The organism is Pseudomonas sp. Marseille-Q5117 (assembly GCF_946901175.1).
In the GTDB taxonomy this organism is placed as follows: Bacteria; Pseudomonadota; Gammaproteobacteria; order Pseudomonadales; family Pseudomonadaceae; genus Aquipseudomonas; species Aquipseudomonas iranensis.
In genome coordinates this window covers 1-55,124 of record NZ_CAMPPP010000018.1, presented here as the reverse complement: position 1 = coordinate 55,124, position 55,124 = coordinate 1, and the positions used below count along the sequence as shown (strand labels likewise).

Here is a 55,124-nt window from a genome sequence, read left to right as displayed (position 1 = left end):
AAGCCCCAGATCTTGCCGTCGTTGGCACTCAGGTCCGTGAGCAAGACATGCAAGCCGTGTTTTTGATAGGCCGCAAATGTGCGCTTGTCGTAGTTCCAGAACGGTGGGCGCAACAGCTTGGGCTGCGCCCCGGTGATAGCGGCGATGTCAGCACTGCCATCGGTCAGCGACTGCTCCAGTTCTTGCGGTTCGAGCGAGCGATGGTTGGTGTGCCAATGAGTCGCGGTGTGGAAAGCGAGAATATGTCCCTCGCCGTGTTCACGCCGCATCAGGCTGCGACCGATCTCGCTGTTGCCTGCTCGGGGTGCTCGGGTCTGCACGAAAAACACGGCTTTGATATTTGCCTGCAGCGGATTGCTTTTGAGGCTGTCGAGCACCGTCGCCGTTGGATTCCACAACCCTGAAGCACTTGGGCCATCATCGAACGTCAGCAAAAAACGTACGGGGGCCTGGGCCATCAGGCGCGTTTCGGTTTGCGTGGTCATTTCAATCGGCGCGGCGATGCAACCGGCCAGACCGAGCGCGATGAGCGCAACACAAAGAAGTTTGCATCCGGATGTCATGTCTTGCCCTGAGGCCGAGGCCGTCGTGTTGTCGAATGGCAAAACTCCATCGCCTTTGTCCATCCCTGCGCGGCTATCCGCGAGCGCAGGTTGGATAAGGTACACAGGGTTTGGTTCCGGTGCTGGTTTCAGTGCGTCATCGGCCGGCACGCAGGTCCGACTAGACTCAAATTTCCTCAAGGAGATTTCATCCATGTGCGGAAGACTCACGCAGTACCGTGGGATTCACGATTTCGTTGCGGTGCTGAGCATCCCCGATGCGTTGATCAATCACGTTGGCGATGCGCCGCTCAATCGCTACAACGCAGCGCCCACCACTACGCTGGCGGTTCTGCACCAGCACGAACAGGCCATTCATGCCGATAATTTGCGTTGGGGCTGGCGGCCGCATTGGGCCAAGGATCGTGCCCCGCCTATCAACGCTCGGGTAGAGAAAGTCGCCCACGGCGCGTTCTTCCGGGCGATCTGGCGGCAGCGGCTGATCGTGCCGGTCGACAATTGGTATGAATGGGTTGATAGCGGGGAAAAATCCCGACAGCCCTGGTTGATTCGTCGGGCGGATCAGGCTCCGGTCTTCTGTGCCGGTATCGGCCAATTTCCGGCACCGGGGGTTGCGCCGAGGGAGGACGACGGGTTCGTCATCATCACCGCTGACAGCCTGGGCGGCCTGCTCGATATTCACGACCGCCGCCCGGTGGTCTTCGATTCGGCGCGAGCTCGGGAATGGCTTGATCCGGCTACGCCAGTGGAGCGCGCCGAGCAGATGCTGCTGTTTGAAGGCGAGCCCAGTGATGCCTTCGAATGGTACAAAGTCGGCAAAGCGGTCGGCAATACGCGTCATCAGGGTGCGCAATTGATAGAACGAGTCGACTAAATAATCCGTCCATCCTTGCGTTAATCAAGCAACGCCGCCACTGAGTCCCCTGCGTTACAAAAAGTGTTTCAACCGCGATACAACGCCCGTAAAACAGCCGTTTGAGCGAATCAACCGCCTGTCAGACATTTCGACAGTCATACATACATTTTCCCGCGCTGCGGATAGCATGCGCGCCGCCTTTCCGATTGGTATACCAGTTGACCAAAGAGTCAAAGAAATCAGGAATCCATCAACAACTTTCAAGCCTTGCAGAGAAATAAGTGAGCGACGATTTTGCAATCAAACAGGTCAGCGGCCTGAAGTGTGTCCATCTGTCCAAGACAGAACGCCTGGAACTCGACTGTTTTATCGGCCATTACATCAAGACCCGAAACCTGCACAGCGTGCCCGATATCGAACGCACCCTGCGCAGCACCCTCGAGGGTTATCCCGGCCATCCGCCGGTGATGGTCAATGAGCTCAATGCGTGGATCGATCGAACGTTGGGGTATCGCGCGACCTACCCGGACTTCACGCAGCTGGCAGACCTCTGAACGCGAAGAGCCCCGCTGCTGCGGGGCTCTTCGTATGGGTTGTTCAAGGTTTCAGCGGACGCTCCTGATCGCGGTCCGACAACTCGCGGCTGTCATCGTGCTTCCAGGTTTTTTCCTGCCTCTTTTGCCGCTCGATTTCTTCTTCTGTTGGCTCATCATCTTCCGCACGCGTTTGCTCAGTTGCCATGTGCACCTCACCTCAGAACAGTTGATGATCGTTAAAGGGTAGAACACTTTTGCGCGCCCGAATTCACCAAGGAATTTTATCCCGCGCGGCGTACCATAGCGCCATCCACCCTTACGTCAGGAAGACGCCATGCTCTACCGAATCGCCGCCGACGGGCTGGTGCTGTTTCACTTGTGTTTCATCTTGTTCGTGCTGTTCGGCGGGCTGCTGGTGCTGCGCTGGCCACGTTTGATGTGGCTGCACTTGCCGGCGGCCGCATGGGGCGTGGCGGTCGAGGGATTGCACCTGACCTGTCCGTTGACCTACTGGGAAAACCTCATGCGCCACGCGGCCGGGCAGACCGAATACGCCGGCGGCTTCATTGAGCATTACATCTGGCCGATCATCTACCCGGCCGGTCTGACGCCACAGATTCAACTGGCCCTCGGCAGCGTGGTACTGGCGGTCAACCTGTTGGTGTACGCACGACTGCTGCGCTCGTGGAAACTGCGCCGGGCCCGGCGCATTCCGTTTTAACGCGAGGCCGGTTTCAACGTTTCCAGCCACTGCGGATCGAAGCGTGGCTGGTCAGAATCAAGTCCCTGCGCCTGCATCCGCGCCTTGTGCTGTTCGACTTCGTCACGCAGTTGTCCATGATCGCTGGAGTTGCCGTCCAGCTCATGCATTTGCAGCAATCCGAGGTGATAGAAACGCAACACCTTCATCGCCGTCGGATCGTTGTTCTGCACCGCGGCTGTCACCTGATGCATGACATTGGTGATGCTCATCAGATTGCGCTTGAGGCGCCAGCTGTACACCGCCGGGGCCATCCAGGTCTGATGCCAGAAACGCCCGCGCAACAGCGCCGCCGTCAGCAGAAACGCCACGAATACGCCGCCGACATTGAAACGCAGGTTATCCCCGTCGGGTTCACCGAACACTGCCACCGCGACCGACGAAAACAGCATGGCCAGCAGCAGAAACAGCACGGCGATAATGATCGTGCTGCGGCGGGTCTGCTGACGAAAGGTAGCGGGGTCCATCGGCTGAATCTCGAACATCGAAAATGACTTCCTTGAGTGGCAAAACGCGCAACGGAAAAAACTCGCCAGCGCATTATCGCATCGCACCGGGTTTTAGCTATGCTGGGGCTCCTTTTCATCTTTTCAAAGTCCAACGGGACATGGCGGTATAACGCAGATCGTGCCATCTTCATTCATGGATACACACTATTCGGATGCCATCCGCTGCGTTGTGGATGACATCGTTTTAAGGATCACTGCATGACCCAACGACACGTAATCAATGCCTCGGTCAGCCCGAAAGGCAGTCTGGAAACCCTTTCTCAACGTGAAGTTCAGCAACTGAGCGAAGCCGGATCCGGCAGCACCTATACCCTCTTCCGCCAGTGCGCCCTGGCCATCCTCAACACCGGCGCGCATGTCGATAATGCCAAGACCATCCTCGAAGCCTACAAGGACTTCGAAATCCGCATTCACCAACAGGATCGCGGTGTTCGCCTGGAACTGCTGAACGCTCCGGCTGACGCGTTCGTCGACGGCGAGATGATCGCCAGCACCCGCGAAATGCTCTTCAGCGCCCTGCGCGATATTGTCTACACCGAGAACGAACTCGACAGCCAGCGCATCGACCTGAGCAATTCCCAGGGCATCAGCGACTACGTGTTCCATCTGCTGCGCAACGCGCGCACCCTGCGCCCGGGCGTCGAGCCGAAAATCGTGGTGTGCTGGGGCGGCCACTCGATCAATACCGAAGAGTACAAATACACCAAGAAAGTCGGCCACGAACTGGGCCTGCGCAGTCTCGACATCTGCACCGGTTGCGGCCCTGGCGTGATGAAAGGCCCGATGAAAGGCGCGACCATTGCCCATGCCAAACAGCGCATTCACGGCGGTCGCTACCTCGGCCTGACCGAGCCAGGCATCATCGCCGCCGAAGCGCCGAACCCGATCGTCAATGAGCTGGTGATCCTGCCGGACATCGAAAAGCGTCTGGAAGCCTTCGTCCGTGTCGGCCACGGCATCATCATTTTCCCGGGCGGCGCCGGTACGGCCGAAGAGTTCCTCTACCTGCTCGGCATCCTGATGCACCCGGACAACGCAGGCCTGCCCTTCCCGGTCATCCTCACCGGGCCGAAGCATGCCGCGCCGTATCTGGAACAGCTGGATGCGTTCGTCATCGCGACCCTCGGCGAAGCTGCGAAGCAGCATTACGAGATCATCATCGATGACCCGGCCGAAGTGGCGCGGCAGATGACTCAAGGCCTGAAAGCGGTGAAGCAGTTCCGCCGCGAGCGTAACGATGCGTTCCACTTCAACTGGCTGCTGAAGATCGACGAGGGCTTCCAGCGCCCGTTCGATCCGACCCACGAAAACATGGCCAACCTGAAACTGCATCGCGACCAGCCGCCCCACGAATTGGCCGCCAATCTGCGTCGGGCGTTTTCCGGAATTGTCGCCGGTAACGTCAAGGACAAGGGCATTCGCCTGATCGAGGAACACGGGCCATATCAGATCCGTGGTGATGCGGCGATCATGCAGCCGCTTGATGCGCTGCTCAAAGCCTTCGTCGCCCAGCACCGGATGAAGCTGCCGGGCGGCGCGGCGTATGTGCCGTGCTATCGCGTCGTCGCGTAATTTCAAGTCGTAACGCACACCCAATGTGGGAGCTGGCTTGCCAGCGATAGCGGTCTTTCATTCAACAGAGACGTTGAATCAGATGACGCTTTCGCGAGCAAGCTCGCTCCCACAGGATTTGTGGTGTGGCGCAAATTGGAGTCACAACCTCAATCCCCCTGTGGGAGGGAGCCTGCTCGCGAAGAAGCCCGAAAGAACACATCAATCTTTCGGGCTATCCACCAACCGCCGAGCCAACGCTTTAGCCTGCGCAGCGACGTCCGTCACCGCCGTACTTTCCCACCACATCCCGCGCAACGGCGGGCCCATGGCGAACAACCGAGCGCTCACCTGCCCTTCGGCATCCACCACTGCGCCGTCCTTTGCTGTAATCCCCAGCGCCAGCGGCCCCGGCTGCACCAGTCCCCGCGCCAGCAATTGCTGCGGCAACGGTCGTGCGACTCGCCGCCAGTCGTATTCGATACCGCTGGAGTTGATCAGCGCCGCACCGCTGACCACGCCTGTTTCAGTCTCACCCCGCGGACGGATGCGAATGGTCACAGCATCGCCCGCGCCGGGCTCAATGCCCTTGAAAGACGCGGCGTGAATGCGCAAGCGCCCTTGCTTGTGCAGCCGTTCGATCAACTCGGCGCTCAGTGGCGGCGAACGATGGTGATGACTCTCCCACCATGGCCGTACATGCCGTACGAATTGTCGACGCTGCACGTCAGTCGCCTGACTCCACAACCGCGCGATGTGCGCGCGAACCGTATCCAGCGGCGCCTGCCAGTCGATGCCTTGGGCGACTGCGTCGCGACAATGTCGACGCAACTCGCGCAGCAACTGGCGGGGCGTACGAATGCTGTGATCCTGCGCCAGAAAATCCACCCAGGCCGGCGGTTGACGGCGCACGTGCGGCAGCAGGCCATGCCGGGAGAACACCTCGATCGGCCCGCGATGCCCGGCCTGCTCAAGCGACACCACGGCATCAACCATCGTCAGCCCGGAGCCGATAATGAGCACGATGGATTGCGGGTCCAGTTTGCGCATCACAGCGACATCCCAAGGGTCCAGCGCGGCGGCATTGAGGCCACTGGATTGGGTCTGCGGCGTGCGAGCGGCGGGGAACATGCCGGTGGCCAGCACTGCCTGCGCTCCACGCAAAACCTGGCCATCGCTCAGGGTGAGCTGCATTGAGCCGGTCCCGCTTTGCAAGTCAACGGCTTCAGCACAGATGTGTTCTACGCTCGAACCTTGCAGCGCGCCCACCGCCCGGGCCTCAGCCAGACGCTGTTGCACATAGACCCCGAACAGGCCACGCGGCGGAAACAGCTCACTGACCGGCACGTCCTGCTCAGCCGATTCCGGCCAGCCGCCGCCGGCAATATGCGCGGTCAGCCACTGCGTCAGATCATCAGGATTATCCGGGTCGACGCTCATCCGCGCCGCGTTGCCGTTCAGCGTATGTCCCAACTCAACTGCGCTGTAAGCCTCACCACGTCCCAGTTCAGCACGCGGCTCGATGATCGCAATTCTTCGTTGCCCAGGCAGGCGTAACAATTGCACCGCCAGCATGGTGCCACTGAGGCCGCCGCCGATGATCAGGATGTCCGCAGGCTGCTCCATTCAGATCACCACATTACGCACGAACCGCGCAGCCACATCGCCATCGTTGCGGTAGGCATGCGGTTGATTGCTGGCGAACATGAAAAACTCTCCTTTATTGATGTACTGCGCCTGATCGCCGAGCATCAGTGTCAGGCATCCTTCAAATACGTAGATCTGCTCGCTCCAGCCATCGGCGTCCGGTTGCGACGGATAAACTTCGCCCGGTTGCAGGCACCATTCCCATTGTTCGACTTCGCGGCTCGCGGTGGCTTTGGACAGTAGCACGGCTCTGCTGCCGGGAATCGTGCCCGCCCAGGCAACCTCATTGATCCGGCTCGGGTCGCGCGCATCGTGCGCTTGGATCAGATCGCTGAAGGCAACGTCAAGCGCTTCGGCAACGCGATCAAGCGTGGTCAGGCTGACATTCTTTTCGCCTGCCTCGATTGCTACCAGCATCCGTCGGCTCACCCCGGATTTTTCCGCCAGCGCGGTCTGGCTCAAGTCCGCAGCATGGCGCAGGCGCCGAACGTTCTGGCTGACGTGTTGCAGAACGGAGGCTCGCTGAGTCAAATCTTTGTGCACTATATTGCTCACTCGGTGGGGTTGGGCAGTATACTGCGCAACGTTGGCGGCAATTGTGCAGCCTCCCTTTTAATGTGCGCAAGGTCATGATGTCGCCAAACAATTCTGCGTCCCGAATCCGCTTCTCCCGCTTCAGCAAAGCCGAGTGCGTGCTGGTGCTGATCACCATGATCTGGGGCGGCACGTTTCTGATTGTGCAACATGCCATGACGGTCAGTGGCCCGATGTTTTTCGTCGGCCTGCGCTTCGCCGCAGCGGCGGCGATTGTCGCGATGTTTTCATGGCGGCACCTGCGCGAGTTGACCTTGTTCGAAGTCAAGGCAGGGTCGTTCATCGGTGTAGCGATCATGCTTGGTTATGGCTTGCAGACGGTCGGGCTGCAAAGCATTCCGAGCAGTCAGTCGGCGTTCATTACCGCGCTGTACGTGCCGTTTGTGCCGCTGCTGCAATGGCTGGTGCTGGGACGGCGTCCGGGGTTGATGCCAAGTATCGGGATCATGCTGGCGTTTACCGGTTTGATGTTGTTGTCGGGTCCCTCAGGGGCGGCGCTGAATTTCAGTCCCGGAGAAATTGCGACATTGATCAGCGCCGTTGCGATTGCTGCTGAAATCATTTTGATCAGCACTTTCGCCGGGCAGGTGGATGTGCGGCGAGTGACGGTGGTGCAACTGGCGGTGACGGCGGTGTTGTCGTTCTTGCTGGTAGTCCCGACCGGTGAAGTGATTCCGGATTTTTCCTGGTTGTTGCTGGCGACCGCTTTGGGCCTGGGCGCGGCGAGTGCGGCGATTCAGGTAGCGATGAACTGGGCACAGAAGAGTGTTTCGCCGACTCGGGCGACGTTGATCTATGCCGGTGAACCGGTGTGGGCCGGGATTGTCGGACGGATTGCCGGGGAGCGCTTGCCGGCAATTGCGCTGGTTGGGGCCGGGTTGATTGTTGCGGCGGTGATTATCAGTGAGCTGAAGACCAAGGGAAGGTCTACCGAGGCAGAAGCTGAGCTGGAGAGGGAAACGCAGGGGTGACCCGCAATCTCTTCTGGCTGCTCGCGAAAGCAGCGCACCATCGTTACCTCTGAAACAACGCCAAACACACAAATCCCAACTACTTTGTAGGATTCTGAGACATCCTCGCGTTTGGTGATCAGGGAGCTGGCACGTATGATGCTTCACAAACTTCCGCAGATTAGAAGCCTATGTCCCTGATAGTTCTACTGCTTCTGCCGTTCATTGGCAGCTGTCTGGCAGCGGTGCTGCCGCACAATGCGCGTAATGCCGAATCCCTGCTGGCGGGCCTGGTCGCTTTGATCGGTACCGTTCAGGTCGCGATGCTGTACCCGCAAATCGCCTACGGCGGCGTGATCCGCGAAGAATTCATGTGGTTGCCGAGTCTGGGGCTGAACTTCGTTCTGCGCATGGACGGCTTCGCCTGGCTGTTCTCGATGCTGGTGCTGGGCATCGGCACACTTGTCTCTTTATATGCCCGTTATTACATGTCGCCGGACGACCCGGTACCGCGCTTTTTCGCATTTTTCCTGGCGTTCATGGGCGCCATGCTCGGGCTGGTGATCTCCGGCAACCTGATTCAGATCGTGTTCTTCTGGGAATTGACCAGCCTCTTCTCGTTCCTGCTGATCGGCTACTGGCACCACCGCGCCGATGCGCGGCGCGGTGCTTATATGGCGCTGATGGTCACCGGTGCTGGCGGGCTATGTCTGCTGGCCGGGGTCATGATTCTCGGCCATGTTGTCGGCAGCTATGACCTGGACAAGGTCCTGGCCGCCGGCGATCTGATTCGCGCACATGCCCTCTACCCTGTTCTTTTGCCACTCATCCTGATCGGCGCGCTGAGCAAAAGCGCGCAATTCCCGTTTCACTTCTGGCTGCCCCACGCGATGGCGGCACCGACGCCCGTCTCGGCCTATCTGCACTCGGCGACCATGGTCAAGGCCGGGGTTTTCCTTTTGGCACGTCTGTGGCCGTCGCTGTCCGGCAGTGAGGAATGGTTCTACATCGTCAGCGGAGCCGGCGCCTGTACGCTGTTGCTCGGCGCGTACTGCGCGATGTTCCAGAACGACCTCAAAGGTTTGCTGGCCTACTCGACCATCAGCCATCTCGGCCTGATCACTTTGCTCCTGGGCCTGAACAGTTCACTGGCCGCGGTGGCGGCGGTGTTTCACATTCTCAATCACGCGACGTTCAAAGCTTCGCTGTTCATGGCCGCCGGCATCATTGACCACGAAAGCGGTACCCGTGACATTCGCAAACTCAGCGGCCTGATCAAGCTGATTCCCTATACGGCAACGCTGGCCATGGTCGCCAGCGCCTCAATGGCCGGCGTGCCGCTGCTCAACGGTTTCCTGTCGAAAGAAATGTTCTTCGCCGAAACCGTGTTCATCAACGCCACCGCGTGGGTCGAAACCAGTCTGCCGATCGTCGCGACCATCGCCGGCATGTTCAGCGTCGCCTACTCCCTGCGTTTCACCGTCGACGTGTTCTTCGCCCCCACCGCCACTGACCTGCCGCATACGCCGCACGAGCCGCCACGCTGGATGCGCGCCCCAGTCGAGTTGCTGGTCTTCACCTGTCTGCTGGTGGGGATTTTCCCGGCGCAGATCGTCGGGCCACTGCTCGCCGCTGCCGCGCTGCCCGTAGTTGGTGGGGAGTTGCCGGAATACAGCCTGGCCATCTGGCACGGCTTGAACGCTCCGATGATCATGAGCCTGATCGCCATGTCCGGCGGCATCCTTCTCTATCTGCTGCTGCGCAAGCAGTTCAAGCTGGGCCGTTTCAAGTACCCGCCGCTGGTGGGCCGCTTCAATGGCAAGCGTTTGTTCGAGCGCAGTCTGGTCGTAATGATGCGCATCGCCCGGCGCGTCGAGCGGCGCCTGGGCACCAAGCGCTTGCAGATGCAGCTGTTTCTGATGGTATCGGCCGCCGTGCTCGCCGGTCTGATCCCGATGCTGCACAGCACGCTGACCTGGGGCGACCGGCCGAAGATCCCCGGTTCGATTGTCTTCGTGACCCTGTGGCTGCTGGCGATCGCCTGTGCGCTTGGCGCCGCGTGGCAGGCGAAATATCACCGTCTCGCCGCCCTGACGATGGTCAGCGTCTGTGGTCTGATGACCTGCGTGACCTTCGTCTGGTTCTCCGCGCCCGACCTGGCGCTGACGCAACTGGCGGTCGAAGTGGTAACCACCGTGCTGATCCTGCTCGGCCTGCGCTGGTTGCCGCGCCGCATCGAAGAAGTCTCGCCACTGCCGAGCAGCCTGCGCAAGGCACGCATTCGCCGTTTGCGCGACTTGCTGCTGTCGATTGCGGTCGGTGCGGGTATGGCGCTGCTGTCCTACGCCATGCTCACCCGGCAGACGCCGAACCATATTTCCTCGTTCTACCTCAGTCGCGCCCTGCCCGAGGGCGGCGGCAGCAACGTGGTCAACGTGATGCTGGTGGACTTCCGTGGTTTCGATACCCTCGGCGAAATCACCGTGCTGGCCGCCGTGGCGCTGACCGTATTCGCCCTGCTGCGCCGCTTCCGCCCACCGAAGGAAAGCCTGCAATTGCCGGCGCAGCAACGTCTGCTCGCGCCCGACGTGGTCACCGATCTGGTCAACCCGCGTTCGGCCAGCGACACCGCGCTCGGTTTCATGATGGTCCCAGCGGTACTGGTGCGCCTGTTGCTGCCTGTCGCGCTGGTGGTGTCGTTTTATCTGTTCATGCGCGGGCACAATCAGCCGGGCGGCGGTTTTGTCGCCGGGCTGGTGATGTCGGTGGCCTTTATCCTGCAATACATGGTTGCCGGCACGCAGTGGGTCGAAGCACAAATGAGCCTGCGGCCATTGCGCTGGATGGGCACCGGGCTGCTGTTCGCCACTGCCACCGGTCTCGGTGCGCTGCTCGCCGGTTATCCGTTCCTGACCACTCACACCTGGCACATCAGCGTGCCGTTGCTCGGTGATATCCATATCGCCAGTGCGCTGTTCTTCGACGTCGGCGTGTACGCCGTGGTGGTGGGATCGACGCTGTTGATCCTCACCGCCCTCGCCCACCAATCGGTGCGCGGCCACAAGACGGCCTCGCTGCCCAAGTCCGTCGCCAGCAAAGGAGCCGTCTGATGGAAGAAGTCATCGCAATCGCCATCGGCATTCTTGCCGCGTCCGGGGTCTGGCTGATCCTGCGCCCGCGAACCTTTCAGGTGGTCATGGGCCTGTGCCTGCTGTCATATGCAGTCAACCTGTTCATTTTCAGCATGGGCAGCCTGTTCATCGGCAAGGAACCGGTGATCAAGGACGGCGTGACCCAGGACTTGCTGCATTACACCGACCCGCTGCCCCAGGCGCTGGTACTGACGGCGATCGTCATCAGCTTCGCCATGACCGCACTGTTCCTCGTCGTATTGCTCGCCTCGCGCGGCTTGACCGGCACCGACCACGTCGACGGCCGGGAGCCTAAAGAATGATGGCGATGACTCACCTGATCGCCGCACCGATCCTGCTGCCGCTGCTGACGGCTGCGATCATGCTGATGCTGGGCGAAAAGCATCGGCCGCTGAAGGCGAAAATCAACTTGTTCTCCAGCCTCCTCGGCCTGTTCATTTCAGTGATGCTGCTGCAATGGACGCAGACCACCGGCGTACCCGGCTCCATCGGCGTGTATCTGCCGGGCAACTGGCAGGCACCGTTTGGCATTGTCCTGGTGGTAGATCGCCTGTCGGCACTGATGCTGGTGCTGACCGGCATTATCGGCGTCAGCGCGTTGCTGTTTGCCATGGCCCGCTGGGACGGCGCCGGCTCAAGCTTTCACGCTCTGTTTCAGATCCAACTGATGGGCCTGTATGGCGCGTTCCTGACCGCGGATCTGTTCAACCTGTTCGTGTTCTTCGAAGTGTTGCTCGCCGCGTCCTACGGTTTATTGCTGCACGGCTCAGGCCGGGCGCGGGTGTCGTCGGGGTTGCATTACATTTCGATCAACCTGCTGGCATCGTCACTGTTTTTGATCGGCGCTGCGTTGATCTACGGGGTGACCGGCACGCTGAACATGGCCGATCTGGCGATGAAGATCCCGCTGGTGCCGGAAGCCGACCGTGGCTTGCTGCACGCTGGGGCAGGGATTCTAGCGGTAGCGTTTCTGGCCAAGGCTGGCATGTGGCCGCTGAATTTCTGGCTGGTGCCGGCCTATTCCTCGGCCAGCGCGCCGGTGGCGGCGATGTTTGCCATCATGACCAAGGTCGGCGTCTACACCCTGCTGCGCTTGTGGACCCTGTTGTTTTCCGGCCAGGCCGGCGCCTCGGCATTCTTCGGCGGCGACTGGCTGATTTACGGCGGCATGGCGACCATGGCTTGCGCAGGGCTGGCGATTATCGCCGCGCAACGCCTGGAGCGCATGGCCAGCCTGAGCATTCTGGTGTCGGCGGGCATCCTGCTCTCGGCGATCGGCTTCGCCCAGCCGAACCTGATCGGCGCTGCGCTGTTCTATCTGGTCAGCTCGACCCTGGCGCTGAGCGCATTGTTCATGCTCGCCGAACTGATCGAGCGCTCGCGCTCGGCCAACGAAATTCCGCTGGAAGACGAAAGCGAACTGCTGCCGCGTCCACAGGAATCCCTGCAACCGCCCAAGGGCATCAACCTTGATGACGAGCAGAAAGCCGTGGTCGGCCAAGTCATCCCCTGGACCATGGCCTTTCTCGGTTTGAGCTTCATTGCCTGCGCGCTGTTGATCATCGGCATGCCACCGCTGTCCGGGTTCATCGGCAAGCTCAGCCTGATCGGCGCATTGCTCAACCCGTTGGGACTTGGCACTGCGGCGCCGCTGTCTCCTGGCGCATGGGGATTGCTGGCCCTGTTGATCCTGACCGGTCTGGCTTCGCTGATGGCGTTCTCGCGCCTCGGCATTCAGCGCTTCTGGACGCCGGAGGAGCGCCCGTCACCACTGCTGCGCAAACTCGAATGCGCGCCGATTTTCCTGCTGCTCGGGCTAAGCATTGCCCTGACGTTCAAGGCTGAACCGCTGTTGCGCTACACCCAGGCTACGGCCGATGCGCTGAACAATCCGCAGCAATATGTGCTCGCAGTTCTAGGCACACGGGCGGTGCCGAGCCCGCAAGCCAGAGCCGACATGCTAGAGGTGCAGCCATGAATCGACTGTTCCCGGCTCCGTGGTTATCGCTGGCCCTGTGGATTCTGTGGCTGACCCTGAACCTGTCCGTCAGCCCGGGCAATCTGCTACTCGGTGCCGCGCTGGGTTTCGCCGCGCCGCTGATGATGCGCAAATTGCGGCCGAAACGTGCGCGCATCCGCAATCCCATCGCCATCCTGCGTCTGTTCTTCCTGGTCGGCCGCGACGTCATCATGTCCAACCTGATCGTCGCCTGGGGCGTAGTCAACGCCGGACGTCGTCCGCCCAACTCATGCTTTATCAAGGTGCCTCTGGACTTGCGCGATGCCCATGGTCTGGCGGCACTGGCGATGATCTGCACCGTGGTGCCCGGTACCGTATGGTCGGAACTGGCGCTGGACCGCAGCGTTCTGTTGCTGCACGTCTGGGATCTGCACGACGAAGCGCAGTTCATCGAGCACTTCAAAAGCACTTACGAGCGACCGTTGATGGAGATTTTCGAATGAGCCCATTGCTGTCGAATGCGATTCTGCTGACGCTGTTTCTGTACTGCGTGGCGATGGCGCTGACCCTGGTGCGCCTGTTCAAAGGCCCGTCAGCTCAGGATCGGGTACTGGCGCTGGATTACCTGTATATCGTCGCGATGCTGATGATGCTGACCCTGGGCATTCGTTACGCCAGTGATACCTACTTCGAAGCGGCGCTGCTGATCGCGCTGTTCGGCTTCGTCGGCTCGTTTGCCCTGGCGAAATTCCTGCTGCGTGGCGAGGTGATCGAATGAATGCCGAATTGTCTTTGTGGGTCGAGATTCCGGTGGCGGTGCTGCTGGTGCTCAGCGGCGTGTTTACCCTGCTGGGCGCAACAGGATTGCTGCGCATGAAGGATTACTTCCAGCGTATGCCCCCGCCAGCGCTGGCCTCGACACTCGGTGCCTGGTGTGTGGCACTGGCGTCGATCATCTGCTTTTCGGCATTGAAATCCGCACCAGTGATGCATGCCTGGTTGATTCCGGTCCTGTTGGCTATCACCGTGCCGGTGACCACCCTGCTGCTGGCGCGGGCGGCGTTGTTCCGCAAGCGGATGGCCGGGGATGATGTGCCGGCCGAGGTGAGCAGTCGTCAGACTGAAAGTGGTAACTGATGATTTTGTGGCGCCGGTGAAGGCGCCATCGCAACAGTAGAAATGCGCCCTCCCTTGTGGGAGCGAGCCTGCTCGCGAAGAGGCCAGTCGGGTCGTCGCAAACTCCGGATCAGCTCAAACCCAAGCCACTGCCAACAACCCTGCCCCCAACAGCGCACACAACGGCGAATACACCCAGGTATCCAGCCGCGCAAATCGCGAACCCTTCACTTCCTTGAAAAATCCGACCAGATTCGAATCACCGATCGCCCGAGCGAACATCAGCAACGCGATCGCGCTGATCACCCATTGCAGTGCCTTGTGCTGCACCGCCGGCATGCCCCAGCCGACCCGCATACAAACCAGCGCGGCAATTATCAGCAGCGCAGCGGCGACTGCCAGCGTCAGCCAGCCTGAGGGCTTGAAGGCCGGGCGTACCGTGGCGACGAAGCCCGACACCGGCACCTGCGGCACCACCACCGCAGCCGCCCATTGCCCACCCAACGCCCAATACACATGCATCAGGCCGATTGCCGCGAACACAGTCACCAGCCATTGAGCCAACACAAAGGTCATGGTTGAAATCCTTCAAAGGGATTTGAACAAACCATCGTAGTCGGATTTTTTGGCCGTGCACGACCGGTCGGCGGTGCACGGCATTGACCGCGTTAATTCAGATCAGCCGTCACCTTGTCGGCCACATCCTTGGGCAGCCACGCCTGCCACACATCCGGATGCGCCTTCATGAACGCGACGGCCGCCTCACGAGGCGCGGTGTGCTTGTCACTCATCTCCGCCAATGCCTTGTTCAGTGGCTCGATGGGAAAATCGACCTTGCTGAAGAATTCGGCAATTTGCGGGTTCTGCTTTTGAAACGGCGTAGACACGCCAATCGACAGTTTCGATGCCAGCGAGCGAGTTGGTTTCGGATTGGGATTATCGGCGTCTGTCAGCGTCTTCCACGCCTCGGCATCGAACGGCGGCTCTTCCAGTTGCACCAATTTGAATTTGCCAAGCAGTGGCGTCGGCGACCAGTAATAGAACAGCACTGGTTTGCCGCGACGGATCGAAGAGCTGATCTCTGCATCCAGCGCTGCACCCGAGCCGCTGCGGAAGTTGGTGTAGTCGTCCTGCAAGCCATACGCCGTGAGCTTCTGCTTGTTTACCACTTCCGAGGTCCAGCCGATCGGGCTGTTGAGAAAACGCCCTTTGCCCGGGCTTTCCGGGTCTTTGAACACGTCCTTGTATTTCTTCAGATCAGTGACGCTGCGCAGATCCGGCGCCAACGGTTTGATGCCTTTGGCCGGGTCGCCCTTGATCACGTATTCCGGCACCCACCAGCCTTCAGTGGCGCCCTTTACCGTATCGCCCAGACCGACGACCTTGCCCTCGGCTTCGGCCTTGACCCAGACCGGACTGCGCCCGGCCCACTCCTCGCCAATTACCTGGATGTCATTGTTGGCCAGCGCGGTCTCAAGGGTAATAGTGGTACCCGGCAAGGTATCGGTCGGCAAGCCGTAGCCTTTCTCGACGATCACCCGCAGCACCTCGGTGATCAGGCTGCCGCTTTCCCAGTTCAGATCAGCAAAGTGCACCGGCGTCTGTGCCGCCTGCAGCGATTGCGCTGACGTCAGCAAACCAAAGGTGGCCACGCTGGCGGCCAGTAACCGTCGAAATCCGTTCATGCATCGCACCTCGTGCTGTTCACAGCAATGGCAGTGGGCCTGACAGAAACGCAAGCCTCTGAATGACTCAGTCAACTGACTTTAGCCGAGGTTCCTGCTTTTTCCGGGGTCCGCTGCGCGCGAGGTTACGTTTCAGACTTTTCCTGCAGGCTTTGCAGCTCACGTCTGACCATGCTGGCGTATGCCGCCGGTTGCAATGCGTAGAGCTGCGACGCCACCCAACTCAGCCAGGCACCTTGCAGTTCGGCCTTGCGGGCGAACAAGCGCTGCGCATCTTCGCGTGCGCTGTCGAGATTTTGCGAATGGAAGTGCGCGCGGCTCACTCGCTGGCCTTGAAGGAAATCAGTTCACCTTTGCGCCATTTGGCAGCCTTGGCGGTGACGGCTTTCAAGGTTTTGGTCAGGCCTTCCTGCAATTGTTCATTGGCGGCGAACACCGTGACGACGCTATGACCTTCCTTGAACAGAATCGCGTGACCGTCGGCCGTACTGACAAATGCGTAGTCGCCCAAGCCGTAAACCGTGAGTTTGATGTCGCGAAAACGAATGTCCATCTTGCCGCCTTCACGGCTGGGCAGAACCGATGCAATGAAATGGTCGCCAACCTTGAGCTTGAGCCCCGGTTTGTCATCGACTACCAATGCACTTTCGGTATCGATTTCGGCGATGTAAATGCCTTCGGCGTTTTGCTCGGTGATGTAAACAAAACGTGATTGAAATTGCTTGACCAGCTTTGCACGCAAATCACCCAGCACGAACAAAGCATGCATATCGAGGTTACTGACTGCCAAAGAAACATCCCCACATTTGAAAAACCGTGCAGCGGAAAACACGCACGGCAAAAAACGGCAATGCCGATGAAAACTGCAAAATCACTCAAAAACCCGAAGCGAGCGAAGCGCTCTTGATCGCGAGGTTCGTAGACTACTGGATTGTCATTAGTGAAACCCGCTCTGAAGTCGGCAAAGCTTGAAGGAAAAAGCCTCAAGTGCGACTGGAGCAAGATCTGACTACGAACTTCAGGGAAATTTCTCACGAAAAAAAGCACTTTTCCGACATATCGCTGGCGAAAAATTGCTTTAGATAAGCCCGGTCGTCAACAGGTACTGGCGATTCTAGAGCAGCGATGCTCCTTACGACTACCCGCTACGGCCGTTAAATCCCGGTCGACTGATGAAAAGGACTTCATATGTGCACTTTGACTCATTTTGCCACGTCGGCCGACGCGCGAATCAACACACCTCTGACGATGAAGGTTGCCGGCCGCGACAACCTTCCGACATCTTCTAACAATCATCGCCCCCCGCACTTTCAAGTGGTGCCGGCGGGCATTGCGTTCTTTCACATCAAGGAGATATCCACGGGACGTGTCAGAGGTTTCCGCGGCAATCACAACGAAGCCTGCGCCCTCGCCCGCTCGCTTGAATCAAAAATCGAACTCCGCGCCAGCGGCTGCCTCTGATAAGGGGAGTGAACGAACAAGCCGCACCGGCACCGACCCAGGAGTAGATGATGGAACTGCCAACCGAGCTTAACCTGACCACCCTTTTCGAACAGCTGGGCCTGCCCTCGGATGAGGCGTCGATCAATGATTTTGTCGAAGCACATCCGCTGGATCCGGACACTAAACTCATCGATGCCGACTTCTGGTCACCCCAGCAGGCGCAATTACTCAAGGAATGGCTGCGGGCCGATGGCGAAGAAGCGCCGATCGTCGATGAGCTGAACGTCCGTCTGCATCGCGGTAAATAAGGGCGATCAGTGCAGGCTGTCGCCGGGCTCGATGTTCAACTGTTCGAGCCAGGCAGCCTTGCACTCCTCCGCTTCATCGCGACTGGCGAAGGCTGTGCCGCGTCGCTCACCGTTGAGCAAAACTACCCAGCAAACACTGCGCCCCATCGCGCGTAAGCCGGCCGGAACACCGCTGCCGATCATCACTGCCACGTCTACCCTGCACTGCATGTGCCCTCCGAAATAATTAGCTACCTAACTAAGTCGTCAGATTAATGCTTTCCGTCGAGAGGAAACAGCAACCGCCGTGCACAGATTCATTGCGTCAACGGTAATAATCTCAGCGCGGATTCTCAGGTTTATAGCCCAGACGCAACCCGCCCCAGTGTCGGCCCTTGATCATGATCGGCACCGATAAATCATGCATCAGCTCACCCGTATCGCGCGTGTAAGTCTGCAACAGCACTGGTTGCTGATGGCTGCCGCAGCGGATACCGGTGCGGTCAGTGAATTTGCGTTTGGTGCGGTTGTACACCGTGTCGACCTGCACATCGCCGGTCAATGGCTGGCTGAATGCCTGGTTGTGCGTCGGTACATAACCCTGCTGCGTGCAGGCAATCGCAAAAACCAGCCCTTCATGACGCGCCAATAAAGGCTCTTGAATCGCCGGCAAGACCTGATCGGTGTATCGATCAAAGCGGGTTTGAAATTTGGCTGGTTCGGTGCCCGGAATCATCTGGTAGCTGCGATCGAACAGGTCATCCAGGCTGATCCGCCCCTGTTCAACATCCGCCTCGAAGCGCGCCGCGATCTGGCTCGCACCTTCGCGCGCCAAGTCATAAATGCGCTGGTGATAGTCATCCAGGCCGACCTCGGCCAAGCGCTCGCTGATAGTTTCCGCCTGCCCTTCCATCTGCACCGCAGCGTCGGCGAGGCGGCGGGTCTGCTGATCGCTGATCGCCAGATCACTACGCATTTGCTCAATCGCGCTGAACAGCGCATCAAGCTGCTCGCGATTGGTTTGCGCGCCACGGGCGATTTCGCTGACCTGGGTTTCCACTCCGGCGGCAAGTCGCGCGATGTTCTCAAGATGCTGACCGGTGTGCTCGACCTGTTCGACGCCGGTGTGCAGATCGCTCGACAACTCGCGAATCTGCGCAACCACTTGCGCGGTGCGCTGCTGAATGTCAGCGACCATCTCACCGACCTCACCCGTGGCCGCCGCCGTACGCGCGGCCAGTCCGCGCACCTCGTCGGCGACCACAGCGAAACCGCGACCATGCTCACCGGCCCGGGCTGCTTCAATCGCAGCGTTCAACGCCAACAGGTTGGTCTGGCTGGCAATCGACTGAATCACCAGCGTCACCCGCTGAATGTCGTCGCTGCGCACACTCAGGGCCTCGATCAATTCGCGACTGGCATTGGCGCGCTGACTGAGTTGCTGCATGCGCGAAATCGAGTCGAGCAGTTCGCTGCGCCCCGCAGCGCTGCTGTGATGCGCTTGGCTGGCGGCGTCCAGCGCGTCGCGACTGAGCTGTGAAGTCGCCTGCTCGGTGGCGATCATCACTTCGGCGTTGCTGACGATCTGCGCCGCCGCGTCGAGTTGCGATTCGAGTTTGTTCGCCAGCGCCTTGACCGAGAACGCCACCCCGGCGGCTGACAGTGCGTTGTGACTGGTGGTGTAGGAAAGATCGCGGGTCAGTGCGGACAATTCGCTCGCACTATCGACCGGGACAGCAGCAGGAGCGCTGCGCGAACGCAGGCGCGGCAGCCAGACAATCAGTATCGCCAGCGGCATGCCGAGGTAGAGCGACCACTCGGCCATGGCCATACAGGCCAGCAACAGCATCAGGGCGATGCTTTGCAGGGTCGGTGCGATCCAGCGTTTTTTCGGCAAAAGCACTGGTGCAGGCAGCGCCGCAACCAGAGATCCATCTCTCGTCATCTTGATCACCCCACGTTTGTTCTCATTGTTGTGACTGCATTAAACGCCACTACAACGCCATTATCCATGGTCCGTTAGTCGGGGGGGCTGTGGCAGGTCAATGGAACGACGGGGGAAATAGCGCAGACGAGCAAAAACAAAGATCGCAGCCTCCCGCAACTCCATGTCGAAGCTGCCGAAGGCTGCGATCTCTTGCAGGCGCCCCCATTCAGGGGCCGCCATGGAATCAGGCCTGACGCTGGTGCTTGTCGATCTGCTCGTGACGCTCTTGAGCTTCGATGCAGTACTTGGTGGTCGGGCTGATCAGCAGGCGTTTCAGACCAATGGCCTCGCCGCTGTCGTCGCACCAGCCAAAGCTGTCGTCCTTGATGCGCTCAAGGGCTTGTTCCAGTTGCGGCAGCATGCGCTGGTCGCGATCGATCGCGTTGACCAGCCAGGTGCGCTCTTCTTCAACCGAAGCCGCGTCCGCCGGGTCAGCCGGGGTGTCCAGGCTTTCGATGGCGATACGATTTTGCTCAATGCGCTCGTGGGTTTCGACTTTCATGTTCTGCAACAGCTCAGTGAAGAAAGCGTGTTGCTCTGCATTCATGTAGTCATCTGCCGGCATAGCCAGCAACTTGTCCTTTGTCATTGATATCTCTATAAAAAAACGTGCATTAAGGCGAATAAGGGAGCGTTTCGGCGAACCGTGTCGGCCGTCGAAAAGGCATCGTTTTATTGCAAACGCCACCCGGCACTCAATTTACGAGGGGCGGCAGTCTAAGGCCCGATCAAGACCTCAGCAACTGTAAATACAGGGAATTTGTCCGACAGGAGCTGGAAACTGCTCTGACACAGGCTTCACACGGCCATCGGAGTGCGTTTATAGCAAGAAATTCAGTCCAGCGGCTGTATATAGAAGACAAACGGCTAACCAACCCGCCAGCGACAGCGGAGATTATTCTCGCAAGGTGCATCGTTTCAGCCCGGCAGAGCTTACGCAGCCCTTCTATTATCAGGCCCACCGCGTGTTCAACTCGCCTGAAGGATGCTGCCCATGCCCCGCCCCGCTCTGCCGGCCACAGACGAAATTTCCTTCGCCAGCGCGCCGGTCAACGCCGAGCGCCTGCTGCAAATGATCAGCGAAGAGTATGACGCCCTGCCGCGCCAGCTCAAACGCGTCGCCAGCTACATCAGCCAGCAGAGCGAGCGAATCATGGTCGAGCGCATCAGCGACATCGCCCGCGAGTGCGAAGTGCATCCGTCAGCCATTGTGCGTTTCTCGCAACGTTTCGGGTTCAGCGGCTTCAGCGAGATGCAGGCGCTGTTCCGCCAGGCCTGGACGCACAGAACCACGCCAGCGCAAAACTATCAGCAACGCATCCGCAGCCTGATCGCCAACAACTCGCAGACCGCCAACAGCGGCGACCTGGCCCGCGAGTGCATCGACGCAACGCTCTCGGGCATAGAACGCTTGGGCCGCGAACTGGACGAGCTGGCGTTCGATACAGCCGTCGATCTCATCGTCAATGCCGACGACATCTATGTGGTCGGAGTCCGCCGCTCGTTCGCCGTCGCCGACTATCTGGTTTACAACCTTCAGCACCCGCAGCAGCGCATTCATCTCGTCTCCGGCGTCGGCGGCAGCTATCGCGAGCAAATGCGCAGCGTGCGCGCCAACGACCTGGTCATCGCCATCAGTTTTGTACCCTACGCCAAGGAAACCCAAGACTGCCTGCGCTTCGCCCGGCAGCAGAACGCCAATGCCTTGATCATCACCGATAGCCCTCTCTCGCCACTGGCAAAACTTGCCAATAGCGTGTTGCTGGTCAATGAAGGCAGTGCGCTGGCCTTTCGTTCGCTCAGTGCAACGCTGTGTTTGTGCCAGGCGCTGTTTGTGGCAGTGGCGTATCGGCTGGGCTTGAACGTCGATGAAATTCACGAGCAGGCCGGATTCGACGACTGACAATTGCCTCTGGGTCGGCTAGGTTATGCCTTCCCACCGGTTCGACTTGAAGGAACGCGTCATGAAACTGATCGGCATGCTCGACTCCCCCTACGTGCGCCGCGTAGCAATCTCCGCCAAATGCCTGGGGATCGACCTCGAACACGAGTCGGTCTCGGTGTTCCGCCATTTCGAACGATTCCAGCAGATCAACCCTGTGGTCAAGGCGCCCACATTGATCCTCGACGACGGCGTGGTCCTGATGGACTCGACCCTCATCCTCGATTACCTCGAAGCCAGCTGCGGCAAAAGCCTGCTGCCAAGCGATCTCAAACAACGCGCTCAGGCCCTGCGCCTGATCGGCCTCAGCCTCGCCGCCTGCGAAAAAGCCGTGCAGCTTTACTACGAACGCAACCTGCGCCCGGCCGACATTCAATATCAGCCGTGGGTTGAACGCGTCGAAGGCCAGCTCGCCGCCGCGTTTACCGCACTGGAAAAAGAACTTGAACACAGTGACTTGCCTGCCGACGGCTCCCTCGCCCAGACCGGCATCAGCCTGGCGGTTGCCTGGAGCTTCACCGAACTCGTCGTACCCGATCAGATCGACGCAACACGCTTTCCGCGTATCACCGAGTACACCGCCTACGCAGAAGGCACCGATGCGTTCATCAGCACACCGATGAACTGATCATGAGCTCCACCGACACCGCCGCCCCGGCGTTAAAGGAAATCTTCAACGCCAAGCGCTTGCAGCACATCGCTGACGAAATGAGCGCGGTGTACCCGGCGTTCAAGGCCAAGGCGTTTCTCAAACACGCCCGGGACGGACTCGCTGAACTATCAGTGATGCAACGCATGGCGCGTGTCAGCGAAAGCCTGCATGCCGTGCTGCCGCTGGACTACGAAGATTCCTTACATGTGTTACGTGAACTCGCACCAAGGCTGAACAGCGGCTTCGTCAGCATGTGCCTCCCACACTACGTCGCGAGCTACGGCGCCCATGCGTTCGACACCTCAATGGACGCGCTGAAGTACTTCACCACCTTCGGCTCCTCCGAATTCGCCATCCGCTACTTTTTGCGCAGCGACCTCGAGCGCTCGCTGGAACGAATGCATGACTGGACCCGAGACGAAAACCACCACGTTCGACGCCTAGCCAGCGAAGGCAGCCGCCCTCGCCTGCCATGGTCGTTTCGCCTGGAAGCGGTGCAGGCTGATCCTCTGCTGGCCGCCGGGATACTGGATCGGTTGAAGGCGGACGAGAGCTTGTACGTGCGCAAGTCCGTGGCCAACCATTTGAATGACGTGACGAAAGTGCATCCGGAGTGGGTGCTGGACACGATTGAAGGTTGGTCGCTGGACAACAAGCATACGGCCTGGATTGCCAAGCATGCGTTGCGCAGTTTGATCAAACAGGGCGACGTGCGCGCGCTGACGGTGATTGGCGCAGGGGCGAAGGCTGAGGTTGAGTTGTTGGATGTGCAGGTCGAGCCGGCGGTGGTGAGGTTGGGGGAAGCGATTACTTTGTCGTTTACGGTGAAGTCCATGGTGGCGCACGAGCAAAGGCTGGTGATTGATTATGCGATTGAGTATGTGAAGGCAAATGGCGGGGTTTCGAGGAAAGTTTTCAAGTTGAAGACTCTGGGATTAGCGGGTTTCGGGACTGAGATAGTGCGACGGAATCAAGTCATCAAGGATTTTACGACGCGCAAGCATTTTGCCGGGCGACATGGGGTGCAGGTGATGGTTAATGGGGAGGTGTTGGGGAGTGCGGCGTTTGAGGTTTTGATTTGAGGCGTGAGTTGTTTATTCACCAAAAAAGCCGGTAGCGGATCAGTGCACTGGCAGCCGTGCTTCGACACTGCACGCGGCGGCACAGTGGACGATTCACGGCTTCAGCGCTTACCAACTTCCGTACGGGATGCCGAATTTCTCGATATAGCGCTTGGACTTTTCGCTGACGGGATAGGCGTAGCGTCCTTGGTTCTTACCCTGACTCGGTCCTAAAGGCTCGATCTCTGCCTGTGCTCTGGCGACCTTGATCGGATGGTGGCACTCGTCTCTGACCCAAACCTGCACAACGCCGCCAGGCGCCAGGCCCAGATAGACCGATGAAATATAGGTACTCCGCCGGTCTGGTGTTTTGGCGCAGCGCTGCGCGACCGAAGTCCGCATCATTTGCCTGGCTTCTTCGGGTATATCTACCCAAGCCCGATAAGTTTGAGGCTCTACGATGGACTGCCAGCGAACATAAATTCTTTTTGGGAGATCAGCGCCGACCACGGCTTTTGCGGACGCGCCCACTCCGTCCCAACCACGGGCCGATTCGGTGCCGTCTTCAGGTTGCCCGCCCGATGCCGATCCACCACCGGTACGCAGAAATGTTTTTCCCTTTATATCTTCCACAGCAGTGTCTTCAACCCAGACCTTCATGTAGTTGGGTTCGGTGAAACCGAGTTCCCACCAAGGGGATTTAGGGTCGTTTTTTGCTGACAGCGGGTCGGCATTACAACCAGCCACAAAAAGCGTACACAGCAGTGCTGTAAATAACTTCATTACCAAAGCGTCCAGTCAGGTACGTGTGGGTGCTTTACTCGGATTGCATCTTCCGTGGGGGCGTTGATGTAAACAGCTCTGATGCCACTCCCATCTCTCCTGCCAAGCGGATGGTTCCAGTTGGCGGACGTGTGAATGTACTTGAGTTTGAGTATTTGCTCCTCCTCTGGCGTGGTGCTGTAGTCGCCGGAGACAAAACGATCACACATGGGCTTGAGTTCTTCAGGAACGGCAAAGTCTGGCGTCTCGGGAATGTCTTCGAAGAGAACGCCTTTGGCTCTGGCGAGTTGATGCATCACGCGCAGGCTCACTCTCGACAGTAATCCACTCACCGGACGCTTGAGTTGGACGGCCGCATAGACTCGCTTGACTCGAGGACTAAGTCGATCCTGAGGGCTGACCGGTAGCAGTAATGGCGGTGGCGTAACGATCTCGAGATTTTCCAGCGGCCAACCCTTGGCTAGCCACTGATTTCTCAGATTGATCGCATCCTGGTAGATCGATGTGGTAGCGAGGTCAGTATACGTACCGACCTCTAGCGTCTGCATTGGGCTAACGAGAACACACTCTTCAGCGTCCTCAAGGTAACCTCCACCCACATCGGAATGCACACCCGGCAAGACGATTTCCGGATGATCCATCGCTACTCGATTGAGTGCAAAGTTAGCCCTGCATTCATCCCGCGCAGCCAACTGCACAACGTCGGTGAAATAACGTCGGTCGAGATAGAGTTTGACCCCCGTTGCGACTGCGCTTTTTATGTTGCCCAGATTGGACCATCCAGCAATCGACGGTACCGTGTCGAACAGCCCTATGAAGCCCACGTTGATGTCGCTGTGATACTGATCAACAAAGGTCGAACTGAGAGCATCGGACATACTGCGGAGAATCTCGCCTAAAGGCCCTTGTTTGCCACGCACTATCTCGTTGGCGAAATGTCTGGCGGCTGCGGCACCGCGACTGAAGCCAAACGTGTCGAAAGTCAACGAAGCAATTTCACTACCGGGATTTTTGTCCAATACTTCAGTGATACGCTGTTCGATCACCGCGAAACATGATTGGACTCGCCCTGCAACGCCGGTTTCACCGCGTCCTGTACCGGCGCCGAATTTACTGTCTTCTTCACCTGAACGGGTACCTATACCTTCGACGTAGACCATACCGAAAGCTCTCTTTCGTGGCCCTTCTCCCTCAGCGAGTCGTGTTGCTCCATACAGTTCGCTCAGCTTCTTCACATTGCTGACATCGTTACCATAACTACTATCCGGATCACCCATATAAGGCTGGCAACTGACGGGAATATCCTCAGGCGCAATCGGATGCTGAGCACCACACAACAACCCCGCAGCTGAGTTGTTCGCGTTGTTGCCCGTGCCATCAAAGAACACCCCGATCCTCAACGCAATCCCGATTTTCTCGGGCTCGCGCGCAGGCTCTTTCCCATGCTTCTCATACTCGGCCCAATGCTGGGCGTGTATGTCGACGGGTTTGGCTTCTTCGTAGCGATAGTTTTTCGGCGGGTTTGGAACGTAGCCACTCAATCCTTGATTCCTTCTGATCCTTGAAGAACGGCCAGAAGGGTGACAGCCGGGAGGGGGCGGTGCAAGCCGTGGCGGTGTGCCAGCCATGGAACGTCAGTGCGAGCAGGCTCACTCCCAAAAGGTATCAACCCGTGAAAGCAGCCACGATGAATAACCCTGTGGGAGCGAGCCTGCTCGCGAAAGCGGTGTGTCAGTCAGCATCGATGTTGCTGAAAGATTGCCTTCGCGAGCAGGCTCGCTCCCACAGGGGGACGGGTTGCATCAGGCTAACCGCGCAACAGGCCCTGCTCTGCCTCACATAACCCCACCACATAATCCCAGACCACCCGCAGCCGCACGGATTTGTGCAGCTCCCGGCGGGTGCTGATCCAGTAGCTGCGCTCGATGCTTTCATCCGGCAACAGTGCCACCAGATCCGGGTCGGACGCGGCCATGTAGCACGGCAGCACGGCGATGCCCAACCCCGAGCGCGCCGCTTCCTGTTGGGCGATGACGCTGGTGCTGTGAAACACCACGCGCGGGCTGCGGCAGAAGCTGTTGAGGAACATCAGTTCCTGACTGAACAGCAGGTCGTCAACGTAACCGATCCACGCATGCCGGCCCAGGTCTTCACGGCTGTGCAGCGGCGGTGCGTTGTCGAGGTAGGTTTGGCTGGCATACAACGCGAGTCGATAGTCGGTGAGTTTGCGCGTGACCAGCATGTCGGCGGATGGCCGTTCGAGGTGGATGCTGATTTCCGCTTCGCGGTTGAGGATGCTGACAAAGCGCGGTACGGCAACCAGTTCCACTTCCAGCCCGGGGTAGCGCTCGAACAGACCGATCATGCGACTGGCGAGGAATTTGATGCCAAGGCCTTCGGTGACGCCGACACGGATCTTGCCCAGCGGCGCGGTGGACTGGGTGATTTCTTCCTGCGCCAGCAGCGCGACGTTTTCCATCGCTTCGGCGTGCTTGAGCAGCGCCTCCCCCGCCGGGGTCATTTCATAGCCTTGGGCGTGCTGGACGAACAGCGCCGTGCCGAGGCTTTTCTCGATCGATTCAATATGCCGCGCCACCGTCGCGTGGGTGGTGTTGAGCCGGCGCGCGGCGGTGAGCAGGCGGCCACTGCGTTGCAGCTCGAGAAAAAAGCGCAGGTCGTTCCAGTCGAACATGGCAGGTCCTTGTCAGCAATCGTCACTTCGGGCTGTTTGAAAACGCACAGCGGCTGCGCAAAAACTAACATTCTTTCAACGAAAGCTAACAACTAGAGTGTCCGACAATAAAAACAAAAAGCGAGGTCAGGGCATGCAGACGTCCCTGGATGAATTCGACTACATCGTGGTCGGCGCCGGCCCCGCCGGTTGCTTGCTGGCCAACCGGCTTTCGGCGGATCCGCAGCAACGGGTGTTGCTGCTCGAAGCCGGCGGACGCGACAACTACGCCTGGATTCATATTCCTGTGGGTTACCTGTTCTGCATCGGTAACCCGCGCACCGACTGGTGCTTCAAAACCGAACAACAACCGGGCCTCAATGGCCGCGCGCTGAGTTATCCGCGCGGCAAGGTGCTGGGCGGCTGTTCGTCGATCAACGGCATGATCTACATGCGCGGCCAGGCCGGCGACTATGACGGCTGGGCGGCGGCAGGCAATCCGGGCTGGGCCTGGAAAGACGTGCTGCCGCTGTTCAAACAGAGCGAAAACCACTTTGCCGGCGGCGCTGAATTTCATGGCGATCAGGGTGAATGGCGGGTCGAACAGCAGCGCCTGTCGTGGCCGATTCTCGATGCCTTTCGCAGCGCCGCCGAGCAAAGCGGCATCGCCAGCATCAATGACTTCAACCAGGGCGACAATGAAGGCTGCGGTTACTTTCAGGTCAACCAGAAAGCCGGGGTGCGCTGGAACGCGGCCAAGGCCTTTTTGAAACCGCTGCGCAGCCGGGCGAACCTGACCGTGCTGACCGGCATCGAGGTTGATCGTGTCTTGCTGGAGAACGGCCGCGCGGCGAAAGTCAGCGCGCAGCATGAAGGCCAGACCAGACAGTTCAAGGCGCGCAAGGAGATTGTTTTGTGCGCCGGCTCGGTCGGCTCGCCGAGCATTCTGCAGCGCTCAGGGATCGGTCCGCGGCCGCTGCTCGAACGCTTAGGGATAGGCGTGATTCATGAGCTGCCGGGCGTCGGCGGCAATCTGCAGGATCACCTGCAACTGCGCCTGATCTACAAGCTGGAAAACGCCCGCACCCTGAACCAGATCGCCGGCAGCGTGTGGGGCAAGATGGGCATGGGCCTGCGTTATCTGTACGACCGCAGCGGGCCGTTGTCGATGGCGCCGAGTCAGTTGGGCGCGTTTGCCCGCTCCGGTCCCGAGCAAACCTCGGCGAACCTGCAATATCACGTGCAGCCGCTGTCGCTGGAGCGCTTTGGCGAGCCGCTGCACAGCTTCCCGGCGTTCACCGCCTCGGTGTGCGACCTGCGCCCGCAGAGCCGTGGGCGCATCGAGATTCGCTCCGCCGATCCGCAAGCGGCGCCGCTGATCCAGCCCAATTACCTCAGCCATCCAGAAGATCTGCGCGTCGCCGCCGATGCGATTCGCCTGACCCGGCGCATCGTCAGCGCCCCTGCCCTGCAAGCGTTCAAACCGGTCGAATACCTGCCCGGCGACAGCCTGCAAAGCGAAGAACAATTGCATGAAGCGGCGGCAAAAATCGGCACGACGATTTTCCATCCGGTCGGCACCTGCCGCATGGGCAACGACGGTGACGCAGTGGTCGATGCGCAATTGCGCGTGCATGGCGTGCCGGGTCTGCGCGTCGCCGATGCGTCGATCATGCCAAGAATTACCTCGGGCAATACCTGTTCGCCTACGCTGATGATTGCCGAGAAGGCGGCACAACTGATTTTGTCCAGACCTGTAGATATTTCCTCTGTGGGAGCGAGCCTGCTCGCGAATGCGGTAGCTCACTCAGCCTAGGAGTTGACTGGCAAAAAGCTTTCGCGAGCAGGCTCGCTCCCACAGGAATCATCACCAGACTCAGGCATCGCGCATTACCGGACACGCAACACCAGTGGAACAACAAAAACAATCACTGTGAGGGATACCGATATGTCAGAACACGTTCAGCCGCTGGACGCTGCGGGCAGCGCCGAGACCAGCAACGCCACGCAAAAAGTCATCTTCGCTTCATCACTCGGGACGGTGTTCGAGTGGTATGACTTCTTCCTCTACGGCGCCCTCGCGGCGGTGATCAGCAAGCAGTTCTTCGCCGGGGTCAACGACACCACGGCATTCATCTTCGCGCTCATGGCGTTCGCCGCCGGCTTCATCGTACGGCCGTTCGGCGCGTTGGTGTTCGGCCGCCTGGGCGACATGATCGGGCGCAAATACACCTTTCTGGCGACGATCATTCTGATGGGCGTGGCGACGTTCTGCGTCGGCCTGCTGCCGACCTACGCCAGCATCGGCATCGCCGCGCCGATCATTCTGGTGGTGCTGCGCATGCTTCAGGGCCTGGCGCTCGGTGGCGAATACGGTGGTGCGGCGACCTACGTGGCCGAACATGCGCCTATCGGCAAACGCGGCTTCCACACCAGCTGGATTCAATCCACCGCGACCCTCGGCCTGCTGTTGTCGCTGCTGGTGGTGCTCGGCTGCCGCTACTTCACCGGCGACCAGTTTGAAGTCTGGGGCTGGCGCATTCCGTTCCTGCTGTCGATCGTGCTGTTGGGCATTTCCACCTGGATTCGCCTGAGCCTGCACGAGTCGCCGGCCTACCTGAAAATGAAGGAAGAAGGCAAAACCTCGAAGGCGCCGATCCGCGAATCCTTCGGCAAATGGGAAAACCTCAAAGTCGTGCTGATTGCGCTGTTCAGCATCAATGCCGGGCAAGCGGTGACCTTCTACGCCGCGCAGTTCTATGTGCTGTTCTTCCTCACCCAGTTCCTGAAAATGGACCCGGCGGTGGCCAACAGTCTGTTGATTGTCAGCGTGGTGATCGGTGCGCCGTTCTTCATCTTTTTCGGCTGGCTGTCGGACAAGGTCGGACGCAAACCGGTGCTGATGCTCGGCCTGCTGCTGGCGACCGCGCTGTACTTTCCGATCTTCAAATCTTTGGCCCACTACGCCAACCCGGCGATCGATCAGGCCAGCCGTCAGGCACCGATCACCGTGCTCGCCGACCCCGCCACTTGCACCTTCCAGTTCGATCCGGTGGGCAAAGCCAAATTCGACAGCCCGTGCGACAAGGTCAAGACGTTCCTGGTCAAGCAAGGCCTGCCCTACTCCAGCGTCGCTGCGCCTGCGGGCAGCGCCGTGCAAGTGAGTGTCGGCGATGTGAAGCTGGATGGCTTCGATGAGGCGGCACTGCGCGGCGCGATTACCCTCGCCGGCTATCCGCAACAAGCCGATATGCAGCAGATCAACAAACCGATGATCGTCGCCCTGATCGTCGCGCTGATCATCATCTCGGCCATGTGCTACGGGCCGCTGGCGGCGCTGATGGTGGAACTGTTCCCGACCCGCATTCGCTACACCTCGATGTCGCTGCCCTATCACATCGGCAACGGCTGGTTTGGCGGATTCCTGCCCACCGTGTCGTTTGCGCTGGTGGTGTACACCGGAGATATTTTCTACGGGCTGTGGTATCCGGTGCTGATCACCGGGGTGAGCCTGGTGGTGGGGATGATCTGTCTGCGTGAGACGAAGAATATCGATCTCGACAAGAACTGAAAAACCCGCTGACACAATGGCGAGGGAAGCGATTCTCTCGCCATTTTTTTGCTCAGGCGTGCGCCTTGATCACTTCGAATTTCACCTGGTCCGGATAAAACGCCACGTACTCGCGGATCGGTTCAACCGAGACCTTCGGGTTTTCATAAGTCCACACCGCGTTGGCACCCTCATGTCCGGGCACTTGCAGGCTGAAATAGTTGGCGTCGCCCTTGTACGGGCAATAGCTGGTGTGGTCGGTGCGGGCGAAGTATTTTTCGTCGATGTCTTCGCGCGGGATGTAGTACACCGGCGGATAGTTGGCTTCGTTGAGGATCAGCGCGTGAGAGGACGCGGCGACCTGGATGCCGTGGAATTTAACCAGTAGACAGCCGCTGAGTTGTTCGACGCTGATCACGGGGCTGGGGCTTTTCATGGGGTTCTCCTGAAGACGGCGAAGAGACCGGTTCAGGTATAGCTGATGGGCTCGGGTCTGGTTGAGATTGCAGCCGAACGGCGAAAATCTTTGGCAATCGTTTTATCTGTATATCCATACAGATAAAAGTTGCTCGCGCGGCAGACTCCAGCCATCCTGTGCGCTCCCACAAATCAACCAGCGATGGTAGCTATGCGGCTGTACCTCTGTGAAAAACCTTCCCAGGCCAAAGACATTGCGGCCGTGCTCGGCGCTAGGCGTCGCGGCGACGGCTGCTGGTTGGGGACGGATGTCACAGTGACCTGGTGCATCGGCCATTTGCTCGAAACCGCGCCGCCGGATGCCTACGACGCTCGCTACAAACGCTGGGTGCTGGCCGATCTGCCGATCATTCCGGACAAGTGGAAAATGACCGTCAAGCCGCGCACCGCCAGCCAGTACAAAGCGGTGAAGCGTCTGCTTGGCGAGGCCAGCGAACTGATCATCGCCACCGACGCCGACCGTGAGGGCGAGATGATCGCCCGGGAACTGGTCGAGCACTGCCGCTATCGCGGGCCGATCCGCCGCTTGTGGCTGTCGGCGCTGGACGAGGCGTCGATTCGCAAGGCCTTGGCCGCGCTGAAACCGGGAGCCGAAACCTTCAGCCTGTATCACTCGGCGCTGGGCCGTTCACGCGCGGACTGGCTGATCGGCATGAACATGAGTCGACTGTTCACCTTGCTGGGCCGTCAGTCGGGTTATCAGGGCGTGCTGCCTGTGGGCCGAGTGCAGACGCCTACCCTGCGACTGGTGGTCGACCGCGACCGCAGCATCGCCGATTTCGTCCCCGTACCGTTCTGGGCAATCGATGTGGAACTGCTGCACAACGGCACAGCGTTTAGCGCGCAATGGCGCGCACCAGCGGATATTTGTGATGATCAGGATCGCTGCCTGAATCAGGCGTTGGCGCAACAAGCAGCGGCGGCGATCAGCAGTGCAGACAGCGCACGGGTGATCAAGCTGAAAACCGAGCGCATGCGCGAAGTGGCGCCCCTGCCCTTCGATCTCGGCACCTTGCAGGAAGTCTGCTCGAAAAAGCTTGGCCTTGGCGCGCAGGAGACCCTCGACATCGCCCAAGCCCTTTACGAAACCTACAAAGTCATCACCTATCCGCGCAGTGATTGCGGCTTTCTGCCGTTGAGCCAGCACGGTGAGGCGCCATCGATCCTCACCGCATTGCGCCAGGCCGATCCGAGCCTTGAAGCCTTGCAGGGTTATCTCGAACCGCAACGGCGCTCGCGAGCCTGGAATGACGCCAAGGTCAGCGCTCACCACGGCATCATTCCGACCATTGCCGCGAAAAACCTCGAACGCCTGACCGGCAAACATCGCGCGGTGTACACACTGATTCGCGCGCGCTACCTGGCGCAGTTCCTGCCCAATCACGAATACGATCGCACTCAGGCTGATTTCGACTGCAACGGGCAGGCGTTGCGCGCGGTCGGCAAGCAGATCATCGAACCAGGCTGGAAGCGCGCATTGCCCGAAGCACTGGCACCGGCCAAGGGCCGCGAAGCACCAGCACCGCAAACCTTGCCGACCCTCAGCCAGGGCGTCGAATGCGCTGTGGCGAAAGTGAATCTCAAGGATCTGTGGACGCAACCGCCAAAACCCTACACCGAAGGTGATCTGATCAAGGCGATGAAGAACGTCGCCAAACTGGTCGAGGATCCGCTGCTCAAACAGAAACTCAAGGACACCACCGGCATCGGCACCGAAGCCACCCGCGCGTCGATCATCCAGGGGCTGCTGGATCGCGGTTATCTAGTGAAGAACGGCAAGGCGCTGGCGGCGACACCTGCCGCGTTCAGCCTGATCGATGCGGTTCCGCGCGCGATCGCCGATCCTGGCACTACGGCCATCTGGGAACAGGCGCTGGACATGGTGCAGAGCGGCGAGATGAGTCTGGAAGAATTCGTCACCAAACAGGCTGCGTGGATGAGCAAGCAGGTCAGCCGCTGCTCAGCCCTCAGCCTGACCATCAGCGGCCCGCCGCCTGCCGGCAAAGCCGCAGCGCCGTGGAAAAAAAAGCGCAAGTCGACGGCCAGCAAAGCCGCCGGTACGCGCAAACGCACGGCGCGTCCGGCGACTCGCTGAATCCCTTGAGGTTCCCTTCTCTACGTTGCTGAAACGGATCTTTTCTCATTCCAAAACAGCTTTGTCCGACAATATGTAGTGCTTGAAAATAATCACTACAAAACCGTTGACGGCATCGTTTTGCTTTTGCATGATGAAGACGTTCCCCGATCGGGAGCACTGGTAACGCGCTTGAGCAAACTCGTCTGACCGCCGAGTTGTTTTTTCCGGATACACGCTGCCCACAAGGCAGATTGAAGAAGCTGACCTGGCCTGAACGTCCAGTACAAGGACGAGAAGCGCTGGCGAAAATTCTCAAGACGCTTGTGGCCGACACTGGATTGTCGTCAAGGAGCCTCCCGGTTTTCGCTGCTTCTCCTCGTTGTGACGCTATTGCGTAGCAGTTATTCAACACGACTACATGCAACAGATGCATGACCCCGTACTTAATACGGGCGAGCGCTGACGTCCTGGTTTCGGTGCCAGGGATCAACTAACCGATGGGCTACCTGTATTAGCGAATCAACTTTGAAAGATCACCAGACTGGTCAAGGGGCATAACAATGAATCTGAACAATCAACCCACCATCGAAGAACTGGCGCGTATGTTCGCGGCGCAGAAAGACAGCCACGACAGCCATATTCTCTGGATCAGCAAGTCGGGCCAGGTACACATCGACTGCCTGTCGCCCCATGCTGGCGAGGAAGAGTTCGACCGCAACCACCAGAACCTGCTGGCCCGCCTGAAGATGTACCGCCGCGGCCACGGTTATGTCGGCAAGAAGGCTGCGGCCGACAAGGACTTCATCGGCAGTGTGCTGCAGACGCTGAAACAGGCGTGGGATTCGATGCAGAATCAGAATGAAGTTCGGGTGATTGATCGGTTGTATTGAGTTGTAGATTATTTGACTAAGCGCCTGCTTCCGATTGGGAGCAGGCCCTTTGTTGTTCTTTTGAGTTTTGCGGCGTGAGTGCCCCCGTCGCCCCTCACCCCAGCCCTCTCCCGAGGGAGAGGGAGCCGACCGAGTTGCCTCAGCTCAACCGTAGATCTGAATGACCGTGGCGATTATGAGTCAACGAAGCTCGTTCAGGTCGGAGTAACTTGACCAAACACCTCGGTCAGTCCCCTCTCCCGCTGGGAGAGGGTTAGGGTGAGGGGCTTTTCATGCCGAGCACCAGCTCCACAAACGCCAACGCCGCCGCACTATGGTAATTATTCCTGCGCCGCAACAACGCCGCGCCACGCTGTGGCGCCTCCCCTTCGACCCGCAAGCGGCGCAATGCGCGATCTTCGCTGGCAATCGCCTCGGGCAGCATGGTCGCCAGCGGCGCATGCCGCACCACTTCCAGCAACGTACTCACCGAATTCACTTCAATCCGCACCTGCGGCGTAATCCCGTGCTTTCGGAAATAATCATCCACCAATAACCGCGTAATGAAGCCCGGCGCCAGCAAGGCGAAATCCATTGAAGCCAATTCCGTCGGCGTCAACACCGAAGGGCTGTCATAGAGCGGATGCCCAGGCCCGACCATGATCCCCAGCGTCTCGGTAAACGCCGGTATGCATTCGATATCGGCATTGCGCACCGGGGTAAACGCGATCGCGACATCCAGCGAGTCATCCGCCAGCCCCGCCTCGATGTCGTCCATCGACAACTCGAAGATCTCCAGATGAATCCCGGGAAACCGTGCCCCGTAGTCGCGCACCAGTGGCCCGACCAGATACGCCATGAACGTCGGCGTCATCGCCAGGCGCAGTGTGCCGCGCGACAAATCCTTCACGTCGTGCAAGGCGCGCTGCCCGGCCCCCAGCTCCACCAGCACGCGCCGCGCGCATTCGATGTAAGCCGCTCCGGCATCCGTCGGCTTCACCGTGCGTGAGGTGCGATCAAAGAGAGTCACACCGAGGTTTTCTTCCAATTGACGAATCTGCTGCGACAGCGTCGGCTGCGATACATGCAGCGCTTCGGCAGCTCGGGTGAAGCCTCCGTGATCGGCAACGGCGAGCAAATAACGCAAATGTCGCAACAGCATGAGGACACCAACTATAGGCAGGGCTTATGCGAAGCATTGTATATCGGTCTTGGACGCTATGGATCGACCGGCGCAAGATTGCTTCCACACAAGCAAGCCAACCCCTGAAAGGAGTGACACCATGCAACAGTCCCACGCCTACAACGACAACAGCCTGGCCCTGGCCACCCGCGTTCTCGACGCCAAGGCGAAAAAAGATCTGTCGTGGCAGGATCTTGCTGACGGCACCGGCCTCAGCCTGGCCTACGTCACCGCCGCCCTGCTCGGCCAGCATCCGCTGCCGGAAAACGCTGCTCAAGTGGTCGGCGACAAGCTTGACCTCAACGCCGATGACGTCGCCGCACTGCAGATCATTCCGTTGCGCGGCAGCCTCAGCGGCGTGCCGACCGATCCGACCATCTACCGTTTTTACGAAATGATCCAGATCTACGGCACCACGCTGAAAGCGCTGGTTCACGAGCAGTTCGGTGACGGCATCATCAGTGCGATCAACTTCAAACTGGACATCAAGAAAGTCGAAGACCCGGAAGGCGGCTCCCGCGCAGTGGTGACGCTCGACGGCAAGTTCCTGCCGCTGCGCCCGTTCTAATGCGCCCGGCCCGCATCCTGCGTGCGGGCCATCTCATTTCTGCCACGAGGACATGCCCATGAAAGCCCTGATCGACGGCTTCCTGAAATTCCAGAACGAAGCCTTCCCGCAACGCAGCGAACTGTTCAAACATCTGGCCACGACTCAGCAACCCGGCACGCTGTTCATCACCTGTTCCGACAGTCGCGTGGTGCCTGAGTTGCTGACCCAGCAAGAGCCCGGCGAACTGTTCGTGATCCGTAACGCCGGCAATATCGTGCCCTCCTACAGCCCACATCCGGGCGGGGTATCGGCGACAGTGGAGTATGCGGTGGCAGTGCTGGGAGTGAGCGATATCGTGATTTGCGGCCACTCCGATTGCGGCGCAATGACGGCAATTGCCCAGTGCAAATGCATGGATCATCTGCCCGCTGTCAGTGGCTGGCTGCAGCATGCCGAATCGGCGAAGGTGATGAACGAAGCGCGCGTGCATGGCAGCGACGCGGCGAAATTGAGTTCGATGGTGCGCGAGAACGTGATCGCGCAATTGGCGAATATCCAGACCCACCCGAGTGTGCGCCTGGCCCAGGAGCAAGGGCGGCTGAATCTGCATGGCTGGGTATACGACATCGAGACCGGTTCGATCGACGCGCTGTCGGCCGACCGCCGCACGTTTGTGCCGCTGGCCGAGCAACCTGAGACTTGCGCGATCAGCGCTAAGACTTCCAACGCAGCCTGACGCCCCGGCCGATGATCGTTCCCACGCTCCGCGTGGGAACGCAGCCCGTGACGCTCTGCGTCACTGGACGCGGAGCGTCCCTAGAGGCATTCCCACGCGGAGCGTGGGAACGATCAGATCAAAAGATCGCAGCCTTCGGCAGCTCCTACACGGCACGGTCCGGGTTTCAAGTTAGCGTTTTACCGTGAGATCAACCTGAGTCATCCGGCTACGCACGGTAAACACGCCATCGCCGGAAAGAATCGCGCTGCGCGCAAACAGGCGCCCGCTCTCCCAGTTCGAAAGGCCCAGTTCCGGCTTGTTCAACGCGTACTGGCCATCGACCCAACGGGTGATGCCGTTGCCTACGAACGGGGCATTCACCGCGTTGTAGAAACGTTCCTGAACCGCCGCATCCTCGCTGATCAACGACACGGTGAATTGCGGGCTGTAACGGTTGAAGAGCGCAATCGCCTGATCCAGATCGTCAACAATCATCAGGCTGACTTCCGGGGTTTCTTCCCATTCCCACTCGCGGCCCAGCTCCGACTCGGGCAAAGACTCGGCCAGCGCTTCGGTCTGGTAACCCTCGGCGCGATAAACCTCGACCGTTGCGTTCTGCCATTCGCTTGGCAGGCAACTTTCACTGCCCGCGACGATGTGCAATTTGCAGCCTTGGCCGCGCGCAGTACCGGCGTCTTTCAAGGCATCGAGGAACAGCGGCACCAGCTCATCGGCGCGTTCGCGCTGAATCAGGCAGACGTTCAGGGTGTTGCAGACCTTGCGGTCCAGCGAGTTGCGCACCACTGCCGCGAAGCGAGTGGCGTCGGCGTCACGGTCGGCGATCAGCCACGCGCCGCCGGTGCCGTGCAGGCTGACGGCAGTGCCGGCCTGCTGAGCAATGCTGCCCAACTGACTGACCGCACGGCCCGAGCCGCGCGCCACCGCCAGCGACAGACGCCGATCGGCGAACATCGCCCAACCGGCAGCATGATTGACGCTTTCCACCAACGACACTGCGCCAACCGGCAAGCCGGCTTCGGCCAGTGCTGGATTCAGCGCGTGAGTGACGATGGCTTGCGCAGTGCCCAACGCATCGCTGCCGATGCGCAGCACAGCCGTATTACCGGTGCGCAACACCCCGGCGGCGTCGGCAAATACGTTGGGTCGGCCTTCGAAGACAAACGCGACGATGCCCAGCGGCGAGACCACTTGCTCAACCTTCCAGCCATCGTGCTCGACACTGCTGATCACTTTGCCCCGGGTCGGTGGCGCATCACGCCAGGCGCGCAGCCCGGCGATCATGTCGCGGCGCATGCGTTCATCAGCGAGCAAGCGTGTGGTCGAGCGGCCGCGCGCCTTGGCTCGCTCGATGTCGGCGCGGTTGGCGGCTTCGATCTGCGTCCAGCATTCAGGACTTTCCAGGCGCTGAGCAAACAGATCGAAAAACTGGCTGATGGCTTCATCGGACACCGCCGACAACGCTGTGAATGCCGCAGCCGCACGCTCGATTGCCACCGAGGCGGCCTGTTGATCAGCCACGGGGATCAGCAACAACTCGCCACTGACCTGCTCGACCAGCAGATGGTCACCGGGCTGAAACCGCGCGGCCAGTTCGGGGCTGACCACGGTGACGCGGTTACCAGCGAAAGGGATCGGCGTGCCAGCGACTAGACGTTCGAGCGCAAGAGACATGAAGCGGATTCACCATGCAGAGGGCGGCCGGAAAATGTATAGAACACGTTCCTGCAAAGCAACACTGCACCCGGTGGGAGCGAGCCTGCTCGCGAAAGCGCCCGACCAGACGACATCGATGCTGAATGTGCCGACCTCTTCGCGAGCAGGCTCGCTCCCACACTGGAAATCGTGGTGTGTCTTCAGAACACCGACCAGCCAATCCGCGAGCTGAGCAGTTCCAGCGCCGCCATCCCCGCCAGCGAGTTGCCGGCCGCATTCAACTCCGGCGACCACACGCACACGCTGAACTGCCCCGGCACCACCGCAACGATGCCGCCGCCGACCCCGCTCTTGCCCGGCAGGCCGACGCGATAAGCGAAGTTGCCCGCCTCGTCATACAGACCGCTGGTGGCCATGATCGAGTTGACCTGCTGGGTCTGGCGGCGCGTCAGGATCTGCTCGCCGCTGTGCTTGCAGAACCCGTCATTGGCCAGAAAGCAGAACGCCCGGGCCAGATCGATGCAATTCATCCGCAGCGCGCAATGGCTGAAATAGCTGCGCAACACCGCCTCGACATCGTTGTGAAAGTTGCCGAACGACTGCATCAGATACGCCATCGCCGCATTACGCGCGCGGTGCTGGTATTCGGAGTCGGCGACCTTGCCGTCGATCATGATCTGCGGGTTACCGGACAGGCGCCGGACGAAGTCGCGCATCGACAATGTCGGCGCGGCGAAGCGCGACTGGTTGATGTCGCAGATCACCAGCGCCCCGGCATTGATGAACGGATTGCGCGGGCGGCCGCGCTCGAATTCCAGTTGCACCAGCGAGTTGAACGGCTGGCCAGAAGGCTCGTGACCAAGCCGTTCCCAGATCGCTTCGCCGGAGTGATCGATGGCCTGCACCAGGCTGAATACCTTGGAAATACTCTGCACCGAGAACGGCGTTTCAGCGTCGCCGGCGCAATACATTTCGCCATCGTTACTGTACACGGCGATGCCCAACTGGTTGGCCGGCACCGTGCCGAGGGCGGGGATATAGTCAGCAACTTTGCCCTGCCCGATCAGGGGCCGGACGGCGTCAAGGATCTCGTTCAACAGCGCTTGCATGCCGGGTTCCGAAAGTCTCGCCCCATGGGATCGCGGGGACACTGGGGCTAGACGCTGCGCCCGCCGGTCGCATCACACCGGCAAGCATCAGGCAGAATGTTCTAGGCTGAAGCGGACCATTAGACACGGGAGAGCACCATGCAACTCGAAGGCTCCTGCCATTGCGGCGAAGTCACGTTCAGCCTCGACAGCGCCCATCCTTATCCCTATCAACGCTGCTATTGCTCGATCTGCCGCAAGACCCAGGGCGGTGGCGGTTATGCGATCAACCTTGGCGGCGACGCGACCACTCTCAAGGTTCGCGGACGCAAAAACATCAGCATCTATCACGCGAAGATGAAAGCTGACGGCGATAAACGCGCCCATCGCAGCAGCGCCGAGCGCCACTTCTGCTCACTGTGCGGCAGCGGTTTGTGGCTGTTCAGCCCGGAGTGGCCAGAGCTGATTCACCCATTCGCCTCGGCGATCGACACGCCACTGCCGGTGCCGCCGGAACACACGCACCTGATGCTTGGCTCGAAAGCGCCGTGGGTTGAGGTCGAGGCGAAGCCGAAGGATCAGCAGTTTGATGTATATCCCGAAGAATCGATCGCCCAGTGGCATGAGCGACTCGGTGTAACTCGCTGAACACCGCGCCCTTCGCGAGCAGGCTCGCTGCCACATTTGGATTGCGATCACCTGTGGGAGCGAGCCTGCTCGCGAAGGGGCCGGGTCAGGCAATATCAATCAGTCCAGATGCGCCCAAGTCATCCTGAACAGCGCCCCACCCCACACCGAATCGCCAACTTCAACCTGCCCGCCATGGGACTGCGACACCCGCCGCACCAGCGCCAGGCCCAGTCCGAAACCGCCAGTACGCCGATCCCGGCTGGCATCCAGTCGGGAAAACGGTTCGAAGATTTTCTCCCGTCCCTCCAGCGGCACGCCCGGCCCGTCATCGCTGACCCGCACTTCATAGTCATCGCCATTGCGCTGCAGCGACACCTCGACGCGCTGCTCGGCATAGCGAATGGCATTGCGCAAAAGGTTGATCACCGCCCGCGCCATGAAGCGCGGTTCGATGCTTACCGTGTCGACCTGGCAACCGGCGATCGACAACTGCACGCCCACAGCTTCGGCCTCAAGCGCCACACTGCCGACGACACTGTCGAGCCAGTCGGCTGCGTGAATATTCTCCCGTTTGATCACCGTCGCGCCATGCTCGAGGCTGGCGTAGGTCAGCAATTCCGAGACCATCTCCTCCAGCTCACCAAGGTCGGCATACATGTCGGCGATCAGCTCGCGATTCTGGCTCGCGTCGGGTTGCTGCTTGAGCTGATCGAGCTCAAACGAAAGCCGCGCAATCGGTGTGCGCAATTCGTGGGACACCGCGTTGGTCAGTTCGCGCTGGTTGGCGATCAAGCCCTCGATGCGCGCCGCCATCAGATTGAAGTGCTCGGCCAGATCGCGGATGTTCGAGCGCCGCGACAACTGAATGCGCACCGACAGATCGTTGTCGCCGAAACGCTCGGCCGCCAGCCGCAGCTTTTCCAGATCGCGCCAGTGCGGGCGCACCCAGAAAAACAGAACAATGCCGATCAACACCGCGAGCATCATGTAAGCCGCGGTGATGTAGAACGGCATCAGGCTCGGCTCTGGCGGCAGCTTGATGCTGAGCAACTGCGAGCCACCATCGATGTTGCTGATGAACTGCGTGTAATCGTCGCGGATCACCAACAGGTTCCGCGCGAGCTCAGCTTTTTCCTGCGGTGTGAGGGCCAGTTGATCGGCCTCGACCAGACTCAGCGACAGACCGTAGTGCGCCCGCAATGAATCGAGTTTCTGTTCACGCTCGGCGCCCTGGCGGCCTTGCAGATGATCGACCAGCGACCACGCCTGACCACGCACGGCTTCACGGTTGTAATCCTGCGTCTGGCTGTCGAGCAAGGCGTTGAAGGTGTGTTCAACCGTCTGCAAGGCCAGCACCAGACCCACCGTCATCACCAGAAACAGGCCGAGGAACAAGCGCAGCATCTACAGCTCCCACGCGAACGGATTGAACAGATAGCCCTTGCCCCACACGGTCTTGATGCACACCGGCTCGCGAGGGTTGTCCTTGAGCTTGTTGCGCAACTTGCTGATGTAGACGTCGACGCTGCGATTGAGGCCGTCGAAGGCAATGCCGCGCATGCGACTGAGAATGTCATCGCGGGAAAGAATCTTGCCCGCCGCGCTGGCGAGCAACCAGAGCAATTCGAACTCCATGGTGGTCAGCTCGATCAGCTCACCGGTCAGGCGCACTTCCCGGCAACTGCGGTCGATGCTCAATTGCCCGAACTCGAGAAAACTCACCACGCTGGTGTCCGGCGTCTGCCGCCGTTGCAACGCCCGCAGCCGCGCGAGCAATACCGGCGGTTTGATCGGTTTGATCACGTAATCGTCAGCGCCGGACTCCAGACCGAGGATGTGATCGAGATCGTCTTCCTTGGCGGTGAGGATCACGATCGGCGTGTCCGAGACACTGCGAATTTCCCGGCAGACCTGCAAACCGCTCTGCCCCGGCAACATCAGGTCGAGCACCAGCACTTTCGGCTTGAATTCCAGGAACGCAGCCATGGCCAGATCACCGCGATGTACTGTGCGCACCTCGTAGCCGTGTTGTTCTAGAAAGTGTGCGATCAGTGCGGCGAGACGCTCATCGTCTTCGACCAGCAGAACTTTGCCGAAACCCAGGTTATCCATAACAACCGTTGCCAAGCCAAACGTGAAAGGGCCGATATTATGCTGGCATTCATCGAACAGGCGATGACGGCAGACAGCAAAAACCGGCCACTCGGGCCGGTTTTCGGTGATGTTTCATACTCTTAAGAGTTTTTAACAAATTCAGGCGGGCACACCGCTGTGGAAACGGAATTCCTCGTCCGGCGATTCGATCAGTTCCTGCTCGGCCGCACGGACGCGCTCGATCACCTGCGCGACATCCTTGGCATCACCATACTGATAGGCCAGTTTCAGATAACCCTGAAAATGCCGCGCCTCGCTTTTCAGCAAACCGAAATAGAACTTGCCCAGTTCTTCGTCCAGATGCGGCACCAATGCTTCAAAGCGTTCGCAACTGCGCGCTTCGATGAAAGCGCCAACCACCAGCGTATCCACCAGTTTCACCGGTTCGTGGCTGCGCACCACTTTGCGCAGGCCCGAGGCGTAGCGGCCGGCGTGCAGCTGACGCAACTCGATCTTGCGCCGTTTCATGATGCGCATGACTTGTTCGTGGTGCACCAGTTCTTCCCGGGCCAGGCGCGACATCATGTTGATCAGGTCGACATGGGCGTGGTACTTGGCAATCAGGCTCAGCGCCGTGCTGGCGGCCTTGAACTCGCAGTTCTTGTGGTCGATCAGCAGGGTTTCCTGGTCGGCCAGTGCCGCCTGGACCCAGGCGTCGGGCGTGCGGCAGCCAAGGAATTCGTGGATTTCGGGAAGGATCATGGGGCTCACGGTAAAAGGTGTTCGAGCGAAGGGCGCCGATTATACCGGCCTGCCCGCAGACCACCAGCGGCGGCTGTTGATATGCATCAAGTCGCAGACGTTCGGGTAGCAACTATAGTTGTGCAACGCCGTGCCATTTCTTTGCTGGAGACTCCGCTCATGCAAGCCATTCGCAGCATTCTGGTGGTCATCGAACCTGAACATGCAGAAAGCCTGGCGCTAAAGCGCGCCAAGCTGATCGCCGGTGTCACCCAGGCCCATCTGCATCTGCTGGTGTGTGACAAGAAGCATGACCACGCCGGCCTGCTCAGCGTGCTCAAGGCTGCATTGCTCGCCGAAGGATACAGCGTGACCACCGAACAGGCGTGGAACGAGAGCCTGCACGAAACCATCATCGATGTGCAGCAGGCCGAAGGTTGCGGCCTGGTGATCAAACAGCATTTTCCCGACAGCTCGCTGAAAAAGGCCCTGCTGACCCCGGCCGACTGGAAGCTTCTGCGCCACTGCCCTACCCCGGTGCTGCTGGTAAAAACCGCAGGTTCCTGGAAGGACAAAGTGATCCTGGCTGCGGTCGATGTCGGCAATGCCGACGGTGAGCATCGGCATTTGCACAGCACCATCATCGATCACGGCTATGACATCGCCAGTCTGGCCAAAGCGCACCTGCATGTGATTACCGCGCATCCGTCGCCGATGCTCTCGGCGGCGGATCCGACGTTTCAGCTGAAATCGACCATAGAAGCCAAATACCGCGAGCAGTGCCGGGCGTTTCAGGCGGAGTTCGATGTCGATGACGAGCACCTGCACATCGAGGAAGGCCCGGCAGATGTGCTGATCCCGTTCATGGCGCACAAGCTCCAGGCGGCAGTAACGGTAATTGGCACGGTGGCGCGCAGTGGTCTGTCAGGCGCGTTGATCGGCAATACGGCTGAAGCGGTGCTGGATACGCTGGAAAGCGATGTGCTGGTGCTCAAGCCGCAGGAGGTTGAGGATCATCTGGTGGAACTGACGGCAAAACACTGAGGATCGCCATGCCTGACTGGCGCTTTCGCGAGCAGGCTCGCTCCCACATCTGGAATGCATTTCCCTGTGGGAGCGAGCCTGCTCGCGAAGCTTGTGCTGTTCAGGCGCCGAAGGCGTCTTTCAGAAAGCCCGGGGCGATGTAGCGCTGATAATGCGCTTCCGACAGCAGGAAGAATTCCCGATCAATGGCATCGCGCAGTTCCGGCAGGTTCCAGTCGCGGAACTCCGGCAGCAACACCATCCCGTACGCCTCAAGATTAATGATCACCCGCGCCCCCCGGGCAATCAGCTGATAGGCCCAGCAATATTCCGACTGATGCGGTACGAAGCGGATCTTGCGCTGTTCGAGCTGCTCGCGCAGGCGCGCCGGATCGAAGATCTCGACTTTGCTCGCCATCACTTGTGACAGCAACTGCTCCAGACGCAGCCACACCGCACGCTTTTCCTCCTCGTTGTATCCGTTCCAATGGATCACTTCGTGGTGGAAACGCTTGCAGCCACGGCACACCAGGTCACCGTAAACGGTGGAGCAGAGGCCGACGCAGGGGGTCTTGATGGTCTGATTGGGCATAAATGGGCAGAACACTGAAACGCGGAACAGGCCGGCATGTTAGCCCTTTGTCGGACATTGATCACCCCTCAAACAGCAAGGTCTCGCCGGCGTCGCAAGTTTGCTCCGGCCGCGCTGATTGCCACGAAAGTCCAATAGAGCGCGACTTACCTTTAAATTTTTTTTGCCGTAGAATCAGCCAGCCTTTTAAGGCGCCAATGTCCGTTAGAAGCTGTTTTCAAAGCGTCACGAGCACAGTCGTTCCTTCAGAGCGGTGTTGGCGAAGGGTTTTTCCAGCGGGGAAAAGCCCAACGCCAACCCTCATCAGCTCCCCGTTCTGCAGGCGTAAAACTTTGAAAGCAGCTTCTGTAAGGAATTGCCGGTAATTCTGGCCGAACGACCCACAACGTCGTGAGGCGCATGAGTACGGCAATTTCGGGATGAGCGTCCCGGACACCCATTTGGGACCACTGATGAGGGTAATAACTGTGCTTGAAGCCTACCGCAAACATATCGAAGAGCGTGCAGCCCTGGGTATCGTTCCCCAGCCGCTTAACGCCGAACAAACAGCAGGCCTGATCGAGCTGCTGAAGAACCCTCCGGCTGGCGAAGAAGCTTTCCTCGTTGACCTGATCACCAATCGCGTACCACCTGGAGTGGACGAAGCCGCTTACGTCAAGGCCGGTTTCCTGTCTGCCCTGGCCAAGGGCGAAGCCACCTCCCCTCTGCTGGACAAGAAACGCGCTGTCGAACTGCTCGGCACCATGCAGGGCGGCTACAACATCGTCACCCTCGTTGAACTGCTGGACGACGCCGAGCTCGCGCCAGTCGCCGCCGAAGAACTCAAGCACACCCTGCTGATGTTCGACGCCTTCCACGACGTCGCTGAAAAAGCCAAGAACGGCAACGTTCACGCCAAGGCCGTGCTGCAATCCTGGGCTGACGGCGAGTGGTTCAAGAAGCGCCCGGTCCTGGCCGACAAGATCAGCCTGCGCGTATTCAAGGTCACCGGCGAAACCAACACCGACGACCTCTCCCCTGCGCCAGACGCCTGGTCGCGTCCTGACATCCCGCTGCACGCCCTGGCCATGCTGAAAATGGCCCGTGACGGCATCGTTCCGGACGAGCAAGGCAAGACCGGCCCGATGAAGCAGATCGAAGAAATGCGCGGCCAGGGCTTCCCGATCGCCTACGTCGGTGACGTGGTCGGTACCGGTTCCTCGCGTAAATCGGCCACCAACTCGGTGCTGTGGTTCTTCGGCGACGACATCCCGTACGTGCCGAACAAGCGCGCTGGCGGTTTCTGCTTCGGCAGCAAGATCGCTCCGATCTTCTACAACACCATGGAAGATGCCGGCGCCCTGCCGATCGAGTTCGACGTGTCGAACATGAACATGGGCGACGTGATCGACCTGTACCCGCACGCTGGCAAAGTCTGCAAGCACGGTACCGACGAAGTCATCACCACTTTCGAAATGAAAACCCCGGTGCTGCTGGACGAAGTCCGTGCCGGCGGTCGTATCCCGCTGATCATCGGCCGTGGCCTGACCGAGAAGGCTCGCGCCGAACTGGGTCTGCCGCCGTTCGACCTGTTCAAGAAGCCGGAAGCTCCGGCTGAAAGCACCAAGGGTTTCACCCTGGCGCAGAAAATGGTCGGCAAGGCCTGCGGTCTGGCAGAAGGCCAGGGCGTGCGTCCTGGCACCTACTGCGAACCGAAGATGACCACCGTGGGTTCTCAGGACACCACAGGTCCCATGACCCGTGACGAACTGAAAGACCTGGCGTGCCTGGGCTTCTCCGCTGATCTGGTGATGCAGTCGTTCTGCCACACCGCGGCCTATCCAAAGCCGATCGACGTGACCACCCACCACACCCTGCCTGACTTCATCATGACCCGCGGCGGCGTTTCCCTGCGTCCGGGTGACGGCATCATCCACTCGTGGCTGAACCGCATGCTGCTGCCGGACACCGTCGGTACCGGTGGTGACTCGCACACCCGTTTCCCGATGGGCATCTCGTTCCCGGCCGGTTCCGGTCTGGTCGCGTTCGCTGCGGCCACTGGTGTAATGCCACTGGACATGCCGGAATCGATCCTGGTGCGCTTCAAAGGCAAGATGAAACCTGGCATCACCCTGCGTGACCTGGTTCATGCCATTCCGTACTTCGCTATCCAGAACGGTCTGCTGACCGTCGAGAAGAAAGGCAAGAAAAACGCCTTCTCCGGCCGCATCCTGGAAATCGAAGGCCTGGAAGGTCTGACCCTGGAGCAGGCGTTCGAACTGTCCGACGCCTCGGCCGAACGTTCGGCTGCCGGTTGCACCATCAAGCTGTCGAAAGAGTCGATCACCGAGTACCTGCAGTCCAACATCACCCTGCTGCGCTGGATGATCGGCGAAGGCTACGGCGATGCGCGTACCCTGGAACGTCGTGCTCAAGCGATGGAAGCCTGGATCGCCAATCCTGAGCTGATGGAAGCCGATGCCGACGCCGAATACGCCGAAGTCATCGAAATCGATCTGGCCGAGATCAACGAGCCTGTGCTCTGCGCGCCGAACGATCCGGACGACGCCCGTCTGCTGTCCAGCGTTGCTGGCGAGAAGATCGACGAAGTGTTCATCGGTTCGTGCATGACCAACATTGGTCACTTCCGCGCTGCCGGTAAACTGCTGGATCAGGTCAAGGGTCAGCTGCCAACCCGTCTGTGGCTGTCGCCGCCGACCAAGATGGACGCTCACCAACTGACCGAAGAAGGCTACTACGGCATCTACGGCAAGGCTGGCGCACGCATGGAAATGCCAGGCTGCTCGCTGTGCATGGGTAACCAGGCTCGCGTTGAGCCGAACAGCACCGTGGTCTCCACGTCGACCCGTAACTTCCCGAACCGTCTGGGCGACGGCGCGAACGTCTACCTGGCCTCGGCCGAGCTGGCGTCCGTTGCTTCGATCCTGGGTCGCCTGCCGACCGTCGAGGAGTACATGGAATACGCTGGCAAGATCGACAGCATGGCGGCCGATGTCTACCGCTACCTGTCCTTCGACCAGATCGCCGAGTTCCGTGAAGCTGCTGCGAACGCCAAGATACCGGTCGTTCAAGCCTAACGCTGCAAGGCAATAAAAAACGCCGCCCATCGTGAGATGAGCGGCGTTTTTTTTGATCGTTCCCACGCTCCGCGTGGGAATGCAGCCCCGGACGCTCTGCGTCCCCAAGCGTGACGCAGAGCGTCACAAGAGGCATTCCCACGCAGAGCGTGGGAACGATCAGTCATTACACAGCCAGCTTGTAAACCAGCGCCGAAATCGCCACCAGTCCCACCGCCGTAACAAACACGTTCGATGCCTGACCGCGATAGCGCGCCATCGCCGGCACTTTGCGAATCGCGTACATCGGCATCAGGAACAGAATCGCCGCAATCACCGGCCCGCCGACGGTTTCGATCATGCCCAGGATGCTCGGATCAAGCGTTGCGACAATCCAGCAGATCACCAGCATGAACGCCGCCACGATGCGATCCAGCGCCTTGGCGCCCGGACGTTTGCCGCTCTTGACGATCAGGCCCTTGAGGCCTTCGCTGGCCCCGATGTAATGACCGAGGAACGACTTGGAGATCGCCACAAACGCAATCAACGGCGCCGCAAACTCGATGGTCGGGTTGCTGAAGTGGTTGGCCAGGTACGACAGGATCGAAAGATTCTGCTCTTTCGCCTCAGCCAGTTGCTCCGGCGACAGGGTCAGCACGCAACTGAATACGAAAAACAGCACCAAAATGACCATCAATGCATGAGCGCGCGCGAGGATCTGTGAGCTGCGCTCGTCGGCGTGCCCACCGTAACGACGCTTCTGGTCCATCGCGAACGCCGAGATGATCGGCGAATGGTTGAACGAGAACACCATCACCGTAATCGCCAGCCACAGCGTATGCAACAGCGCTGACGGCGCCGGCACTTGCGAGGCGGTGGCGAGGATGCCGCCGTTCCAGTGCGGAATCAGGTACACGGCAAGGAACAGCAGCGCGACGATGAATGGATAGACCATCAGGCTCATGGCCTTGACGATCGCCTGCTCACCGCAACGCACCACGGCCAGCAGGCCGAGAATCAGCACGAACGACAGCAGCGCGCGCGGTGGCGGCGTGATGTGCAGTTGGTGTTCGAGGAAACTGGCGACCGTGTTGGTCAGACCGACGCTGTAGATCAGCAGGATCGGGAAGATGGCAAAGAAGTACAGCAGCGTGATCAGAGCGCCAGCCTTGATACCGAAATGCTGCTCGACCACTTCGGTGATATCGGCGCCTTCGCGACCGGACAGCACAAAACGGGTCAGGCCACGGTGCGCGTAAAACGTCATCGGGAATGCCAAAAGCGCGAGGATCACCAGCGGCCAGAAGCCCCCCAGCCCTGCGTTGATCGGCAAAAACAGGGTGCCGGCGCCAATGGCCGTCCCAAACAGTCCCAGCATCCAGGTGGTGTCCTGGCGATTCCAGCTCGAAAGTTCAGCGGGTGCTGCTGCGTCGAAGCGCTTTTCGAGGCTATTGGCCTGATCATTCATCCGGTCGGATCTCCGCTTTCCGGTCACTTGCCACTCGGTCAGGACGCGTCGGAAAAAACCGACAGACATGCTCCGGCCGAAACAGGGGCGCGATTCTCCGTGATAAATCAATGCAAGCAAAGACTTAGCTGAGGAATGGTTGTGCGGAGCAGATAGAAGGGTAGTCGTTTACAGAAAAAACAGTGTCGCAAACGGATACGTCGGATGCCGTTCAAAGATACGTATCGAGGGGGCTCAGAGCGATATACCGAGCATGAAACCCAATAAAATGCAGTACAGCCCGAAACCAAATAGCAACCAGAGCTTGCCATTCTCCTTTCTATCTCTGATGCGCACCGTTTCTTCGTATTCTGCGAACTCCCGTTCAATTCGTTCCAGTCGTGCCTTGCGGTCATATGTGCCCATATTGATTTATCCCTTTGGATAATGCGCCTGAGGTCGTCAACCCTGAATGCTCAAAACTTGAAGAAAACGCCTGCCACTGCGGTGATCGCGGTCAAGACTCCGCCAAACACTGCAATGGGATAGAGCTTCGTCTCTCTGGATAGCTTTTTCTCTTCAGCCTGAAGTTTTTTCCATTCGGCCACGAGCTTTCGTGATTCATTCTCCAGCCTGTCGAGCTCCAGATTTTCCCGGTCGTTATGAAACATTCGCCCTCCTTGGCTGTTGGCAGCAGCAGTGTCAGCAATGCGTGCGCATTGACGACTTTTGTCAGATCTGCATCATCAAACGGGTTCGCCCACGCTGACTAGCAGACGCATCTGCCATCCCCGTAGGCAAAATCCGCGAGTCACGTAAGCCCCCTCATTCGCAGAATCCGACAGATTCCGGACCAACCGCCTACCAGAATCCTGCCGTTGATCTAGTGTGAAAGGGCCCATAACTCGAGGAGTTCTCCCATGCCACTGGTTCGCGTCGACATTCAGCAAAACCCCGACCCCACTTTCGCCAGACGCATCGGCGAACAGGTCTACGTCGCCCTGCGCAACTGCATCGATGTGCCCGAACACGACAATTTCCAGATCCTTAACGAGCACGATGGCCAGCACTTTGTTTATGACCCGCAATACCTTGGCATCCAGCGCAGCGACGGCGTGGTGTTCATCCAGATCACCATCAGCGAGGGGCGCACGGTGGAGAAGAAACAATTGCTGTTCAAAACCATCGCCGAAAGCCTGCATACGCAACTGGGCATCCGCCTGGAAGATGTGTTCATCAGCCTTGTAGAGGTTAAAAAAGAGAACTGGTCGTTCGGCAATGGCATTGCGCAATATGTGAGTTGATTCGGCAATGACAGTCGGCACGTTGGCTATCTCAACTCTTAGTTCGAGATGAAGCAACCGTTACTGCGCTTTCAGAACTTTCCTACAAAACACACACACATTTAAAATCCTTTCCAAATAATACCTGACCAACCCAGCACGCCACTTTGTTACAAGTAACTACGCAAGCCTTGAGCTCACTTTATCTATCTGCCTATATTCCTCCGCCTGAGGTTCAACGGATCGACTCCGCAACCTTAATTATTCGGCAAAGAGGATTGAGTATGAAAAATCACCCGAGGAATTGTCTTCTGTTTGCGACATTGCTTATGTCGATCACAACAGCCAACGCCGACATCCGCGAGCTGGCCTCCTCCCCGCGCTGGCTGACGACCAAGGTCTACGTTGAAGGCGCCCCGCAAACCGATGTGAAAACGAGTTACCCTGGTGTTGTCGGCATATCGACGTGGGATCCCGAAACCAACCGCTATGAGTTCTTCTACACCGACACGGGTGAATCCAAATATGACAACGGTGGCGGCGGATACTTTTTTGTAACTGGCGACCAGCAACAACATGTCCTGGTACCGGACAAAGGCCCCGTCAAGACCATCGTCAGACGCTTGGAAACATTGAATAAAAACGAATTCACCTATTCCCGTGAAGTGCCACGCGACATGATTGAAAACAATCCGCCCGTACGCATTCACGTGGTTCACGCGCCCTATACCGGAAGTGTCGAAACAAGATCTGCCATTGCCCGATAAGTACGGAGTTCGATATGAAAAAAACAATAACGTCACTGCTGCTGTCCGCCTCCCTGATGTCCGCTGGTCTGCTTGCGGTCAGCACTGCGCAAGCCTCGACGGCCGCGACAAAGAATGCCGTCGCCGACAACACCATGATGCTGACGGTGTTTCTCAAACACGATCAATCGCGCCCGCTAAGTGAACTGAAGGCGCAACTTGCCCAGCAAGGCTTTTATAAAACCTTCCCGCCTGCCGGCGTCGAAGTGGTGAGCTGGAACATCATGATGGGCATCGGTCAGGTCGTTACAGTGCGTTTTCCCGCGTCCCGACTGGCAGAAGTGAACCTGGCGCTGGAAAACACGGCTTGGGGTAGCTACCGAACCGAGTTCTATCCTACCTATGATTTCAAACCGATCGCCCTCGCCGAACAGAGCAAAGCGCAGGCGGCCCAGTGACATGGCCGGCACGCCGGATCATCGGCGTGCCGGCGTTCTTGCTTCTTGCCCGAAGCCGTCCAGAATCAAAGCACCACTGCGCGAATGCAACGATTGCCAAGCCGCTGCGGATTCAGCACTCTGAGTCGACTTTCGCGACCCACCCGCCGCCAATCACAGGAGCCGCGCAATGCCCGCAACCGTTCTGGTACTGGTTGAAACGATCAATGACTATCTGCCGATTCTCGAGCATCAGGGATTCCACCTGATCCTTGCACCAACGCCAGCCGAACGCGCGCAAGCCATCGCCACTCATGGCAGTCGCATCGACGCCGTGCTCACTCGCGGCCCGCTGGGCCTGACTGCGCAAGAGATCAGCGCCCTGCCCGCCCTGAAAATCATCACGGTGATCGGCGCCGGTTATGAACAGGTCGACCTGCAAGCGGCCAGCGACCGCGGGATCACCGTCACCAATGGCGCCGGAGTCAACGCCTCATCAGTGGCCGATCATGCGATGGCATTGCTGCTGGCATTGGTTCGCGACATCCCGCGCTGCGATGCCGCCGTGCGCCGCGGTGAATGGCCGAAAATCATGCGCCCGTCGCTGGCCGGCAAGCGTCTGGGCATCCTCGGGCTGGGCGCCGTGGGCATGGCGATTGCCAAGCGTGCCGAGCTGGGTTTCGACATGCAGATCAGCTACCACAACCGCCAGGTGCGCAGCGACGTCGCTTATGCGTTCTGCTCGACACCGACCGATCTGGCGCGAGCCTCGGACTTTCTGGTCGTTGCCACGCCCGGCGGCATTGCTACTCAACATCTGGTGACGCGAGCCGTGCTCGATGCCCTCGGCCCCAAGGGTTTTATCGTCAACATCGCCCGCGCCAGTGTTATCGCAACGGCAGATCTGATCACCGCACTTGAACAACGTCGTATTGCCGGCGCAGCGCTGGATGTGTTCGATCACGAACCGGAAGTGCCTGATGCCCTGAAACACCTCAGCAACGTTGTGCTGACTCCCCACGTCGCTGGGCTTTCCCCTGAAGCCACCCAAGGCACCGTTGAACTGGTGGGGAAGAACCTGATGGCGTTTTTCTCCGGGCAACCGGTGCTGACGCCTGTCGCCCTGCCGCCAAAACTGAGTAACCAGCGCGTGCATTAACGCGCCTGGCATCGTCGAACCGCGCCGATCCTTGGCCCATTCTCAAAGTTGATTATCCAGCAACACGCTAACCTATAAGACCGATCCGCGCTTGTGAGCACCCGAGCGCACCATTAGATTAGCCAATGATGTCTGGCCTCCAAAATAAGCAGAAGGGATAAGCATGGCGCTTACTGACCAGTCCACCCGGATCCGTGCAGGCGAAGAACTTGATGCCAGCCTGATCGATCCGTATCTCAAGGCGCACATTCCCGGCCTGACCGGCACGCCGCAGATCAGCCAGTTTCCTGGCGGCGCGTCGAACCTGACCTACCTGCTGGAATACCCCGAACAAGAGTTCGTTCTGCGCCGTCCGCCGTTCGGCCACAAGGCCAAATCCGCCCACGACATGGGCCGTGAGTTCCGCATTCTCAACCAACTGCGCGACGGCTTTCCGTATTGCCCGAAAGCGTATGTGCACTGCACCGACGAATCGGTGATTGGCGCCGAGTTCTATGTGATGGAACGGGTCAAGGGCATCATCCTGCGCGCTGAGCTGCCGCCGGAGCTGGGCCTCGATTCGGCGAAAACCGAAGCATTGTGCAAAAGCTTCATCGACCGTTTCGTTGAACTGCATCGGGTTGATTACAACGCCTGCGGCCTCGGCGATCTGGGCAAGCCTGAAGGCTACGTCGCGCGGCAGATCAAGGGCTGGAGCGAGCGCTACGAAAAAGCCCTGACCCCGGACGCGCCGCACTGGGAAGCAGTCAAAGCCTGGCTCAACGACAAGATGCCGGCCGACCACCCGACCTCCAGCATCGTCCACAACGACTATCGCTTCGACAACGTCATCCTCGACCCGGCCAATCCGATGCAGATCATCGGCGTGCTCGACTGGGAACTGACCACCCTCGGCGACCCGCTGATGGACCTGGGCAACACCCTAGCCTACTGGATCGAAGCCGGCGACCCGGCACCGGTGCAACTGATGCGTCGCCAGCCAAGCCACGCACCGGGCATGCTGACCCGCCGCGAATTCGTCGACTACTACGCCGAGCGCTCGGGCATCCGCATCGACAATTTCGACTTCTACTACACCTACGGCCTGTTCCGCCTGGCCGGCATCGTGCAGCAGATCTACTACCGCTTTTACCATGGCCAGACGCAGGACAAACGCTTCGCGCAGTTCATTCACATGAACAAACTGCTGGAGCAGATGAGCCTGCAGGTCATCCAGAAATCCAGCCTCTGATCCGGGCCAATAACAAGACTTTCAACAAGGGAAACCCATGTCCAAGACTCAGTTGTTCGACCTCGACGGCAAAATCGCTTTCGTCTCCGGCGCCAGCCGTGGCATCGGTGAAGCCATCGCCAAACTGCTGGCCCAGCAAGGCGCCCACGTGATCGTCTCGAGCCGCAAGCTCGAAGGCTGCCAACACGTCGCCGACGCCATCATCGCCGCCGGCGGCAAGGCAACAGCCGTGGCCTGCCATATAGGTGAGATGGAGCAGATCAGCCAGGTCTTCGCCGGCATCAAAGAGCAGTTCGGCCGCCTCGACATCCTGGTCAACAATGCCGCGACCAATCCGCAATTCTGCAACGTGCTCGACACCGATCTGGGTGCGTTCCAGAAGACCGTCGACGTGAACATTCGCGGCTACTTCTTCATGTCAGTCGAAGCCGGCAAGCTGATGCGCGAAAACGGTGGCGGCAGCATCATCAACGTCGCCTCGATCAACGGCATCTCGCCGGGTATCTTCCAGGGCATTTACTCGGTGACCAAAGCGGCGGTCATCAACATGACCAAAGTATTCGCCAAGGAATGCGCGCAATTCGGCATCCGCTGCAACGCCCTGCTCCCCGGCCTGACCGACACCAAATTCGCCTCGGCGCTGGTCAAGAACGATGCGATTCTGAAACAGGCACTGACCCAGATCCCACTCAAACGCGTAGCCGACCCAAGCGAAATGGCCGGCGCAGTGTTGTACCTGGCCAGCGATGCGTCGAGCTACACCACCGGCGTGGCGCTGAATGTGGATGGCGGGTTCCTGTCCTGATTTCCAGGGCAAATTGCTGTCCCGTGTGGGAGCGAGCCTGCTCGCGAAAACGTTGTGTCAGTCAGCTATGTTTTGACTGATACCACGCCTTCGCGAGCAGGCTCTCTCCCACAGGGTCACTGCTGGGTTCCAGGCCTCGTGCAATCGAGGAATCGCGAGTGTTATTGGGTTATGCAACGGGTAGTGGTGATGTGACGCGTCACCTGCCCATCCACATACACATCCCCGGCAACCTCAGTATTTTCCAGCACCTCACACCGACGTTCCGGCGGTGGCGGCGGCGCGACAGGCGCAGGGGGTGGAGGACTGGCACAACCGGCCAACAACACTGCAAGAAAAGCCAACGGCAATACGCGTTTCCCAGGATTATTCATAGGACGACCCGCGGTAAAGGGAGACAAACTCCCGCAACCCAACCGGCCGCGGAAGACCTGACCACTCATTCTTTATAGCTGAGCACCTTGTTAGCGCCAGTGGATTGGGGAGATTGGGTGGGATTGGCTGTCGGTTTTGCGGGGGTTTTCCGGCAGAGGGCTGGATTGAGATCATCGTTGCCGGCAAAGGTCGCATCGCGAGCAGGCTCGCTCCCACAGAAAAGCAAAATCAAATAAGCAAGCCACCCCACCACCCAACACGATGAGCGTTAGCTCGAGTACCGCTTTTGATCTTGATTCACAGGCGACGTCGGAAGGCTGAGTGGAGGGATTGATCCGGGCGTGGGAGCGCAGCGATCGTCTGGCGCAGCCAGACACAGCGGAAGGAGGTGCAGCGAAGCAAACCGTAGCCGCTGCGCCCGGATCAGTCCCGGAGCGAAGGAACCCGAGCCTGCGAGGGCCGAACGTAGGAGCAAGCGTTTTGGGTTACCTTTTTGGCGTTTGAAAAAGGTGACCCGCCGTAAGGGCGGAACCGCAATCCGCAACACCCGCAGAAACGGATATACACCCAAAACCCAAGAGCCTGGTCGCCCCAAAGGCCGCCAAGGTGCCACC

Annotated in this window: 57 protein-coding genes (1 of these 57 running past the window's edge); 31 read left to right on the top strand and 26 right to left on the bottom strand. The window is 59.4% G+C overall.

The window, feature by feature from the left end:
* Nucleotides 1–563 carry the 5' portion of a polysaccharide deacetylase family protein gene (locus OC605_RS23610; protein WP_262139826.1) on the bottom strand. 337 nt of this gene lie to the left of the window's left edge, so only the first 563 of its 900 coding nucleotides appear in the window; it begins with the start codon at nt 561–563; the stop codon falls past the left edge of the window.
* Nucleotides 564–756: 193 nt separating this feature from the next.
* Here OC605_RS23610 and OC605_RS23605 point away from each other — a divergent pair, with 193 nt between their 5' ends.
* A complete protein-coding gene (locus OC605_RS23605; RefSeq protein ID WP_262139824.1) occupies nt 757–1,437 on the top strand; it encodes an SOS response-associated peptidase in 681 nt (226 codons plus the stop codon).
* A 263-nt stretch (nt 1,438–1,700) separates the two neighbouring features.
* A complete protein-coding gene (locus OC605_RS23600) occupies nt 1,701–1,973 on the top strand; it encodes a hypothetical protein (protein ID WP_016775076.1) in 273 nt (90 codons plus the stop codon).
* 43 nt (nt 1,974–2,016) lie between these two features.
* Here OC605_RS23600 and OC605_RS23595 read toward each other — a convergent pair whose 3' ends face one another.
* Nucleotides 2,017–2,160: a hypothetical protein gene (locus OC605_RS23595; protein ID WP_024013238.1), complete on the bottom strand. Its 144-nt coding sequence runs from the start codon at nt 2,158–2,160 to the stop codon at nt 2,017–2,019.
* A gap of 129 nt (nt 2,161–2,289) precedes the next feature.
* Between OC605_RS23595 and OC605_RS23590 the strand changes: the two genes are divergently transcribed.
* The gene (locus OC605_RS23590; protein WP_262139821.1) at nt 2,290–2,676 is read left to right on the top strand and encodes a DUF2784 domain-containing protein; all 387 of its coding nucleotides are present in this window, start codon (nt 2,290–2,292) and stop codon (nt 2,674–2,676) included.
* On the opposite strand, the gene OC605_RS23585 is transcribed toward OC605_RS23590, so the two are convergent.
* Nucleotides 2,673–3,200 carry a DUF3087 domain-containing protein gene (locus OC605_RS23585; RefSeq protein ID WP_038860192.1) on the bottom strand — a complete coding sequence of 176 codons (528 nt, stop codon included), beginning with the start codon at nt 3,198–3,200 and terminating at the stop codon, nt 2,673–2,675. The two genes, OC605_RS23590 and OC605_RS23585, sit on opposite strands and share 4 nt — an antisense overlap.
* A gap of 222 nt (nt 3,201–3,422) precedes the next feature.
* Between OC605_RS23585 and ppnN the strand changes: the two genes are divergently transcribed.
* Nucleotides 3,423–4,796 (top strand): nucleotide 5'-monophosphate nucleosidase PpnN, encoded by a 1,374-nt coding sequence (gene ppnN / locus OC605_RS23580; protein ID WP_073471165.1) that lies wholly within the window; start codon nt 3,423–3,425, stop codon nt 4,794–4,796.
* A gap of 201 nt (nt 4,797–4,997) precedes the next feature.
* On the opposite strand, the gene OC605_RS23575 is transcribed toward ppnN, so the two are convergent.
* Nucleotides 4,998–6,401, bottom strand: coding sequence for an FAD/NAD(P)-binding protein (locus OC605_RS23575; protein ID WP_262139813.1), 1,404 nt, complete (start codon nt 6,399–6,401; stop codon nt 4,998–5,000).
* Nucleotides 6,402–6,965, bottom strand: coding sequence for a helix-turn-helix domain-containing protein (locus OC605_RS23570; RefSeq protein ID WP_262139811.1), 564 nt, complete (start codon nt 6,963–6,965; stop codon nt 6,402–6,404). It abuts the gene before it with no gap.
* A gap of 86 nt (nt 6,966–7,051) precedes the next feature.
* On the opposite strand from OC605_RS23570, the gene OC605_RS23565 reads away from it, so the two are divergent.
* From OC605_RS23565 to OC605_RS23535, 7 genes are all read left to right on the top strand, one after another.
* Entirely contained in the window at nt 7,052–7,987 is a 936-nt protein-coding gene (locus OC605_RS23565) for a DMT family transporter (RefSeq protein WP_110601058.1), read from the top strand.
* Nucleotides 7,988–8,157: 170 nt separating this feature from the next.
* Complete coding sequence (locus OC605_RS23560) at nt 8,158–11,076, top strand: monovalent cation/H+ antiporter subunit A (protein WP_262139808.1); 2,919 nt, start codon at nt 8,158–8,160, stop codon at nt 11,074–11,076.
* Nucleotides 11,076–11,420, top strand: a complete 345-nt coding sequence (locus OC605_RS23555) for a Na+/H+ antiporter subunit C (RefSeq protein WP_016775082.1) — start codon at nt 11,076–11,078, stop codon at nt 11,418–11,420. The genes OC605_RS23560 and OC605_RS23555 overlap by 1 nt, the downstream gene beginning before the upstream one ends.
* Entirely contained in the window at nt 11,417–13,096 is a 1,680-nt protein-coding gene (locus tag OC605_RS23550) for a monovalent cation/H+ antiporter subunit D (RefSeq protein ID WP_262139806.1), read from the top strand. The genes OC605_RS23555 and OC605_RS23550 overlap by 4 nt, the downstream gene beginning before the upstream one ends.
* A complete protein-coding gene (locus OC605_RS23545; protein WP_071172756.1) occupies nt 13,093–13,581 on the top strand; it encodes a Na+/H+ antiporter subunit E in 489 nt (162 codons plus the stop codon). The genes OC605_RS23550 and OC605_RS23545 overlap by 4 nt, the downstream gene beginning before the upstream one ends.
* Nucleotides 13,578–13,856, top strand: a complete 279-nt coding sequence (locus tag OC605_RS23540; protein WP_016775085.1) for a K+/H+ antiporter subunit F — start codon at nt 13,578–13,580, stop codon at nt 13,854–13,856. Before OC605_RS23545 ends, OC605_RS23540 begins: the two co-directional genes overlap by 4 nt.
* The gene (locus OC605_RS23535) at nt 13,853–14,215 is read left to right on the top strand and encodes a Na+/H+ antiporter subunit G (protein ID WP_262139803.1); all 363 of its coding nucleotides are present in this window, start codon (nt 13,853–13,855) and stop codon (nt 14,213–14,215) included. Before OC605_RS23540 ends, OC605_RS23535 begins: the two co-directional genes overlap by 4 nt.
* 114 nt (nt 14,216–14,329) lie before the next feature.
* Here the strand turns inward: OC605_RS23535 and OC605_RS23530 are convergent, their stop codons facing one another.
* The 4 genes from OC605_RS23530 to OC605_RS23515 form a co-directional block, all read right to left on the bottom strand.
* Nucleotides 14,330–14,770, bottom strand: a complete 441-nt coding sequence (locus tag OC605_RS23530; protein ID WP_133336530.1) for a DUF3995 domain-containing protein — start codon at nt 14,768–14,770, stop codon at nt 14,330–14,332.
* A 92-nt stretch (nt 14,771–14,862) separates the two neighbouring features.
* On the bottom strand, nt 14,863–15,879 hold the full coding sequence (locus tag OC605_RS23525) for an ABC transporter substrate-binding protein (RefSeq protein ID WP_262139801.1): 1,017 nt from the start codon (nt 15,877–15,879) through the stop codon (nt 14,863–14,865).
* A 125-nt stretch (nt 15,880–16,004) separates the two neighbouring features.
* Nucleotides 16,005–16,202 carry a hypothetical protein gene (locus OC605_RS23520; RefSeq protein WP_016775089.1) on the bottom strand — a complete coding sequence of 66 codons (198 nt, stop codon included), beginning with the start codon at nt 16,200–16,202 and terminating at the stop codon, nt 16,005–16,007.
* On the bottom strand, nt 16,199–16,648 hold the full coding sequence (locus OC605_RS23515) for a hypothetical protein (RefSeq protein WP_024013252.1): 450 nt from the start codon (nt 16,646–16,648) through the stop codon (nt 16,199–16,201). The genes OC605_RS23520 and OC605_RS23515 overlap by 4 nt, the downstream gene beginning before the upstream one ends.
* 479 nt (nt 16,649–17,127) lie before the next feature.
* Between OC605_RS23515 and OC605_RS23510 the strand changes: the two genes are divergently transcribed.
* A complete protein-coding gene (locus tag OC605_RS23510) occupies nt 17,128–17,340 on the top strand; it encodes a hypothetical protein (protein ID WP_410056022.1) in 213 nt (70 codons plus the stop codon).
* Nucleotides 17,341–17,390: 50 nt separating this feature from the next.
* On the top strand, nt 17,391–17,630 hold the full coding sequence (locus tag OC605_RS23505) for a DUF2789 family protein (RefSeq protein WP_016775092.1): 240 nt from the start codon (nt 17,391–17,393) through the stop codon (nt 17,628–17,630).
* 6 nt (nt 17,631–17,636) lie between these two features.
* Here OC605_RS23505 and OC605_RS23500 read toward each other — a convergent pair whose 3' ends face one another.
* The 3 genes from OC605_RS23500 to OC605_RS23490 form a co-directional block, all read right to left on the bottom strand.
* A complete protein-coding gene (locus OC605_RS23500; RefSeq protein ID WP_016775093.1) occupies nt 17,637–17,840 on the bottom strand; it encodes a hypothetical protein in 204 nt (67 codons plus the stop codon).
* Nucleotides 17,841–17,949: 109 nt separating this feature from the next.
* Nucleotides 17,950–19,173 carry a methyl-accepting chemotaxis protein gene (locus OC605_RS23495; RefSeq protein WP_410056021.1) on the bottom strand — a complete coding sequence of 408 codons (1,224 nt, stop codon included), beginning with the start codon at nt 19,171–19,173 and terminating at the stop codon, nt 17,950–17,952.
* A 607-nt stretch (nt 19,174–19,780) separates the two neighbouring features.
* Nucleotides 19,781–20,185, bottom strand: a complete 405-nt coding sequence (locus OC605_RS23490) for a TraR/DksA family transcriptional regulator (protein WP_016775095.1) — start codon at nt 20,183–20,185, stop codon at nt 19,781–19,783.
* A gap of 405 nt (nt 20,186–20,590) precedes the next feature.
* Here OC605_RS23490 and OC605_RS23485 point away from each other — a divergent pair, with 405 nt between their 5' ends.
* From OC605_RS23485 to OC605_RS23475, 3 genes are all read left to right on the top strand, one after another.
* The gene (locus tag OC605_RS23485; RefSeq protein ID WP_262139793.1) at nt 20,591–21,499 is read left to right on the top strand and encodes a MurR/RpiR family transcriptional regulator; all 909 of its coding nucleotides are present in this window, start codon (nt 20,591–20,593) and stop codon (nt 21,497–21,499) included.
* Between the two features lie 61 nt (nt 21,500–21,560).
* Nucleotides 21,561–22,166, top strand: coding sequence for a glutathione S-transferase (locus OC605_RS23480; protein WP_262139791.1), 606 nt, complete (start codon nt 21,561–21,563; stop codon nt 22,164–22,166).
* Nucleotides 22,167–22,168: 2 nt separating this feature from the next.
* On the top strand, nt 22,169–23,272 hold the full coding sequence (locus tag OC605_RS23475; protein ID WP_262139789.1) for a DNA alkylation repair protein: 1,104 nt from the start codon (nt 22,169–22,171) through the stop codon (nt 23,270–23,272).
* Nucleotides 23,273–23,380: 108 nt separating this feature from the next.
* Here the strand turns inward: OC605_RS23475 and OC605_RS23470 are convergent, their stop codons facing one another.
* The 3 genes from OC605_RS23470 to OC605_RS23460 all read right to left on the bottom strand — a co-directional run bounded on the left by OC605_RS23470 (nt 23,381) and on the right by OC605_RS23460 (nt 26,726).
* Complete coding sequence (locus tag OC605_RS23470; RefSeq protein ID WP_262139787.1) at nt 23,381–24,034, bottom strand: DUF2931 family protein; 654 nt, start codon at nt 24,032–24,034, stop codon at nt 23,381–23,383.
* Nucleotides 24,034–25,575 carry a T6SS phospholipase effector Tle1-like catalytic domain-containing protein gene (locus tag OC605_RS23465; protein WP_262139786.1) on the bottom strand — a complete coding sequence of 514 codons (1,542 nt, stop codon included), beginning with the start codon at nt 25,573–25,575 and terminating at the stop codon, nt 24,034–24,036. The genes OC605_RS23470 and OC605_RS23465 overlap by 1 nt, the downstream gene beginning before the upstream one ends.
* Nucleotides 25,576–25,841: 266 nt before the next feature.
* Entirely contained in the window at nt 25,842–26,726 is an 885-nt protein-coding gene (locus OC605_RS23460) for a LysR family transcriptional regulator (protein ID WP_016775104.1), read from the bottom strand.
* A gap of 133 nt (nt 26,727–26,859) precedes the next feature.
* On the opposite strand from OC605_RS23460, the gene OC605_RS23455 reads away from it, so the two are divergent.
* A complete protein-coding gene (locus OC605_RS23455) occupies nt 26,860–28,521 on the top strand; it encodes a GMC family oxidoreductase (protein WP_262139783.1) in 1,662 nt (553 codons plus the stop codon).
* A gap of 132 nt (nt 28,522–28,653) precedes the next feature.
* Nucleotides 28,654–30,276, top strand: coding sequence for an MFS transporter (locus tag OC605_RS23450; RefSeq protein WP_073471178.1), 1,623 nt, complete (start codon nt 28,654–28,656; stop codon nt 30,274–30,276).
* A 52-nt stretch (nt 30,277–30,328) separates the two neighbouring features.
* Here the strand turns inward: OC605_RS23450 and OC605_RS23445 are convergent, their stop codons facing one another.
* Nucleotides 30,329–30,691, bottom strand: coding sequence for a DUF427 domain-containing protein (locus tag OC605_RS23445; RefSeq protein ID WP_262139781.1), 363 nt, complete (start codon nt 30,689–30,691; stop codon nt 30,329–30,331).
* A 192-nt stretch (nt 30,692–30,883) separates the two neighbouring features.
* Between OC605_RS23445 and OC605_RS23440 the strand changes: the two genes are divergently transcribed.
* Nucleotides 30,884–32,827 (top strand): DNA topoisomerase III, encoded by a 1,944-nt coding sequence (locus OC605_RS23440; protein ID WP_262139779.1) that lies wholly within the window; start codon nt 30,884–30,886, stop codon nt 32,825–32,827.
* 542 nt (nt 32,828–33,369) lie between these two features.
* Entirely contained in the window at nt 33,370–33,699 is a 330-nt protein-coding gene (locus tag OC605_RS23435; RefSeq protein WP_041480831.1) for a hypothetical protein, read from the top strand.
* Nucleotides 33,700–33,952: 253 nt separating this feature from the next.
* Here the strand turns inward: OC605_RS23435 and cynR are convergent, their stop codons facing one another.
* Nucleotides 33,953–34,840, bottom strand: coding sequence for a transcriptional regulator CynR (gene cynR / locus OC605_RS23430; protein ID WP_262139776.1), 888 nt, complete (start codon nt 34,838–34,840; stop codon nt 33,953–33,955).
* Nucleotides 34,841–34,961: 121 nt separating this feature from the next.
* Here cynR and cynS point away from each other — a divergent pair, with 121 nt between their 5' ends.
* Complete coding sequence (gene cynS / locus OC605_RS23425) at nt 34,962–35,429, top strand: cyanase (protein WP_133336556.1); 468 nt, start codon at nt 34,962–34,964, stop codon at nt 35,427–35,429.
* Between the two features lie 58 nt (nt 35,430–35,487).
* A complete protein-coding gene (locus OC605_RS23420; protein WP_262139773.1) occupies nt 35,488–36,147 on the top strand; it encodes a carbonic anhydrase in 660 nt (219 codons plus the stop codon).
* Nucleotides 36,148–36,318: 171 nt separating this feature from the next.
* On the opposite strand, the gene OC605_RS23415 is transcribed toward OC605_RS23420, so the two are convergent.
* A complete protein-coding gene (locus OC605_RS23415) occupies nt 36,319–37,821 on the bottom strand; it encodes an aldehyde dehydrogenase family protein (protein ID WP_262139771.1) in 1,503 nt (500 codons plus the stop codon).
* Between the two features lie 182 nt (nt 37,822–38,003).
* Nucleotides 38,004–38,912, bottom strand: a complete 909-nt coding sequence (gene glsB, locus OC605_RS23410) for a glutaminase B (protein WP_024013269.1) — start codon at nt 38,910–38,912, stop codon at nt 38,004–38,006.
* Between the two features lie 138 nt (nt 38,913–39,050).
* On the opposite strand from glsB, the gene OC605_RS23405 reads away from it, so the two are divergent.
* The gene (locus OC605_RS23405; protein ID WP_262139770.1) at nt 39,051–39,539 is read left to right on the top strand and encodes a GFA family protein; all 489 of its coding nucleotides are present in this window, start codon (nt 39,051–39,053) and stop codon (nt 39,537–39,539) included.
* A 99-nt stretch (nt 39,540–39,638) separates the two neighbouring features.
* Here OC605_RS23405 and OC605_RS23400 read toward each other — a convergent pair whose 3' ends face one another.
* The 3 genes from OC605_RS23400 to OC605_RS23390 form a co-directional block, all read right to left on the bottom strand.
* A complete protein-coding gene (locus tag OC605_RS23400; protein WP_262139768.1) occupies nt 39,639–40,925 on the bottom strand; it encodes an ATP-binding protein in 1,287 nt (428 codons plus the stop codon).
* Complete coding sequence (locus OC605_RS23395; protein ID WP_262139766.1) at nt 40,926–41,633, bottom strand: response regulator; 708 nt, start codon at nt 41,631–41,633, stop codon at nt 40,926–40,928.
* Between the two features lie 141 nt (nt 41,634–41,774).
* Nucleotides 41,775–42,377 (bottom strand): tRNA-(ms[2]io[6]A)-hydroxylase, encoded by a 603-nt coding sequence (locus tag OC605_RS23390; protein WP_016775115.1) that lies wholly within the window; start codon nt 42,375–42,377, stop codon nt 41,775–41,777.
* A gap of 159 nt (nt 42,378–42,536) precedes the next feature.
* On the opposite strand from OC605_RS23390, the gene OC605_RS23385 reads away from it, so the two are divergent.
* The gene (locus tag OC605_RS23385) at nt 42,537–43,400 is read left to right on the top strand and encodes a universal stress protein (RefSeq protein WP_076562374.1); all 864 of its coding nucleotides are present in this window, start codon (nt 42,537–42,539) and stop codon (nt 43,398–43,400) included.
* Nucleotides 43,401–43,500: 100 nt separating this feature from the next.
* Here the strand turns inward: OC605_RS23385 and OC605_RS23380 are convergent, their stop codons facing one another.
* Complete coding sequence (locus OC605_RS23380; RefSeq protein WP_024013275.1) at nt 43,501–43,971, bottom strand: DUF1289 domain-containing protein; 471 nt, start codon at nt 43,969–43,971, stop codon at nt 43,501–43,503.
* A 467-nt stretch (nt 43,972–44,438) separates the two neighbouring features.
* Here OC605_RS23380 and acnB point away from each other — a divergent pair, with 467 nt between their 5' ends.
* Nucleotides 44,439–47,048, top strand: a complete 2,610-nt coding sequence (gene acnB, locus OC605_RS23375) for a bifunctional aconitate hydratase 2/2-methylisocitrate dehydratase (RefSeq protein ID WP_039763151.1) — start codon at nt 44,439–44,441, stop codon at nt 47,046–47,048.
* 166 nt (nt 47,049–47,214) lie between these two features.
* Here the strand turns inward: acnB and OC605_RS23370 are convergent, their stop codons facing one another.
* The 3 genes from OC605_RS23370 to OC605_RS23360 form a co-directional block, all read right to left on the bottom strand.
* Nucleotides 47,215–48,495, bottom strand: a complete 1,281-nt coding sequence (locus OC605_RS23370; RefSeq protein ID WP_262139760.1) for an HAAAP family serine/threonine permease — start codon at nt 48,493–48,495, stop codon at nt 47,215–47,217.
* Nucleotides 48,496–48,729: 234 nt separating this feature from the next.
* A complete protein-coding gene (locus OC605_RS23365; protein ID WP_174823842.1) occupies nt 48,730–48,900 on the bottom strand; it encodes a hypothetical protein in 171 nt (56 codons plus the stop codon).
* Between the two features lie 50 nt (nt 48,901–48,950).
* Nucleotides 48,951–49,145, bottom strand: coding sequence for a hypothetical protein (locus tag OC605_RS23360; protein ID WP_133336570.1), 195 nt, complete (start codon nt 49,143–49,145; stop codon nt 48,951–48,953).
* A 249-nt stretch (nt 49,146–49,394) separates the two neighbouring features.
* Between OC605_RS23360 and OC605_RS23355 the strand changes: the two genes are divergently transcribed.
* The 6 genes from OC605_RS23355 (at nt 49,395) to OC605_RS23330 (ending at nt 54,135) form a co-directional block, all read left to right on the top strand.
* Nucleotides 49,395–49,778, top strand: coding sequence for a tautomerase family protein (locus OC605_RS23355; protein ID WP_133336572.1), 384 nt, complete (start codon nt 49,395–49,397; stop codon nt 49,776–49,778).
* A 263-nt stretch (nt 49,779–50,041) separates the two neighbouring features.
* The gene (locus OC605_RS23350) at nt 50,042–50,524 is read left to right on the top strand and encodes a DUF4822 domain-containing protein (protein ID WP_133336574.1); all 483 of its coding nucleotides are present in this window, start codon (nt 50,042–50,044) and stop codon (nt 50,522–50,524) included.
* Between the two features lie 14 nt (nt 50,525–50,538).
* A complete protein-coding gene (locus tag OC605_RS23345; protein WP_262139757.1) occupies nt 50,539–50,961 on the top strand; it encodes a hypothetical protein in 423 nt (140 codons plus the stop codon).
* A 169-nt stretch (nt 50,962–51,130) separates the two neighbouring features.
* Nucleotides 51,131–52,099, top strand: coding sequence for a 2-hydroxyacid dehydrogenase (locus OC605_RS23340; RefSeq protein ID WP_024013281.1), 969 nt, complete (start codon nt 51,131–51,133; stop codon nt 52,097–52,099).
* Nucleotides 52,100–52,262: 163 nt separating this feature from the next.
* Nucleotides 52,263–53,330 carry a phosphotransferase family protein gene (locus OC605_RS23335; protein WP_122698659.1) on the top strand — a complete coding sequence of 356 codons (1,068 nt, stop codon included), beginning with the start codon at nt 52,263–52,265 and terminating at the stop codon, nt 53,328–53,330.
* Nucleotides 53,331–53,367: 37 nt separating this feature from the next.
* On the top strand, nt 53,368–54,135 hold the full coding sequence (locus OC605_RS23330; RefSeq protein ID WP_041480848.1) for an SDR family oxidoreductase: 768 nt from the start codon (nt 53,368–53,370) through the stop codon (nt 54,133–54,135).
* Nucleotides 54,136–55,124: the final 989 nt, after the last annotated feature.

Excerpts from the sequence above, each read along its gene's own strand:
- OC605_RS23605 (WP_262139824.1), top strand. The coding sequence starts at position 757 with ATGTGCGGAAGACTCACGCAGTACCGTGGGATTCACGATTTCGTTGCG.
- OC605_RS23595 (WP_024013238.1), bottom strand. The coding sequence starts at position 2,160 with ATGGCAACTGAGCAAACGCGTGCGGAAGATGATGAGCCAACAGAAGAA.
- OC605_RS23590 (WP_262139821.1), top strand. The coding sequence starts at position 2,290 with ATGCTCTACCGAATCGCCGCCGACGGGCTGGTGCTGTTTCACTTGTGT.
- OC605_RS23585 (WP_038860192.1), bottom strand. The coding sequence starts at position 3,200 with ATGTTCGAGATTCAGCCGATGGACCCCGCTACCTTTCGTCAGCAGACC.
- ppnN (WP_073471165.1), top strand. The coding sequence starts at position 3,423 with ATGACCCAACGACACGTAATCAATGCCTCGGTCAGCCCGAAAGGCAGT.
- OC605_RS23575 (WP_262139813.1), bottom strand. The coding sequence starts at position 6,401 with ATGGAGCAGCCTGCGGACATCCTGATCATCGGCGGCGGCCTCAGTGGC.
- OC605_RS23565 (WP_110601058.1), top strand. The coding sequence starts at position 7,052 with ATGATGTCGCCAAACAATTCTGCGTCCCGAATCCGCTTCTCCCGCTTC.
- OC605_RS23560 (WP_262139808.1), top strand. The coding sequence starts at position 8,158 with ATGTCCCTGATAGTTCTACTGCTTCTGCCGTTCATTGGCAGCTGTCTG.
- OC605_RS23555 (WP_016775082.1), top strand. The coding sequence starts at position 11,076 with ATGGAAGAAGTCATCGCAATCGCCATCGGCATTCTTGCCGCGTCCGGG.
- OC605_RS23550 (WP_262139806.1), top strand. The coding sequence starts at position 11,417 with ATGATGGCGATGACTCACCTGATCGCCGCACCGATCCTGCTGCCGCTG.
- OC605_RS23545 (WP_071172756.1), top strand. The coding sequence starts at position 13,093 with ATGAATCGACTGTTCCCGGCTCCGTGGTTATCGCTGGCCCTGTGGATT.
- OC605_RS23540 (WP_016775085.1), top strand. The coding sequence starts at position 13,578 with ATGAGCCCATTGCTGTCGAATGCGATTCTGCTGACGCTGTTTCTGTAC.
- OC605_RS23535 (WP_262139803.1), top strand. The coding sequence starts at position 13,853 with ATGAATGCCGAATTGTCTTTGTGGGTCGAGATTCCGGTGGCGGTGCTG.
- OC605_RS23530 (WP_133336530.1), bottom strand. The coding sequence starts at position 14,770 with ATGACCTTTGTGTTGGCTCAATGGCTGGTGACTGTGTTCGCGGCAATC.
- OC605_RS23525 (WP_262139801.1), bottom strand. The coding sequence starts at position 15,879 with ATGAACGGATTTCGACGGTTACTGGCCGCCAGCGTGGCCACCTTTGGT.
- OC605_RS23515 (WP_024013252.1), bottom strand. The coding sequence starts at position 16,648 with ATGCATGCTTTGTTCGTGCTGGGTGATTTGCGTGCAAAGCTGGTCAAG.
- OC605_RS23510 (WP_410056022.1), top strand. The coding sequence starts at position 17,128 with ATGAAGGTTGCCGGCCGCGACAACCTTCCGACATCTTCTAACAATCAT.
- OC605_RS23505 (WP_016775092.1), top strand. The coding sequence starts at position 17,391 with ATGGAACTGCCAACCGAGCTTAACCTGACCACCCTTTTCGAACAGCTG.
- OC605_RS23500 (WP_016775093.1), bottom strand. The coding sequence starts at position 17,840 with ATGCAGTGCAGGGTAGACGTGGCAGTGATGATCGGCAGCGGTGTTCCG.
- OC605_RS23495 (WP_410056021.1), bottom strand. The coding sequence starts at position 19,173 with ATGATCGCCACCGAGCAGGCGACTTCACAGCTCAGTCGCGACGCGCTG.
- OC605_RS23490 (WP_016775095.1), bottom strand. The coding sequence starts at position 20,185 with ATGACAAAGGACAAGTTGCTGGCTATGCCGGCAGATGACTACATGAAT.
- OC605_RS23485 (WP_262139793.1), top strand. The coding sequence starts at position 20,591 with ATGCCCCGCCCCGCTCTGCCGGCCACAGACGAAATTTCCTTCGCCAGC.
- OC605_RS23480 (WP_262139791.1), top strand. The coding sequence starts at position 21,561 with ATGAAACTGATCGGCATGCTCGACTCCCCCTACGTGCGCCGCGTAGCA.
- OC605_RS23475 (WP_262139789.1), top strand. The coding sequence starts at position 22,169 with ATGAGCTCCACCGACACCGCCGCCCCGGCGTTAAAGGAAATCTTCAAC.
- OC605_RS23470 (WP_262139787.1), bottom strand. The coding sequence starts at position 24,034 with ATGAAGTTATTTACAGCACTGCTGTGTACGCTTTTTGTGGCTGGTTGT.
- OC605_RS23460 (WP_016775104.1), bottom strand. The coding sequence starts at position 26,726 with ATGTTCGACTGGAACGACCTGCGCTTTTTTCTCGAGCTGCAACGCAGT.
- OC605_RS23455 (WP_262139783.1), top strand. The coding sequence starts at position 26,860 with ATGCAGACGTCCCTGGATGAATTCGACTACATCGTGGTCGGCGCCGGC.
- OC605_RS23450 (WP_073471178.1), top strand. The coding sequence starts at position 28,654 with ATGTCAGAACACGTTCAGCCGCTGGACGCTGCGGGCAGCGCCGAGACC.
- OC605_RS23445 (WP_262139781.1), bottom strand. The coding sequence starts at position 30,691 with ATGAAAAGCCCCAGCCCCGTGATCAGCGTCGAACAACTCAGCGGCTGT.
- OC605_RS23440 (WP_262139779.1), top strand. The coding sequence starts at position 30,884 with ATGCGGCTGTACCTCTGTGAAAAACCTTCCCAGGCCAAAGACATTGCG.
- OC605_RS23435 (WP_041480831.1), top strand. The coding sequence starts at position 33,370 with ATGAATCTGAACAATCAACCCACCATCGAAGAACTGGCGCGTATGTTC.
- cynR (WP_262139776.1), bottom strand. The coding sequence starts at position 34,840 with ATGCTGTTGCGACATTTGCGTTATTTGCTCGCCGTTGCCGATCACGGA.
- cynS (WP_133336556.1), top strand. The coding sequence starts at position 34,962 with ATGCAACAGTCCCACGCCTACAACGACAACAGCCTGGCCCTGGCCACC.
- OC605_RS23420 (WP_262139773.1), top strand. The coding sequence starts at position 35,488 with ATGAAAGCCCTGATCGACGGCTTCCTGAAATTCCAGAACGAAGCCTTC.
- OC605_RS23415 (WP_262139771.1), bottom strand. The coding sequence starts at position 37,821 with ATGTCTCTTGCGCTCGAACGTCTAGTCGCTGGCACGCCGATCCCTTTC.
- glsB (WP_024013269.1), bottom strand. The coding sequence starts at position 38,912 with ATGCAAGCGCTGTTGAACGAGATCCTTGACGCCGTCCGGCCCCTGATC.
- OC605_RS23405 (WP_262139770.1), top strand. The coding sequence starts at position 39,051 with ATGCAACTCGAAGGCTCCTGCCATTGCGGCGAAGTCACGTTCAGCCTC.
- OC605_RS23400 (WP_262139768.1), bottom strand. The coding sequence starts at position 40,925 with ATGCTGCGCTTGTTCCTCGGCCTGTTTCTGGTGATGACGGTGGGTCTG.
- OC605_RS23395 (WP_262139766.1), bottom strand. The coding sequence starts at position 41,633 with ATGGATAACCTGGGTTTCGGCAAAGTTCTGCTGGTCGAAGACGATGAG.
- OC605_RS23390 (WP_016775115.1), bottom strand. The coding sequence starts at position 42,377 with ATGATCCTTCCCGAAATCCACGAATTCCTTGGCTGCCGCACGCCCGAC.
- OC605_RS23385 (WP_076562374.1), top strand. The coding sequence starts at position 42,537 with ATGCAAGCCATTCGCAGCATTCTGGTGGTCATCGAACCTGAACATGCA.
- OC605_RS23380 (WP_024013275.1), bottom strand. The coding sequence starts at position 43,971 with ATGCCCAATCAGACCATCAAGACCCCCTGCGTCGGCCTCTGCTCCACC.
- OC605_RS23370 (WP_262139760.1), bottom strand. The coding sequence starts at position 48,495 with ATGAATGATCAGGCCAATAGCCTCGAAAAGCGCTTCGACGCAGCAGCA.
- OC605_RS23365 (WP_174823842.1), bottom strand. The coding sequence starts at position 48,900 with ATGGGCACATATGACCGCAAGGCACGACTGGAACGAATTGAACGGGAG.
- OC605_RS23360 (WP_133336570.1), bottom strand. The coding sequence starts at position 49,145 with ATGTTTCATAACGACCGGGAAAATCTGGAGCTCGACAGGCTGGAGAAT.
- OC605_RS23355 (WP_133336572.1), top strand. The coding sequence starts at position 49,395 with ATGCCACTGGTTCGCGTCGACATTCAGCAAAACCCCGACCCCACTTTC.
- OC605_RS23350 (WP_133336574.1), top strand. The coding sequence starts at position 50,042 with ATGAAAAATCACCCGAGGAATTGTCTTCTGTTTGCGACATTGCTTATG.
- OC605_RS23345 (WP_262139757.1), top strand. The coding sequence starts at position 50,539 with ATGAAAAAAACAATAACGTCACTGCTGCTGTCCGCCTCCCTGATGTCC.
- OC605_RS23340 (WP_024013281.1), top strand. The coding sequence starts at position 51,131 with ATGCCCGCAACCGTTCTGGTACTGGTTGAAACGATCAATGACTATCTG.
- OC605_RS23335 (WP_122698659.1), top strand. The coding sequence starts at position 52,263 with ATGGCGCTTACTGACCAGTCCACCCGGATCCGTGCAGGCGAAGAACTT.
- OC605_RS23330 (WP_041480848.1), top strand. The coding sequence starts at position 53,368 with ATGTCCAAGACTCAGTTGTTCGACCTCGACGGCAAAATCGCTTTCGTC.